Origin of the sequence: Spirosoma soli (genome assembly GCF_042684525.1) — a bacterium.
Lineage (GTDB): Bacteria > Bacteroidota > Bacteroidia > Cytophagales > Spirosomataceae > Spirosoma > Spirosoma soli.
The window spans coordinates 1-57,671 of record NZ_JBHULN010000010.1 but is presented as its reverse complement, the minus strand read 5'-3'; the positions used below and the strand labels follow the sequence as shown (position 1 = coordinate 57,671).

The 57,671-nt window shown below is 45.5% G+C and carries 54 protein-coding genes, 1 tRNA gene and 1 rRNA gene (1 of these 56 running past the window's edge); 38 read left to right on the top strand and 18 right to left on the bottom strand.

Annotation, left to right across the window (positions count from 1 at the left end):
- Both ACFSUS_RS16830 and ACFSUS_RS16825 read right to left on the bottom strand, forming a co-directional pair.
- A protein-coding gene (locus ACFSUS_RS16830; protein WP_381524556.1) for a FecR family protein crosses the window boundary here: on the bottom strand, nt 1–473 show its start. The gene continues 526 nt to the left of window position 1, outside the view; the window shows 473 of its 999 coding nt (coding positions 1–473); the start codon lies at nt 471–473; its stop codon lies beyond the left edge, outside the window.
- Between the two features lie 78 nt (nt 474–551).
- Complete coding sequence (locus ACFSUS_RS16825) at nt 552–1,136, bottom strand: RNA polymerase sigma-70 factor (RefSeq protein WP_381524555.1); 585 nt, start codon at nt 1,134–1,136, stop codon at nt 552–554.
- Between the two features lie 170 nt (nt 1,137–1,306).
- Here ACFSUS_RS16825 and ACFSUS_RS16820 point away from each other — a divergent pair, with 170 nt between their 5' ends.
- The 28 genes from ACFSUS_RS16820 (at nt 1,307) to ACFSUS_RS16685 (ending at nt 29,337) form a co-directional block, all read left to right on the top strand.
- Nucleotides 1,307–3,733 carry a penicillin acylase family protein gene (locus ACFSUS_RS16820; protein ID WP_381524553.1) on the top strand — a complete coding sequence of 809 codons (2,427 nt, stop codon included), beginning with the start codon at nt 1,307–1,309 and terminating at the stop codon, nt 3,731–3,733.
- A gap of 48 nt (nt 3,734–3,781) precedes the next feature.
- A complete protein-coding gene (locus ACFSUS_RS16815) occupies nt 3,782–4,144 on the top strand; it encodes a hypothetical protein (protein WP_381524552.1) in 363 nt (120 codons plus the stop codon).
- 56 nt (nt 4,145–4,200) lie between these two features.
- Nucleotides 4,201–4,797, top strand: a complete 597-nt coding sequence (locus ACFSUS_RS16810; protein ID WP_381524551.1) for an OmpH family outer membrane protein — start codon at nt 4,201–4,203, stop codon at nt 4,795–4,797.
- A gap of 272 nt (nt 4,798–5,069) precedes the next feature.
- Complete coding sequence (smpB, locus tag ACFSUS_RS16805; RefSeq protein WP_381524549.1) at nt 5,070–5,531, top strand: SsrA-binding protein SmpB; 462 nt, start codon at nt 5,070–5,072, stop codon at nt 5,529–5,531.
- A gap of 73 nt (nt 5,532–5,604) precedes the next feature.
- Complete coding sequence (locus ACFSUS_RS16800; protein ID WP_381524547.1) at nt 5,605–6,120, top strand: HNH endonuclease; 516 nt, start codon at nt 5,605–5,607, stop codon at nt 6,118–6,120.
- 237 nt (nt 6,121–6,357) lie between these two features.
- Nucleotides 6,358–8,142: a 30S ribosomal protein S1 gene (gene rpsA, locus ACFSUS_RS16795; RefSeq protein ID WP_381524545.1), complete on the top strand. Its 1,785-nt coding sequence runs from the start codon at nt 6,358–6,360 to the stop codon at nt 8,140–8,142.
- Nucleotides 8,143–8,287: 145 nt separating this feature from the next.
- Nucleotides 8,288–8,358, top strand: a tRNA-Cys gene (locus tag ACFSUS_RS16790).
- A 247-nt stretch (nt 8,359–8,605) separates the two neighbouring features.
- Complete coding sequence (locus ACFSUS_RS16785; RefSeq protein WP_381524543.1) at nt 8,606–9,955, top strand: c-type cytochrome; 1,350 nt, start codon at nt 8,606–8,608, stop codon at nt 9,953–9,955.
- Between the two features lie 38 nt (nt 9,956–9,993).
- Entirely contained in the window at nt 9,994–13,104 is a 3,111-nt protein-coding gene (locus tag ACFSUS_RS16780) for a TAT-variant-translocated molybdopterin oxidoreductase (protein ID WP_381524541.1), read from the top strand.
- Nucleotides 13,105–13,208: 104 nt separating this feature from the next.
- A complete protein-coding gene (gene nrfD / locus ACFSUS_RS16775; protein ID WP_381524540.1) occupies nt 13,209–14,639 on the top strand; it encodes an NrfD/PsrC family molybdoenzyme membrane anchor subunit in 1,431 nt (476 codons plus the stop codon).
- A 110-nt stretch (nt 14,640–14,749) separates the two neighbouring features.
- A complete protein-coding gene (locus ACFSUS_RS16770; RefSeq protein ID WP_381524538.1) occupies nt 14,750–15,283 on the top strand; it encodes a DUF3341 domain-containing protein in 534 nt (177 codons plus the stop codon).
- Nucleotides 15,284–15,297: 14 nt separating this feature from the next.
- Complete coding sequence (locus ACFSUS_RS16765; protein ID WP_381524536.1) at nt 15,298–15,903, top strand: c-type cytochrome; 606 nt, start codon at nt 15,298–15,300, stop codon at nt 15,901–15,903.
- Nucleotides 15,904–16,021: 118 nt separating this feature from the next.
- Nucleotides 16,022–17,332, top strand: coding sequence for a quinol:cytochrome C oxidoreductase (locus tag ACFSUS_RS16760; protein WP_381524534.1), 1,311 nt, complete (start codon nt 16,022–16,024; stop codon nt 17,330–17,332).
- A 19-nt stretch (nt 17,333–17,351) separates the two neighbouring features.
- Nucleotides 17,352–18,473 (top strand): cytochrome c oxidase subunit II, encoded by a 1,122-nt coding sequence (locus tag ACFSUS_RS16755; protein ID WP_381524532.1) that lies wholly within the window; start codon nt 17,352–17,354, stop codon nt 18,471–18,473.
- 27 nt (nt 18,474–18,500) lie between these two features.
- On the top strand, nt 18,501–20,384 hold the full coding sequence (locus ACFSUS_RS16750; RefSeq protein WP_381524530.1) for a cytochrome c oxidase subunit I: 1,884 nt from the start codon (nt 18,501–18,503) through the stop codon (nt 20,382–20,384).
- Nucleotides 20,359–21,378: a COX15/CtaA family protein gene (locus tag ACFSUS_RS16745; RefSeq protein ID WP_381524528.1), complete on the top strand. Its 1,020-nt coding sequence runs from the start codon at nt 20,359–20,361 to the stop codon at nt 21,376–21,378. Before ACFSUS_RS16750 ends, ACFSUS_RS16745 begins: the two co-directional genes overlap by 26 nt.
- A gap of 1 nt (nt 21,379) precedes the next feature.
- On the top strand, nt 21,380–22,258 hold the full coding sequence (cyoE, locus tag ACFSUS_RS16740) for a heme o synthase (protein WP_381524526.1): 879 nt from the start codon (nt 21,380–21,382) through the stop codon (nt 22,256–22,258).
- Nucleotides 22,259–22,264: 6 nt separating this feature from the next.
- The gene (locus ACFSUS_RS16735; protein WP_381524524.1) at nt 22,265–22,855 is read left to right on the top strand and encodes a cytochrome c oxidase subunit 3; all 591 of its coding nucleotides are present in this window, start codon (nt 22,265–22,267) and stop codon (nt 22,853–22,855) included.
- A 15-nt stretch (nt 22,856–22,870) separates the two neighbouring features.
- Entirely contained in the window at nt 22,871–23,668 is a 798-nt protein-coding gene (locus tag ACFSUS_RS16730; RefSeq protein ID WP_381524522.1) for a cytochrome c oxidase subunit 3, read from the top strand.
- A 13-nt stretch (nt 23,669–23,681) separates the two neighbouring features.
- Entirely contained in the window at nt 23,682–24,011 is a 330-nt protein-coding gene (locus ACFSUS_RS16725) for a cytochrome C oxidase subunit IV family protein (protein WP_381524520.1), read from the top strand.
- A 1-nt stretch (nt 24,012) separates the two neighbouring features.
- Nucleotides 24,013–24,723, top strand: coding sequence for an SCO family protein (locus ACFSUS_RS16720; protein WP_381524517.1), 711 nt, complete (start codon nt 24,013–24,015; stop codon nt 24,721–24,723).
- Nucleotides 24,724–24,733: 10 nt separating this feature from the next.
- Entirely contained in the window at nt 24,734–25,276 is a 543-nt protein-coding gene (locus tag ACFSUS_RS16715; RefSeq protein ID WP_381524516.1) for a DUF420 domain-containing protein, read from the top strand.
- Nucleotides 25,277–25,288: 12 nt separating this feature from the next.
- Entirely contained in the window at nt 25,289–25,564 is a 276-nt protein-coding gene (locus tag ACFSUS_RS16710; RefSeq protein ID WP_381524514.1) for a hypothetical protein, read from the top strand.
- Complete coding sequence (locus tag ACFSUS_RS16705) at nt 25,515–25,892, top strand: DUF983 domain-containing protein (RefSeq protein ID WP_381524513.1); 378 nt, start codon at nt 25,515–25,517, stop codon at nt 25,890–25,892. Before ACFSUS_RS16710 ends, ACFSUS_RS16705 begins: the two co-directional genes overlap by 50 nt.
- A 125-nt stretch (nt 25,893–26,017) precedes the next feature.
- A complete protein-coding gene (locus ACFSUS_RS16700; RefSeq protein WP_381524511.1) occupies nt 26,018–26,635 on the top strand; it encodes an RNA polymerase sigma factor in 618 nt (205 codons plus the stop codon).
- Nucleotides 26,601–27,509 (top strand): hypothetical protein, encoded by a 909-nt coding sequence (locus ACFSUS_RS16695; protein WP_381524510.1) that lies wholly within the window; start codon nt 26,601–26,603, stop codon nt 27,507–27,509. Before ACFSUS_RS16700 ends, ACFSUS_RS16695 begins: the two co-directional genes overlap by 35 nt.
- Nucleotides 27,506–28,513 carry an outer membrane beta-barrel protein gene (locus tag ACFSUS_RS16690; protein ID WP_381524508.1) on the top strand — a complete coding sequence of 336 codons (1,008 nt, stop codon included), beginning with the start codon at nt 27,506–27,508 and terminating at the stop codon, nt 28,511–28,513. Before ACFSUS_RS16695 ends, ACFSUS_RS16690 begins: the two co-directional genes overlap by 4 nt.
- Nucleotides 28,513–29,337 (top strand): Rossmann-fold NAD(P)-binding domain-containing protein, encoded by an 825-nt coding sequence (locus ACFSUS_RS16685; RefSeq protein ID WP_381524506.1) that lies wholly within the window; start codon nt 28,513–28,515, stop codon nt 29,335–29,337. The genes ACFSUS_RS16690 and ACFSUS_RS16685 overlap by 1 nt, the downstream gene beginning before the upstream one ends.
- On the opposite strand, the gene ACFSUS_RS16680 is transcribed toward ACFSUS_RS16685, so the two are convergent.
- Nucleotides 29,332–30,480 (bottom strand): glycosyltransferase family protein, encoded by a 1,149-nt coding sequence (locus ACFSUS_RS16680; protein ID WP_381524504.1) that lies wholly within the window; start codon nt 30,478–30,480, stop codon nt 29,332–29,334. The two genes, ACFSUS_RS16685 and ACFSUS_RS16680, sit on opposite strands and share 6 nt — an antisense overlap.
- 13 nt (nt 30,481–30,493) lie before the next feature.
- A complete protein-coding gene (locus ACFSUS_RS16675; RefSeq protein ID WP_381524502.1) occupies nt 30,494–31,330 on the bottom strand; it encodes a UDP-2,3-diacylglucosamine diphosphatase in 837 nt (278 codons plus the stop codon).
- A 112-nt stretch (nt 31,331–31,442) separates the two neighbouring features.
- On the opposite strand from ACFSUS_RS16675, the gene ACFSUS_RS16670 reads away from it, so the two are divergent.
- A complete protein-coding gene (locus ACFSUS_RS16670) occupies nt 31,443–32,075 on the top strand; it encodes an acetyltransferase (RefSeq protein WP_381524500.1) in 633 nt (210 codons plus the stop codon).
- Between the two features lie 73 nt (nt 32,076–32,148).
- On the opposite strand, the gene fcl is transcribed toward ACFSUS_RS16670, so the two are convergent.
- The gene (gene fcl / locus ACFSUS_RS16665) at nt 32,149–33,090 is read right to left on the bottom strand and encodes a GDP-L-fucose synthase (protein ID WP_381524498.1); all 942 of its coding nucleotides are present in this window, start codon (nt 33,088–33,090) and stop codon (nt 32,149–32,151) included.
- A 310-nt stretch (nt 33,091–33,400) separates the two neighbouring features.
- Between fcl and ACFSUS_RS16660 the strand changes: the two genes are divergently transcribed.
- Entirely contained in the window at nt 33,401–34,213 is an 813-nt protein-coding gene (locus ACFSUS_RS16660; RefSeq protein ID WP_381524496.1) for a toxin-antitoxin system YwqK family antitoxin, read from the top strand.
- Nucleotides 34,214–34,282: 69 nt separating this feature from the next.
- Here ACFSUS_RS16660 and ACFSUS_RS16655 read toward each other — a convergent pair whose 3' ends face one another.
- The 3 genes from ACFSUS_RS16655 to ACFSUS_RS16645 all read right to left on the bottom strand — a co-directional run bounded on the left by ACFSUS_RS16655 (nt 34,283) and on the right by ACFSUS_RS16645 (nt 37,566).
- On the bottom strand, nt 34,283–35,092 hold the full coding sequence (locus tag ACFSUS_RS16655) for a tetratricopeptide repeat protein (RefSeq protein WP_381524872.1): 810 nt from the start codon (nt 35,090–35,092) through the stop codon (nt 34,283–34,285).
- Nucleotides 35,093–35,164: 72 nt separating this feature from the next.
- On the bottom strand, nt 35,165–36,592 hold the full coding sequence (locus ACFSUS_RS16650) for a DEAD/DEAH box helicase (protein ID WP_381524494.1): 1,428 nt from the start codon (nt 36,590–36,592) through the stop codon (nt 35,165–35,167).
- A gap of 77 nt (nt 36,593–36,669) precedes the next feature.
- Nucleotides 36,670–37,566 (bottom strand): fructosamine kinase family protein, encoded by an 897-nt coding sequence (locus ACFSUS_RS16645; RefSeq protein ID WP_381524492.1) that lies wholly within the window; start codon nt 37,564–37,566, stop codon nt 36,670–36,672.
- A gap of 55 nt (nt 37,567–37,621) precedes the next feature.
- Between ACFSUS_RS16645 and ACFSUS_RS16640 the strand changes: the two genes are divergently transcribed.
- Complete coding sequence (locus ACFSUS_RS16640; RefSeq protein ID WP_381524490.1) at nt 37,622–38,818, top strand: anhydro-N-acetylmuramic acid kinase; 1,197 nt, start codon at nt 37,622–37,624, stop codon at nt 38,816–38,818.
- A 26-nt stretch (nt 38,819–38,844) separates the two neighbouring features.
- On the opposite strand, the gene mog is transcribed toward ACFSUS_RS16640, so the two are convergent.
- The 3 genes from mog to ACFSUS_RS16625 all read right to left on the bottom strand — a co-directional run bounded on the left by mog (nt 38,845) and on the right by ACFSUS_RS16625 (nt 42,247).
- Complete coding sequence (gene mog, locus ACFSUS_RS16635) at nt 38,845–39,372, bottom strand: molybdopterin adenylyltransferase (RefSeq protein WP_381524488.1); 528 nt, start codon at nt 39,370–39,372, stop codon at nt 38,845–38,847.
- A complete protein-coding gene (locus tag ACFSUS_RS16630; protein WP_381524487.1) occupies nt 39,369–41,186 on the bottom strand; it encodes a glycosyltransferase in 1,818 nt (605 codons plus the stop codon). Before ACFSUS_RS16630 ends, mog begins: the two co-directional genes overlap by 4 nt.
- A 92-nt stretch (nt 41,187–41,278) precedes the next feature.
- Nucleotides 41,279–42,247 carry a N(4)-(beta-N-acetylglucosaminyl)-L-asparaginase gene (locus ACFSUS_RS16625; RefSeq protein WP_381524485.1) on the bottom strand — a complete coding sequence of 323 codons (969 nt, stop codon included), beginning with the start codon at nt 42,245–42,247 and terminating at the stop codon, nt 41,279–41,281.
- A gap of 79 nt (nt 42,248–42,326) precedes the next feature.
- On the opposite strand from ACFSUS_RS16625, the gene purU reads away from it, so the two are divergent.
- Nucleotides 42,327–43,166 carry a formyltetrahydrofolate deformylase gene (gene purU / locus ACFSUS_RS16620; RefSeq protein ID WP_381524483.1) on the top strand — a complete coding sequence of 280 codons (840 nt, stop codon included), beginning with the start codon at nt 42,327–42,329 and terminating at the stop codon, nt 43,164–43,166.
- Here the strand turns inward: purU and ACFSUS_RS16615 are convergent.
- Nucleotides 43,161–43,901 carry a copper homeostasis protein CutC gene (locus ACFSUS_RS16615; RefSeq protein WP_381524480.1) on the bottom strand — a complete coding sequence of 247 codons (741 nt, stop codon included), beginning with the start codon at nt 43,899–43,901 and terminating at the stop codon, nt 43,161–43,163. The genes purU and ACFSUS_RS16615 overlap by 6 nt on opposite strands.
- Nucleotides 43,902–44,155: 254 nt before the next feature.
- Between ACFSUS_RS16615 and ACFSUS_RS16610 the strand changes: the two genes are divergently transcribed.
- On the top strand, nt 44,156–44,377 hold the full coding sequence (locus ACFSUS_RS16610) for a DUF2795 domain-containing protein (protein ID WP_009284883.1): 222 nt from the start codon (nt 44,156–44,158) through the stop codon (nt 44,375–44,377).
- A 76-nt stretch (nt 44,378–44,453) separates the two neighbouring features.
- On the opposite strand, the gene ACFSUS_RS16605 is transcribed toward ACFSUS_RS16610, so the two are convergent.
- Nucleotides 44,454–44,942, bottom strand: a complete 489-nt coding sequence (locus tag ACFSUS_RS16605) for a sterol desaturase family protein (protein WP_381524478.1) — start codon at nt 44,940–44,942, stop codon at nt 44,454–44,456.
- 233 nt (nt 44,943–45,175) lie between these two features.
- Between ACFSUS_RS16605 and ACFSUS_RS16600 the strand changes: the two genes are divergently transcribed.
- Nucleotides 45,176–45,844, top strand: coding sequence for an AlbA family DNA-binding domain-containing protein (locus ACFSUS_RS16600; RefSeq protein WP_381524477.1), 669 nt, complete (start codon nt 45,176–45,178; stop codon nt 45,842–45,844).
- A gap of 75 nt (nt 45,845–45,919) precedes the next feature.
- Here the strand turns inward: ACFSUS_RS16600 and bioA are convergent, their stop codons facing one another.
- On the bottom strand, nt 45,920–47,191 hold the full coding sequence (gene bioA / locus ACFSUS_RS16595; protein WP_381524476.1) for an adenosylmethionine--8-amino-7-oxononanoate transaminase: 1,272 nt from the start codon (nt 47,189–47,191) through the stop codon (nt 45,920–45,922).
- Between the two features lie 98 nt (nt 47,192–47,289).
- Nucleotides 47,290–47,808, bottom strand: a complete 519-nt coding sequence (locus ACFSUS_RS16590; protein WP_381524475.1) for a KdsC family phosphatase — start codon at nt 47,806–47,808, stop codon at nt 47,290–47,292.
- Nucleotides 47,809–47,855: 47 nt separating this feature from the next.
- Between ACFSUS_RS16590 and ACFSUS_RS16585 the strand changes: the two genes are divergently transcribed.
- The 3 genes from ACFSUS_RS16585 to ACFSUS_RS16575 all read left to right on the top strand — a co-directional run bounded on the left by ACFSUS_RS16585 (nt 47,856) and on the right by ACFSUS_RS16575 (nt 51,257).
- Nucleotides 47,856–49,262, top strand: a complete 1,407-nt coding sequence (locus ACFSUS_RS16585) for a methyltransferase RsmF C-terminal domain-like protein (RefSeq protein WP_381524473.1) — start codon at nt 47,856–47,858, stop codon at nt 49,260–49,262.
- Between the two features lie 14 nt (nt 49,263–49,276).
- Nucleotides 49,277–50,314: an alpha/beta hydrolase gene (locus ACFSUS_RS16580; RefSeq protein ID WP_381524471.1), complete on the top strand. Its 1,038-nt coding sequence runs from the start codon at nt 49,277–49,279 to the stop codon at nt 50,312–50,314.
- 121 nt (nt 50,315–50,435) lie between these two features.
- Nucleotides 50,436–51,257, top strand: a complete 822-nt coding sequence (locus tag ACFSUS_RS16575) for an enoyl-ACP reductase FabI (protein ID WP_381524469.1) — start codon at nt 50,436–50,438, stop codon at nt 51,255–51,257.
- An 80-nt stretch (nt 51,258–51,337) separates the two neighbouring features.
- Here ACFSUS_RS16575 and ACFSUS_RS16570 read toward each other — a convergent pair whose 3' ends face one another.
- The 3 genes from ACFSUS_RS16570 to ACFSUS_RS16560 all read right to left on the bottom strand — a co-directional run bounded on the left by ACFSUS_RS16570 (nt 51,338) and on the right by ACFSUS_RS16560 (nt 56,822).
- A complete protein-coding gene (locus ACFSUS_RS16570; protein ID WP_381524467.1) occupies nt 51,338–52,360 on the bottom strand; it encodes an alkaline phosphatase D family protein in 1,023 nt (340 codons plus the stop codon).
- 152 nt (nt 52,361–52,512) lie between these two features.
- Entirely contained in the window at nt 52,513–55,599 is a 3,087-nt protein-coding gene (locus ACFSUS_RS16565; RefSeq protein WP_381524465.1) for an AAA family ATPase, read from the bottom strand.
- Entirely contained in the window at nt 55,596–56,822 is a 1,227-nt protein-coding gene (locus ACFSUS_RS16560) for a metallophosphoesterase family protein (protein ID WP_381524463.1), read from the bottom strand. The genes ACFSUS_RS16565 and ACFSUS_RS16560 overlap by 4 nt, the downstream gene beginning before the upstream one ends.
- A gap of 727 nt (nt 56,823–57,549) precedes the next feature.
- On the opposite strand from ACFSUS_RS16560, the gene ACFSUS_RS16555 reads away from it, so the two are divergent.
- Nucleotides 57,550–57,671 (top strand): 16S ribosomal RNA (locus ACFSUS_RS16555); the annotation flags it as partial.

The following is a 57,671-nucleotide window of genomic DNA, read 5'->3' as shown; positions in this document are numbered from 1 at the left end:
GTATGCCCTGCCGTCCAGCGAGGAGAGTAACGTAGGCGACTGTTGCCATTTAGGGTTACCAATGAACCATCGGGCAGCGTTAGTTTGCTTATTTTTCCGAAAGCAGTTTGCTGAACAAGATCAGTGGGTAATAATTTCCTGTATCCCCAGAATGCCGCTGATGCCAAGATTACTAAACCGATGAAGACAGCTGCCCAACGCATAGACTGACCTAACCAATCAAGTCGGCGAACCGGCGTTATTATAACTGTCTGATGGGATGCCATACGTGAGCGTATGGCATTTAGCATAGAATCGGCCTCGGGGGCAGCGCTATTGGGCGGAGCGTGCCAGTCGGCGGTGTTAAACTGAGTATTCAGCCGTTGTGCCAGGTACGTCTGGCCGGCATCTGTATCAAACCAGTCCAGCACTTGCTTAGCTTCGTCGGGTGTGACCTGGTTGGCGAAATACCGCTGAAGTAATTGTTCTGTCATGCGTATAAGAAAGCCAGTTGGCTCCTATACACCACTAGTTAGCAGAAGTATTATTAGAATCGAAAAAATATTTCGTGGTTAATCACAAAAGGATGATAGGAGTAGCACGAGTGTTTCAATACCGGCATGATGGCGTAGGTAATCGCGAAGGAACCGGCAGGCCTGATAATAGTGCACTTTAACAGTATTGATAGAAATATGAAGCCTGGAAGCAACCTCTTCGTTGGAAAGTCCATTTTCGGAACGAAGCAGAAACACCAGACGGCGCTGCGCTGGCAGCTGATTCAATCCAGTACGAACAACAGAATCGTATTCGTTCAAGATAAGTTGATCTTCTGTTGTCGTGTCAACGATGGCCAAGCCTGACTGTCGCTCAATATGGCGTAGTATAGCGCGTTTATCATCACGGAGTTGATTCAACACTTGGTGGCGCATGGCTGTTGCCAGGTAGTTTTTCACAGACTGCGATGCATCTAGCCCTTCCCGGTTTGTCCACAGTTTTAGGTAAACCTCTTGTAGCGAATCTTCGGCCAACACAGGATCTTTCACATACTGGATAGCGATGGCATAGAGGTAACGATAATACCGCCGGAACAACGTTTCAAACGCTACCCCATCATTCTGTCTTAAGCGAATCGTTAATTCCCTATCCGTCAGCTCCATAATTCTTACAGACTGATTCTAACAGTGGCTACCTTTACGCACGTGGCCAGACTGTTTGTAATTGGCAAATGTAAAAAAAGAAATGTCTCGATTAGGAAAAGAATACTTTTTATTTGCAGGGTGCAAATAGTAAACTTGCGTAATAAAAAGTATTCGTTCTTTCTGCCTCTATGCACTACCTTAAGCCGGTCTTAGTTTCATTACTTACCATAACACTTATTTGGGCACTGAATCGTTCATGGGGAAGCATTCCGGCGTTTGGCCCCTTGTTAAGTCCGTTTGTTGGTTTTTGGCAAAATACAGAAGTGGGTAGCGACACCGAGCAAGAAATCACTTTACAGGGTACTAAAGCCCCTGTTACCGTCTTGTTCGACGACTTGGCCATCCCCCATGTGTTTGCTCAAAACGATTACGATGCCTACTTCGCTCAAGGCTATCTGACAGCCCGAGACCGACTATGGCAGATGGAGTTCCAAACCCATGCCGCGGCCGGACGTGTTGCAGAAATTGTTGGGGATCGCGCTCTCGAGCTGGATCGTTATAACCGTCGTTTGGGCATGGGATTTGGGGCAGAAAAAGCGGTAAAAGCGATGATGGCCGACTCTCGCTCCCGCGAATCTATTGAGGCTTACACGGCCGGTATAAACGCCTACATAAAGCAGCTAAAACCAGCCCAATACCCGCTCGAATACAAATTACTGGGCTATGCACCTGAGCCCTGGCAACCAATAAAATGCGCGTACTTCCTGAAGTATATGTCCGGCGTATTAGCGCTTGGTGCTGATGACTTGAACATGAGCAACGTACTGAAGAAATATGGTACGGTTGTTACTAATGATCTTTTTCCTGACTATCCCACAAAAGAGGACCCAATTATTCCTCAAGGTACAAAGTGGGATTTTACGCCTGTGGCTGTTCCTAAAGCTCCAGACCCTGTTCTAGCAAACATAGAGTCGTTAGCCATGCGTTGGCCCGAGCATGATCCAACAATTGGCAGCAACAACTGGGCAATAGGTCCGAAAAAATCCGCAACAGGATACCCTATTTTGGCGAACGATCCACATTTAGCGCTCAACTTACCCTCTATTTGGTACCAGATTCAGCTTGTTACGCCAACCATGAATATATACGGAGCTTCCATGCCAGGCTCACCGGGTGTAATCATTGGATTTAATAAACAAATCGCGTGGGGAGTGACGAATGTTGGGGCCGACGTACTCGACTTCTATCAGATCAAGTTTAAAGACGCTTCTAAACGTGAATACTGGCATGATAACCAATGGAAACCCGTTAAACGCCGAATTGAGGTTATTAAAGTGAAAGGAAAGCCGGATGTAGTCGATACAGTCCTTTACACCCATCATGGACCGATCATGTATACGCTAGGCCAGAAGCCGTTTGCCAAGAATGTGCCGGTGGGCTACGCGGCTCGCTGGATTGCCCACGAAGAGTCCAATGATTTTCTGACGTATTATTTGCTCGACCGCGCTAAAAATTACGACGATTATAGAGAAGCGTTATCACATTATGCTGCGCCAGCACAGAATTTTGTGTTTGCCGACGTAGCGAAAGACATTGCTATTACGCCCAACGGCCGCTTCCCACTTAAATGGAAAGATCAGGGAAAGTTCTTGCTGGACGGGACTAATCCGGCTCACGATTGGCACGGCTGGATTCTGATGGCGCAGAATCCGCATGTGAAAAACCCTGCCAGAGGGTTCGTTAGCTCGGCTAACCAGTCATCTACTGATCCTACGTATCCCTATTATATTAATTGGCAATTTGCTCCTTCAGAAAGAGGCATTCGCATCAACCAGCGTCTCACTGGTATGCAAAACGCTACTATAGATAGCTTACGGCAGTTGCAAAACGACAATCTAAATCTTCGGGCGGCAAATGCATTACCCGTTTTTCTACCGCACATACAAACGAAACAACTAACCGGCGATCAGGTAAAAGCATTAACTATTATTAAAAGCTGGAAGTACAATCATGACGTAACTGAGATTGGGCCGACCATATTTACGGAGTGGTCGCGGCAGTTAATGGATGCACTTTGGAAAGACGAGTTTGAGAGCTCTGATACGGTGACTATGCGCTATCCTAGCTTCGATCGAACCCTTTCGTTAGCGCAAAAAGAACCATCGTCTCATTGGTTCGATAATGTGAAAACACCGGCCACAGAAACGATTACTGATGTTGTAACAGCAAGTTTTCGTTCGACGATCGATTCACTTGTCCGGAAACATGGGCCTATTAGTGAATCATGGCAATGGGGGTCCCATAAAGCCACTAAAATTAGTCACTTGGCTCGTTTAGACGCTCTAAGCGCCCTCAACGTACAAGTCGGCGGAGGGAGTGGCATCGTTAACGCTACCAGCGAACGGAATGGCCCTTCCTGGCGGATGGTTGTTGCCTTGGGGCCGCACCCTAAGGCATTTGGTGTTTATCCGGGTGGACAGTCTGGTAATCCAGGGAGTCCGTATTATATGAACATGATCGAAACCTGGCGTACTGGACAGCTCAATGAGCTGCTCTACCTGCAATCTCCTAAGGATAAGCACCCAAGAATTAAACAAAAGATAGTTTTAAAGTAAAGCGGTTAATAAGTCGCATTTAAGAGCGGCTTCCTAGCCGCGTTGCCCATGATACAGATTTTGCTTATTGCCCTTATTAGCTTGTTAGCTCAGCTCATACTTCCATGGTGGAGTTTAGCGATTGTTTCATTCTTAATTACTTTTTGGTTAAGTCCCAGTGCTGGTCGAGCTTTCCTGTATGGCTTTGTTGGTGTCGCCTTAGTTTGGCTCGGCTATGCTTTACTCATTTACGTTCGAAGTGATGGCACTTTCGCCGGGCGCATCAGTCAGTTGCTTCTTCAAATGAACAACTCTACCCTCTTACTACTCTTGACGGCCGTTGTAGGTGGTTTAGTAGGAGGCTTAGCCGGAGCTGCAGGCTTTTTTGTTCGACAGGCAATTAGAAATCAAATCATAAATCCTACTTCCTAAATTGTAATTCCTTCTACCTTTGTAGGATAAACTTGTAACTAACCAATTTTTTTCCCGTGAAGAATGCCTCGTTGATTCTGAACGTCATCCTGACGATTGCCGTAGCTGTTTTGTATTATTTACATTTTAAAGATCGCCAGCCTGAAGTTACCCCTGCTGTAGCCACACCGGCAGAAGCCAAAGGAAAATCTATTGTTTATGTAAACGTTGATTCGTTATTGACGAAGTACGAATATTTTAAAGACACACAGAAAGTGCTTGAAAGTAAACGTTTTCAATTGGAGAATGATCTTGCATCGAAAGGCCGTAATCTGCAAAACAAGGTGGCTTTCTTTCAGCAACGCGCTGCTACCATGACGCAGGAGCAAGGACGGGCGACCGAAGCTTCCCTTCAAAAAGAGCAACAAGATATTCTGGCATACCGTGAGCGAGCTGCACAAAATTTAGCGCTCGAAGAGCAGAATAAGAACAAACAATTATACGACCAGATTTACGATTACCTCAAGAAGGTGAACGCTCAGAATAAATATGAGTTTGTGCTGGGTTACACCAAAGGAGGAGGTATTTTATTTGCTAATCCATCCGCCGATCAAACGAAGGCTATTCTGGATGGGTTAAATAAAGAATACGAAGCAAAGCAAACTAAAAAATAGAGGTAGTCGTTAGCACTCTCATATTTTGTTGATAAGCTGGTCAGTAAGCAAGCCTTTTGTTTACTGACCAGCTTTTTAGTTTGAAGGCTCGTCATGGACTTTTGCGTACTGGTATAAACCAGTCGCTGATTTTTAATGTTCTTGCTCTTACCTGGTTACCTTTGTAGCCCTTAATTCATTATGTATAGGTCACGAATGTTACGTTGAATTCGCCGTCAATAATCTTTATTGTTGAATTGCGAACCGCTTTCGTGAATTGTAACTAAAAATACATGGCCTCTGCCTCTATCGTTAAACAAGTTGATATTCGTAATCGCCGTGCTTCGTTCGAGTATTCGTTCTTGGAGAAGTACACGGCTGGAATTGTATTGACCGGTACTGAAATCAAATCGGTTCGGCAGGGAAAAGTAAACCTACAGGACGCCTACTGCTTAATTCTGGGTGATGAGCTATTCATTCGTCAGATGAATATTTCACTTTATACGGAAGGTACGCACTATAACCACGAGCCCTTACGTGACCGTAAGCTCCTGTTAACCAAGCGGGAAATTAAACGTATTAATGAAAAACTAAAAGATCAGGGTCTAACTATAGTACCTATACGGCTTTTCACGAATGAGCGAGGTTTTGCTAAAGTGGAGATCGCGCTGGCAAAAGGTAAAAAGCTGTATGATAAGCGCGACAGTATAAAAGAACGTGATGTAGAGCGGGATCTGCAACGGGAACGTTACTAATATTTCACACAATTCTTGCCGTTATGTGGATAACTCTGTAACTTGCTACCATACAGAGGCATTTAAACGCGATATGGGCAGGAAAGTATTAGTCTTAAATCAAGATTACAGTGCACTCAGCATCTGCTCCGTTCCTAAGGCATTTTTGCTGGTTTATTTAGACAAAGCCGAACTCATTGCCGAATCGGAGCAATTCACGCTCCGAACCGTTTCGGCCGAGTTCCCGATGCCATCAGTCATTCGATTACATCGGTACGTAAGTCTGCCATACAAAGGGGTAATGCTCACCCGGCAGAATATTTTCAAGCGCGACGGCCACCGCTGCCAATACTGCGGAACAAGTGAAGACCTAACTCTTGATCACGTTTTGCCGAAATCTCGGGGTGGAAAAACGAGTTGGGACAATCTGGCAACAGCCTGCAAACGGTGTAATTCTCGCAAAGGCGACTACACACCAGAAGAAGCAAACCTGAAGCTGCGGCAGAAACCATTTAAGCCAACATTCTTAGTTTTCTTACGTGAGTTTTCGGGGTCTTTAGAGCAAAGCTGGATGCCATTCTTAAGTAAAAAAGAAAAAGCATTTCAATAAATAATCTCGAAAAGGAGAAGGGAGTACAGAAGAAGGAGCCACTATGGTATTCTTTCTCCTGTACTCCCTTCTCCTTTTGTACTCAATGTCAAAGACTTTTGCCTAACAAGAAACTTTTTTCCAATAGCAATTGCTATCTTTGCAGTCCTTTTTTGAGGACAACTTTTTACAAACCAAAAGTCAGCCCGCCATTGACCCACGGGCTGATGTACCGAGTGGGTCAGGAAAACATTTTTTATGAGCAAAACGCAGCAACGCGAACTGCCGGCATTTGATTGGGACCGGGCAGACAACAAAGGATTCGGAAGTGGCTATTCGGATGCAGAACGCAACCGGATGTTGGAACTGTACGACAACACCCTGTCGGAAGTTAAGGAGAAAGAAGTAGTGATGGGAACCGTCGTTGGGATTACAGACCGTGAGGTGCTGCTCAACATTGGCTTCAAGTCGGACGGGTTGGTTCCAGCTTCCGAATTCCGGGATATGCCGGACCTGAAGATGGGTGATGAAATTGAAGTTTACGTAGAAAATCAGGAAGACCCGAACGGTCAGTTGGTGTTGTCTCGCAAAAAGGCGAAGGTGATCACCGCTTGGCAGAAAATTCAGCGCGCGTTGGACGAAGACCTCGTTATCGATGGCTTCGTGAAACGTCGGACGAAAGGTGGTCTGATCGTTGATATTTTCAGTATTGAAGCATTCTTGCCTGGTTCACAAATCGACGTGAAGCCGATTCGTGATTTCGACATTTTTGTCGGCAAGAAGATGGAAGTTAAGGTTGTTAAGATCAACTATGCTAACGATAACGTAGTTGTATCGCACAAAGTACTGATTGAGAAGGACCTCGAAGCACAACGCGCTCAAATCCTGAACAATCTCGAAAAAGGTCAGGTACTGGAAGGTGTAATCAAAAACATGACCAACTTCGGTGTATTCATCGATCTTGGCGGTGTAGATGGTCTGCTGCACATCACGGATATTTCGTGGGGCCGTATCAGCCATCCATCCGAAGTACTGCATCTCGACCAGAAGGTTAACGTGGTCGTACTTGACTTCGACGAAGACAAGAAGCGTATCTCGTTAGGCATGAAGCAGCTGCAGGCTCATCCATGGGATGCTCTTGCTGACGATATCCAGGTTGGCTCTAAAGTGAAAGGCAAGATTGTAAACGTGGCAGACTACGGTGCATTCCTTGAAATCATGCCTGGCGTTGAAGGCTTGATTCACGTTTCTGAAATGTCGTGGTCACAGCACCTGCGTAACCCACAAGAATTCCTGAAAGTTGGCGACGAAGTAGAAGCACAAGTGCTGACACTAGATCGTAACGACCGTAAGATGTCTCTTGGCATTAAGCAACTGGCTGAAGATCCATGGACTCGTCCAGAATTGGCTACCAAGTATGCTATTGGCACCCGTCACAAGGGTGTAGTGCGCAATTTGACCAACTTCGGTTTATTCCTTGAGCTGGAAGAAGGCATCGACGGTCTGGTACACGTATCAGATTTGTCTTGGACGAAAAAGGTAAAACACCCATCAGACTTCATCAAAGTTGGTGAAGAGCTTGAAGTGATTGTACTGGAACTTGACGTTGATAACCGTCGTCTGGCTCTGGGTCACAAGCAGCTCGAAGAGAACCCGTGGGATACCTTCGAGACCGTCTTTGCGGTTGGTACAATTCACCGTTGCACCATCCTGAGCAAAAACGACAAAATGGCTACGCTCGAACTGCCTTATGGTATCGAGGGATTCTCTTCGCTCAAGAACCTGGCAAAAGAAGACGGTAGCTTTGCGGAAGCAGGCGAAACATTAGACTTCAAGGTAACCGAGTTCTCGAAAGAAGAAAAGCGCATTATGTTGTCGCATACCAAAACATGGCAGGAGAAGAACGAGCCAGCTAAAGAAGCGAAGCAGCCTAAAGCTGCTGCACCGAAGCCAGCTCAATCGAACCAGCCTGAACGCGGTGCAACGCTTGGTGATCTGGATGCCCTAGCTGCTCTGAAAGAGCAAATGGAAGGTCGTAACTAAGCTAATTAGATTATAGTACCTTGTAAAAATGCCCCTTGGTGTAAAGACTGAGGGGCATTTTTTATAAGAGTGTTTTTCAAATAATAGATAAAATTGTATGTTTGCACTCCCGAATATATGACTCGTCATATATAAAGGGCAATAAGGTTCCGTGGCCGAGTGGCTAGGCAGAGGTCTGCAAAACCTCGTACAGCGGTTCGAATCCGCTCGGAACCTCTTCTGTAAATACACTAGCTCAAAAATTGCCATCTATATAAATCCGATTGGGTTTATATAGATGGCAATTTTTTTGCTGAACATAGGCTTAAACAAATCGTTATCAGGGAAAAACAGGGCTATACATGAGCCACTACTTAGAACCGATATAAATAAAATTGAGTGCTAAAAATAACTAAACCTCAATTTTTGCCTATCCAGCAATCGTGTCGTACTTTTGTGGGCCAATGAATAGTCACTGGTGATTATGTTGATCAACTCAATAAATATAGTACATAAAATGAGTCGCTTATCCAAGCTTTGCGGGGTCATGGTCCTGTCACTGACGCTGTTAGTGAACAGTGGTCAAGTGAAGGCGCAGGATTCGGTCGCGGCTGCCGGCGGTGGACCTGCCGCAGCTACACCAGCACCATCTGGTGGAGGTGACGCCGAAAAAGGGAAGGCCCTGTTCACAAATAACTGTGCACAGTGCCACGCAGTTACAGAAGAAGTGGTTGTTGGTCCAGGTTTGAAAGGTGTTCAGCAGAGAACGCCAGGTAAGGAGTGGCTTTATAAATGGATTCGCAATTCGTCGGCCGTAATTGCCACTGGTGATCCGTATGCCAATCAAGTGTTCAATAAGTACCAGCGGATTCAGATGTCCAGCTTTCCAAATTTAACGAATGCTGACATTGATGGAATCTTAGCTTACATTGATCAGGCTAGTGCACCTGCTCAAGCAACTGTTGGTGGTGATGGCGCTCAGCAAGCTCGCGGTGGCGGTGGTGCAGGTGGAGACCAGAACGGTTCTGGATCATCAATATCTGGCCCTTCCGAACTGTTCACGTTTGTATTGGTCGCTTTGCTGGTAGTTATGCTGCTGGTACTAGGCGTTCTATTAGTCATTGTAACGATCCTGTCACGTGCTGTAACACCTGTAGCAGTTACTGACAGTACGCAAACGCCCGCTCCGCTAAGCCAACGTTTGAAAGAGGGACTGTCGAGTGCTTTCAATAATTCAACGTTACGCTCAATTGTCATTTGGTTGTTTATTTTCATTGCAACCAAGGAGTCTCTTGACGGACTGTATAGCGTTGGTATTCAGCAGGGATATGCTCCTAAGCAACCAATTGCTTATTCACACAAGCTTCACGCAGGTCAGTACAAGATTGATTGTAACTACTGCCACGTGGGTGTAAACAAGGGAAAGTCGGCTACTATCCCATCCGCTAACATCTGCATGAATTGCCACGGCGTTATTAAGAAAGAGTCGCCGGAGATTCAGAAGATTTACGCAGCTATTGAGCAGAACCGCCCTATTGAGTGGGTACGTGTACACAACCTACCAGATTTTGCTTATTTCAATCATGCTCAACACGTAAATGTTGGTAATGTTCAGTGCCAAACTTGTCATGGTGAGATTGAGAAAATGGAGGTAGTAGAGCATCGTTCTTCTTTGACGATGGGTTGGTGTATTGACTGTCACCGTAAGACAGAAGTAAATACTAAAGACAACGCTTACTACGATAAACTCGTCGCTCTTCACCGTAAAGAAAGTAAGGAGCCGCTTAAAGTGGCAAATATCGGCGGCTTAGAGTGCTCTAAGTGTCACTATTAATCCACCGAACCAAGGTTATTATACCGCATACAACACGCATGGAAAATACAACCAAACGGTATTGGAAAGGGGTTGAGGAGCTGCGAAACGACGCGTCGTTTGTCAAAAACGCTACTAGTGAGTTTGCTAATCCTGAGCCAAATGAATCGTCGTCTGATCTGGATGGTCTGCTCGGCGGCTCGAACACCCAACGCCGTGATTTCTTAAAAGTAATGGGCTTTGGCATGGCAGCTGTGTCGTTGGCGGCCTGCGAAACGCCTGTCCGGAAAGCAATTCCGTATATTAATAAACCAGAGCGTACTTATCCATCAATCTCGGATTTCTACGCGTCTACTTACGTTGACGGTGGCGATTACGCTGCTGTATTAGTGGAAACTCGTGAAGGCCGACCTATTAAGATAGAAGGTAACCCGCTGTCAAGCATTTCAAAAGGAGGTACTTTCCCTCGCGTTCAGGCCTCTGTTTTGTCACTGTATGACATTGACAAGCTAAACGGCCCACGACGCGGTGAAACAGTGATTGATTGGGCAACTGCTGACCGGGAGATACAGAATCAATTAAGCTCTGTTTCATCTCGGGGCGGGGCTATTCGTCTTGTAACGTCTACAATTTTAAGTCCAGCTACAAAAGCAGTTGTTGCTGATTTTGTAGCTAAATACCCGACGACTCGCCACATCATGTACGATGCAAACTCTTCGTTTGGCATCGTGCAAGCCAATCAGGCTTCCTTTGGTAAAGCAGTAATCCCATCATACGATTTTAGCAAGGCTCAAACGATAGTTAGCTTAGGAGCTGATTTCCTTGGGACCTGGATTGCTCCACTGGAGTACGCTAGACCCTACGCAATGACCCGTAAGGTTGGTGCTATTGGTGGCGGTAAAAAGACGATGTCGCGGCATTACCAATTTGAGACTGGTTTTTCTACGACTGGTGCTAACGCTGATTATCGTGGAACCTACAAGCCTTCTCAAGAAGGGTTAGTTGCTTTGGCGCTTTACAACAAAGTTGCGCAGAAACTAGGCGGTACGCCCGCGGGCTCATCATCGATTAACGTTCAGTACTTAGATAAAGCAGCAACTGATTTGGCTCGTTCTCGCGGACGTGCGCTGGTAGTATCAGGCTCTAATGATCCTAATGTTCAGGTCATTGTTAACGCCTTGAACAACTTATTAGGTAGCTACGGGACAACGATTGATCTCGATACGCCAGTAAACTACCGCCAAGGCAATGACCAGCAGATGAATGCTTTCATCGACGAAGCAAAGGCTGGCCGCATAGGCGCTGTTATGTTCTTTGGTGCCAATCCAGTATACGACCACCCACGTGGTGCTGAATTGGCTGAAGCTCTTCCCAAGATACCATTGTCTGTTTCTTTTTCTGAGCGATCAGATGAAACAGCGTCGTTAGTGAAATACATTACGCCAGCTCCTCACTATCTGGAGTGCTGGGGCGATGCTGAGCCTAAGCAAGGGCATTATAGCCTGATGCAGCCAGCTATTACGCATATTTTCAAAACTCGCCAGTTTCAATCGAGTTTGCTTACATGGGCAGGTCAGCCGAACGATTATCAGACGTACCTGAAAAACTTCTGGCGCACTACATACTATCCGCAAGTAACCGGGTTCGATTCATTTGATGCTTTTTGGATTAAGTGTCTAAATGATGGCGTATTCGAGCCTAATAAAGGACAAGCAACTACAGCAGGTAGCGCATCCTTCGCCGGAAATATTGCTCAGGCAGCCCTAGGCATTACCCAACGATACAAGCCAACAACAGGTATGGAATTGGCTTTGTACGAAAAGGTGAGTATTGGCACAGGTTCAATGGCTAACAATCCTTGGTTGCAAGAGATGCCAGATCCTGTTTCTAAGGCTTGCTGGGATAACTATGCTGCTATTTCGCAGAAGACAGCTAATGAGATGGGACTTGCTCACAATGACTTAGTGACAGTCTCTGTGGGGGGCAAATCAATGGAGCTGCCAGTGCTGGTACAACCAGGCCAAGCTGATAACACGGTTTCTGTAGCACTTGGTTACGGCCGTGAGAAAGCCGGTAAATCAGCAAATGGTGTTGGTAAAAATGCGTTCCCTTTTGCTTCGCTCGTTAATGGATACGTAGCTTACTCAGCTGTAAATGCAAAGGTTGAGAAAGCTGGTGGTACACGTGAGATTGCTCAGACGCAAACACATGATACTATAATGGGGCGTCGGGCGGTAGTTCAGGAGACTAAGTTAGCCGACTACCAAAAGAATCCCATGGCTGGGCGCTACACGCCGAAAGTTGAGACGTCGGAAGGGCCAACGGAGTCTGCTAACATCACATTGTGGCATGGCTATGGCAAGCCAAATCATTCCTGGGGAATGGTCATTGACCTGAATTCTTGCATTGGTTGTAATGCGTGTGTCATCGGTTGTCAGTCTGAGAACAATATTCAGGTAGTGGGGCGCCAGGAAGTCATTAACCGGCGTGAGATGCACTGGATACGTATTGACCGCTATTATAGCAGTGATGCTGAACCAGAAGATTTCAAGGAACTGGAAGTTGCATCGTCTAATCCCGAAGTAACGTTTCAGCCAATGCTTTGCCAGCATTGCAGTAATGCACCTTGTGAGACCGTTTGCCCAGTATTGGCTACTACTCACAGCACAGAAGGGTTGAACCAGATGACTTACAACCGCTGTATTGGTACACGTTATTGCGCCAACAACTGCCCTTATAAAGTTAGACGGTTTAACTGGTTTAAGTACTTCGATAATGACAACTTTGATTACCATTTCAATAATGATCTTGGTAAGATGGTGCTCAACCCTGATGTAACGGTCCGTTCACGGGGTGTCATTGAAAAGTGTTCGTTCTGTGTGCAGCGGATTCAAGAAGGTAAGCTAACGGCCAAGAAAGAACGCCGTCGGCCAATGCCCGACGAAATTCAAACGGCTTGTGCGCAAGCTTGCCCAACTAACGCTATTGTTTTTGGCGACCTTAACAATCCTGAAAGCTCTGTTTCTAAATTGTTAGAGGTAGAAACGAAGGGGCGGGCATTCCACGTGTTGGAAGAGATTAATGTGAGACCACAAATTTCGTATCTGACTAAAATCCGCAACAAGGACGAGGAACCAAAACAAGAAACTCGTCAGGAATCGCAAGTGTAAATCACGAATTACAGCAAGACGATGTACGATAGCAGTAAACAATCTTACATCACAAATTGTAAAACGTACAACGTCAATCGTATAATAATTAATAGAGTAAGGATATGTCACATGTAACATCAGCCGTAAGAACTCCCCTCGTCACCGGTGGCAAAACCTATGCCGACGTGACAGAGGATATCAGCAGACAGGTTGAGGGCCGGCCCACCCGCGAGTGGACTATTGCTTTCACTATCTCGGTGGTTGTGCTACTTTACGGAACCGCCTGCGTGTTCTGGACCTGGTGGGAAGGACTGGGCGTATGGGGTTTAAATAAAACGGTTGGCTGGGCCTGGGACATTACCAACTTCGTTTGGTGGGTAGGTATTGGCCATGCCGGTACATTGATCTCTGCTATCTTACTGTTGTTTCGTCAAAAATGGCGGACCGCTGTAAACCGTGCTGCCGAGGCTATGACCATCTTCGCCGTAATATGTGCAGCAAGCTTTATTTTAATGCACATGGGTCGTCCATGGCTGGCATATTGGGCATTACCATTGCCTAACACATGGGGCTCATTATGGGTAAACTTTAAATCGCCACTTGTCTGGGACGTATTCGCAATCAGTACCTACTTCACTGTATCGTTAGTGTTTTGGTATATGGGTTTATTACCCGACCTGGCTACTATTCGTGACCGGGCTCGTAGCAAAGTATCACGTTACATATATGGTGCGTTTTCTTTAGGCTGGAATGGTTCTGCAAAGACTTGGGCTCGTTATGAATACATGAGCTTAATCTTAGCTGGGCTTTCTACACCGCTCGTACTATCAGTACATACGATTGTAAGTATGGACTTTGCCACATCAGTAATTCCGGGCTGGCACACGACTATCTTCCCTCCTTATTTCGTAGCGGGTGCTATCTTCTCCGGCTTTGCTATGGTACAGAACCTGATGCTGATTATCAGAGTAGTATTTAAGCTGGAAGATTACATTACAATTGAGCACATTGAGTCAATGAATAAAGTCATCACGCTCACAGGTTCAATTGTAGGGGTAGCTTACTTGACAGAGTTCTTCATTGCTTGGTATTCCGGTGTAGAGTTTGAGAGCTATGCGTTTATCAACCGGGCAACCGGTCCTTACTGGTGGGCTTACTGGGCTATGATGACTTGTAACGTTATCTCTCCACAGCTCTTCTGGTCACGTACAATCCGTCGTAGCATTGTATGGACGTTCACATTATCGGTTGTTGTTAACATCGGTATGTGGTTTGAGCGGTTCGTAATTATTGTTACATCATTACACCGTGACTACCTGCCATCGAGCTGGGCAATGTTCCACCCAACTCTATTTGATATAAGCGACTATATTTTCTCGTTTGGTTTGTTCTTCACGTTGTTCTTGTTGTTCTCCAAGTTTTTACCAGTAGTGAACATGGCTGAGGTGAAAGCGATCATCAAGTCATCATCTGAGAAACTTCCTGTATCTGTATCAGGCGTTGCAAAAGGAGAGCGTGTTGCAAATCCAACATTTAACAAAGACGTAGAATAAGCCGGGTTATCCGGAGCGGTTTGGCGTTTGTAGTTTAAGCGGTGTTACTCTAGTAACAGTAAGAAAAACTACAAGCGCCAAACTACCAACTTCAAATAATAATACCGATCATGTCAGACGTAAATGGTAGCGGTAAATTCTTAGTCGGCATCTATGATGATGACGACGTAGTACTGAAAGCCGTTAAAGATGTAAAAAAAGCGGGTGTTCGAATTCATGAAGTTTATACCCCGTTTCCAATTCACGGGTTGGATGTTGCACTTGGCCATCCACGTACTCGATTAGGGATTGCGGCCTTTTTGTTTGGCCTATCCGGTACAACAACGGCATTATTACTAACTGCTTATACAGAAAGCTTCGACTGGCCAATGATCGTAGGTGGTAAAGATTCTTACTCTCCGGTTATTTATGTTCCTGTCATTTTTGAGCTGACTGTACTGTTCTGTGCGTTAGGAATGGTTGGAACATTTCTGGTATCGAATGGGCTGGGACCAACTGTTAAGCCTTTGATGTACGACTTACGTACGACTGACAATAAGTTTGCAATGGCTATCGACATGAGTAAGAACAATCTTGCTGAAGGTGACATTGAACAAATATTAAAGAATTCAGGGGCTGCTGAAGTTAACGTAAAGCAGTTCTAACGCGCGAAATGAGAATGATAACTAAACATACAGGCGTAGTACTGCTAGCTATCGTTGGAGTATTTTTCGTAGGAACATCCTGCCAAGATGATCACAACGATACCGGCGTCGAATTTGCGCCACAGATGTACGATCCAGTTCCTTATGAGCCTTATAAGCAAATAAGAGCTAACACTGTTAATCCTTACGGTTTAAACATGCGTGATCCGGCCCGTGGTACTGTATCTCGGCCAAACTATCACACAACGTTTGGTACCGGCGATAGTACCGTGACAGACATCATGGTCTATAATATTCCTAAAGATAGCATCGGGCTAGCTGAGCGTGTATTAACTAACCCAATTCCTCAAACTGATAAGTCATTAGAAGAGGGTAAGGTTCTGTATGGTCGCTATTGTATTCATTGCCACGGCGAAGGTGGTAAAGGTGATGGCTTAGTTGGTAAAGAATACAAAGGTGTACCCAGCTATTCGGCCGACGCTTATAAGACCATGAATGACGGACATATATTCCATGTTATAACACATGGTAAAGGTCGGATGTGGCCTCACGGCTCACAGATGACTCCTGAAGAGCGCTGGAAAATAGTACAGTACGTTCATAAGTTGCAGCAGGGTTAATTTCTTCCCTTGAACCGTAAGCAAGCAGTTAGTGCATTATCTATTTAAGTCATACTAGCTGCTTGATTTATCAAAAAGGAAGAAGTAGATAAATTTTGTAATTGACAAATAAACAAGAATGGCATCGGCTCACGCAATTCCGTCCTTAGACGAACAATTTGAATTTACTGCGGAATCCAAACGCCGACTCATCATTGGCATTGGAGCCGGAGTCGCGCTGGTAGCAATCGGCGCGTTTCTGTTGGCGTCGGGTGTCGGCAGTCACGAAACACACGAGGTTGTCCAGGGTACCGGCGCCAGTGAAGGCCACGATGGCGGACATCACGCCTATAAATGGACCAATCGATTGTGGGCTAACGTATGGCTAAACGCAATCTACTTTACAGGAGCATCTGTAATTGGAATGTTCTTTATATCGTACAATTATCTAGCTCAGGCAGGATGGTCATCGGCCTTCAAGCGTATTCCTGAAGCACTACCTGCTTACCTACCTTACATGGGCATAGTTGTACTCGCCGTATTCTTTTTAGCTGGTCACGACCTATTTCATTGGACAAATCCAGGGTTATACGACAAAACTAGTACTGATTACGATCCAATCATTGCCGGTAAACAGGGATTCCTTAATACGCCATTTTATCTAATCAGGGTAGTACTATACTTTACACTCTGGTACATACTGTGGCGTATGTTACGAAATTTCTCACTACAGGAAGATCTTCATGGAGGAACTGAGTACTACGAAAAAAGTATAAAATTTGGTACAGCTTTCTTAGTAGTATTTGCAGTTACATCGTCAACATCAGCCTGGGATTTTGTGATGTCAATTGATACACACTGGTTCAGCACTATGTTTGGCTGGTACACACTAGCTAGTTGGCACGTAACGGGCTTGGCCATAATCACGCTAACCGTTGTTACGTTAAAAGAGCGAGGTTATTTGCAAATCGTTAATGAAAACCACCTGCATGACCTGGGCAAGTTCATGTTTGCCTTTAGTATCTTCTGGACTTACGTATGGTTTGCCCAGTTTATGCTGATTTATTATGCTAACCTTCCAGAAGAAACTATCTATTATAGAGAGCGTTTCAGTGGTTACGGTGGTATTTACAAAGCGCCATTTTTCATTAACATCTTCCTAAACTTTGTCTTTCCATTTCTTGTTCTCATGACAAGGGATGCCAAGAGAACATACATCTTTTTGAAGTTGGCAGCATGGGGTATCATCATTGGTCATTACTTCGACTTCTACGTTAATATCATGCCAGGAACAGTCGGTGAACATGCAGGTTTCGGCCCTATTGAATTTGGTATGATATTGATTTTCGCGTGCGGATTTATGTGGTCAATTTCCTCTCAGCTAACAAAGGCAAATCTGATTCCAAAGAATCATCCAATGCTTGAGGAAACGTTGCACCACGATATTTAATCAATAACCCGTTTACATCATGGTTTATATAGTGGCTTTGTTGTCGGTAATATTCTTAGGACTGGCTGCTTTAGTCGTATCTCGGATGGCCGCCGTTGTGAAAAATGCAAACGGGCCGGTCGAAGAGGGTCGTATAGGATTGAGCAACCGCATTAATGGCGCGTTGTTTATGGTTTTCTTTGTCGTAGGTATTATCGGCGTTGTGTGGTCATTCTACTATGCGTCCGAATTCTTTTTACCAGAAGCATCGTCGCCACATGGCCGTCGAACGGATTCTTTGTTCTGGCTTTCGATGGGCATTATAACGGCTGCATTCTTCATTACGAACGCGCTGTTATTCATCTTCGCTTGGCGTTATCAGTACAAAGCTGGCCGTAAAGCCGCATATTACCCCGAGAACCACAAACTTGAACTTATCTGGACGGTTATCCCAGCTGTGGTAATGGCTCTGCTTGTGTTTACAGGATGGCGAGCTTGGCGTGATATTATGTCAGAAGCTCCAGCTGATGCACAAGTATTTGAAATCGTTGGTAAGCAGTTCAACTGGATTGTTCGTTATCCCGGTGTTGATAACAACAAACTCGGAGCTTATAATTACAAACTCATCGATAACAATAATGAAACGGGTATCGATTACACCGATGAAGCTTCATTCGATGACTTTGTATCTACTACTGAGCTGCATATCCCAGTTAATAAGCCTGTATTGTTAAAGATACGCGCTCGAGACGTACTGCATAGCGTGTTTATTCCGCACATGCGAGTAAAAATGGACGCTGTGCCAGGCATGCCAACCCGTTTCTGGTTTATAGCCGATAAGACAACGGATGAAATGCGAAATATGACGGGGAATCAAGACTTCGGATATGAGATTGCTTGTACTGAAGTTTGTGGCCGTGGTCATTTTTCAATGCGCATACGTTTAGTAGTTGAAGATGAAGCATCGTGGCAGGCATGGTGTAAGGAGCAAAAGCCATTGCTATCATCAACACCTGACTTGGCTGCTCGCATCCCGGAAAATCTTAAAGCTAAAGCTGCTAAGTATTTGCCGGCCGAGGGTACTGCTGCACCAGCAGATAGTTCAACAGCTTCAACTCAACAAAATGGTGGTGTATCGGCAGTAAGTGCCACTATTCGTTAATTCTAACTTTACAACAAACCAAGTACTATGGCGACTGTAGTAGCTAATCAGGCAACCGTGGCTCATCACGCTGAGCATGAACACCACGAGCCGCAAAGTTTTTGGCGCAAATACATCTTTTCCGAGGACCACAAAACTATTGCTAAACAATATTTGATTTCAGGTATTATCTGGTCAGTTATTGGCATTAGTTTGTCCGTCATGTTCCGACTTCAGTTGGGCTTTCCTGATATGAAGATGGACTTCTTACGACCCATTTTAGGTAGTTGGATCGACGAGAGTGGTAAGTTAGATAAAGACTTCTATTTGGCGCTTGTTACCATGCACGGCACAATAATGGTATTTTTTGTGCTTACGGCTGGTTTAAGTGGAACGTTCTCTAATTTCTTGATCCCGTTGCAAGTAGGTGCTCGGGACATGGCTTCAGGCTTTTTGAACATGTTGTCATACTGGTTTTTCTTTGTAGCCAGTGTTGTGATGTTCGTCTCTTTATTCATTGAGACAGGTCCCGCAGCCGGAGGTTGGGTAGTATATCCGCCATTGAGCGCGTTACCACAGGCTCACCCTGGCTCAGAGATGGGTATGACCCTTTGGTTGAGTAGCATGGCCTTGTTTATTGTGTCGCAGTTGCTAGGTGGTATTAATTACATTACTACTGTAATCAACCTGCGCACGCGTGGAATGTCGTTCAGCAAGCTTCCACTAACGATATGGGCCTTTTTCTTAACGGCGGTGTTAGGCTTGATCTCTTTCCCTGTATTGTTATCAGCCGCTTTGTTGCTAATCTTTGACCGTAGCTTCGGTACAAGCTTTTACTTATCTGAAATTTATGTAAAAGGGGAAGCGCTGCCAAATGTTGGCGGTAGTCCAATATTGTTTCAGCACTTGTTCTGGTTTTTAGGTCACCCAGAGGTATATATTGTATTATTACCAGCCCTGGGTATGACTTCAGAAATTATTGCAACAAATGCTAGAAAGCCAATCTTTGGTTATCGTGCCATGATTGCTTCTATGATGGGTATTGCGTTCCTGGCATTTATTGTATGGGCACACCATATGTTCGTCACAGGTATGAACCCATTCCTAGGGTCGATCTTCATGTTCCTGACGCTGATTATTGCTGTTCCATCGGCCGTAAAAGCTTTCAACTACATCACGACTCTTTGGAGAGGTAACATCCGCTTTACCCCAGCTATGTTATTTTCGATTGGTCTTGTATCATTCTTCATATCTGGTGGTTTGACAGGTCTGATCTTGGGTAACTCTGCTTTAGATATTCAACTGCACGATACTTATTTCGTTGTAGCTCACTTTCACTTAGTGATGGGTGCTGCATCTGCATTCGGACTCTTAGCAGGTGTTTATCACTGGTTCCCAAAGATGTTTGGGCGGATGATGAATGAAAAGCTTGGATACATTCACTTCTGGCTGACGTTTATTGGTATTTACCTTGTGTTCTTCCCAATGCACTACATTGGTATTGCGGGGTTCCCACGTCGGTATTATGCCTTTACAAGCTATGACTTCACGAAGAACATCTTCGCAGATATGAATAGCTTCATTAGCCTTGCTGCTATTTTCACTTTTACGGCTCAGTGGATATTCATCTGGAACTTTGTTTACAGCATGTTCAGAGGAAAGAGAGCTCCCCAAAATCCTTGGAAGTCAAACACATTGGAGTGGACAACTCCAATTTCCCCTGGTCACGGAAACTGGCCTGGTGAGATACCAGCCGTATATCGCTGGCCTTATGATTACAGCAAGCCTGGCGCAAAGGATGACTTCATCCCTCAAAACGTGCCATACTCTCAAACCCCAGAATCAAATCTTCCGCATGAGAATGAGTTGATTGGTTTGGAAAAAGAGATCGAGGCACAAAACCTGAATGATCAATTCAAGCAACCTCATTAATAAGAATGAACAGCGTTTCCGGAGCTTGGCTCTTCTGACAGTAATTGTTATATACTTGCTAATATTAGCAGGAGGTATTGTCAGAGGTACAGGCTCCGGAATGGGCTGTCCAGACTGGCCTAAGTGTTTTGGTCGTTGGATACCGCCTACAGAAGCTTCTCAGCTACCATTGAATTATCAGGAAATTTATGGTGCAAAGTTGAAAGGCGAAGTAGAGTTCAACGCAGTGAAAACATGGATAGAGTATGTAAACCGGCTTCTGGGAGTACTATCTGGTTTTTTTGTGTTAGCTACAGTCGTAGCATCAATCTCTTATCTAAAGAAAGATAAGGCTGTGTTTCTAGGTAGCTTTGCTGCCTTCTTGCTTATAGGCCTGAACGGTTGGTTAGGTTCTCGTGTAGTTGCTACAGAGTTAGCACAATACATGATAACTCTTCATCTATTGCTGGCTGTCCTTGTGGTCTTCTCTTTAATTTTTGTTCTAATTCGCTCTTATTCCTTTCAACTTGAATCGGCATCGGGTCAACTTAAAACTGCTCGAATAAATGGGCTGTTGCTAACTGCACTGTTCATTTCATTAAGCCAAGTACTTTTGGGTACCCAAGTTCGCGATGCTCTTGATGAAGTTGTGAAACGATTAGGGCAAAGCCAACGTAACAGTTGGATTGACAATATAGATTGGCGATTCTACATACACCGATCTTATTCACTGGTTGTGCTGTTTGTTCAGGTTGTCATATCCTATCGATTGTATAAATTGGGGGTTAAGGGGTTGATAAATACCCTAGCCAAAATGATTGTAGCGGTTACAATTGCTGAAATTATAACAGGTGCAGTGATGGCTTATTTTGGAGTGCCAGCTATTGCCCAGCCTATTCATCTACTATTAGCCGTAGTGATGATCGGATTGCAATTTGCCGTTTGGGTTATACAGCAACCTAAACTTATGGGATCTAACCAGGCTCTTGAAGAGTCACGTTTACTGAACGTTTAGCATGGAAAAGACAATTAGCCTAAGTATCATTAATACCAAGGCGAAAGCATATATAGAGTTGTTAAAGCTGAAGCTTACACTTGCCGTTGTATTTTCTGGCGTGTTCGGCTATTGCTTAGCAGCTGATCAAATAATATGGTGGAAAATGCTGGTTTTAGTAATCGCTTCCATTGCAATTACAGGAGCGGCTAACATCATTAACCAAATTATTGAAAAGGATTCGGACAAGGTAATGAAGCGTACAGCTGTTCGTCCATTACCAACAGGGAGATTGTCTGTAAGAGAGGCTGCATTTTTCGCTTTATTATTATTTAGCATAGCTTGCTATTTATTTGTTGAAGTGTTCAACGTTCGAGCTGCAGCTTTAGCAGTTTTGTCATTGTTGCTGTACGGATTTGTTTATACACCTTTAAAACGCAAAGGCCCTATCGCCGTTTTTGTAGGCGCTTTACCAGGCGCATTTCCACCTATGATTGGTTGGGTAGCAGCAACGAATCATTATGGTTTAGAACCCGGTATTTTATTCGCCATACAGTTTTTCTGGCAATTCCCGCATTTCTGGGCGATTGGTTGGCTAGCCTTTGATGAGTATAAAAAAGCTGGGATCCAGATGATGCCAGGCGATGGTAAAAATGCAAAAACAGCGTATCGGATCATGATATATACGCTGTTTTTGATACCCGTTGGCTGGTTGCCATATCTACTTGGGATGACGGGTATTAATTCAGGCTTAGTTGCTATGGCAGGCGGAATCTTGTTTCTAGCACAAACGTTTCACTTAATGAGGACCTGCACTGATAAAGCAGCACTTCAAATGATGTTTGGATCATTGTTGTACTTGCCAATCGTGCAGATTGTTTACTTATTAGACAAAGTATAACGCGCCATGAGTGAGTTAGTGAACAATATTTCGATAGTTGAAGAGCCGGAAGAAACACTCTCAATGAACCCCCGCAAGTTTATCTTGTGGTTGTTTATTGTAAGCATTATTATGCTCTTTGCGGCCATGACAAGTGCCTATTTAGTTCGACGTGCTGAAGGTAACTGGCTAGATTACGATATCCCGTCAGTCTTTACGTACAGCTCTATTGTTTTGGTGATTAGCAGCCTTACAATGCATTGGGCCTACTTATCTGCAAAAAAAGACAATTTTGGCAGCCTTAAGACAGCGATAACTGTTACTTTTGCACTCGGAATGGCTTTTCTGTATATGCAGTTCCAGGGATGGGTTGAATTAGTCAATCAAAAAGTATTCTTTGTTGGCAACCCGTCGGGTTCATTCATGTACATTTTTACTGGTCTGCACGGCTTCCATTTAATTTCTGGTCTGATTGTACTGGTTTTTGCTTTGGTCGCTTCATTCAGGCTTAAAGTACATGCTAAGAGCTTAAATCAAATAGAGATAGCGTCCACATACTGGCATTTTTTAGACATTCTGTGGTTGTACTTGTTTTTATTTTTAGTTTACTTTCATTGATAATCATTTAGACGCATGGCGGCTACTGCGACGACAAACACCGTAGCAACAAATTCAGCACAAACGTTCGACAAAAAAACCTGGATGGGTGGAGTTGAGCCGATGAATGCCAGTTATGGCAAGCTGATGATGTGGTTCTTTTTAATCTCTGATACCTTTACGTTCTCAGCATTGCTGGTAACGTATGGATTAATCCGATATAGTTACCCTGCTTGGGACCCGGCTATATATGGCGAGGTATTTAAGTTTTCAAACTTATACTGGCCAACACCAGAGAAAGTGTATAATGCAGTACCGTTTCTTCATGGGGTAGATGCGCCATTGATATTTGTAGGTATCATGACGTTTATACTCATCTTTAGTAGCGTTACGATGGTGTTAGCTGTTGAGGCAGGTCATCGGATGGATCGTAAAGATGTTGAGAAGTACATGTTGTGGACCATCTTGGGTGGTTTAACCTTCTTAGGTAGCCAAGCCTGGGAATGGTCACACTTCATACATGGAACAGAGACAGGAACCGTTGTAAGCGAACTTGTCAATGGACAAACAATTCAGCGTACAATCTTCGGTGCAAACCTGGTCGAAAACCAGTACGGCCCCCCGGCTTTCGCTGATTTGTTTTTCTTTATTACGGGTTTCCACGGTACTCACGTATTTAGTGGAGTAGTACTGAACATTTTGATCTTCTATCGGGCTGCAACGGGCTTGTATGATCGGCGTGGGCATTATGAGATGGTTGAGAAGGTTGGCCTATATTGGCACTTTGTAGACCTTGTTTGGGTATTTGTATTTACCTTCTTCTATCTGGTCTGATAATAAATTAACCATGGCTAACAACACACATCATAACGACGGTCATGCCGGAACCGAGAATGTGCCTGCACAGACAGGCGTTATCTGGCGGACATTCATTATTCTTTCTGTAATAACAGCGTTTGAGTTTACACTAGCTTTCTTCATGAAAGCAGGTGGGTTGCGGACGTCCATCTTTGTAGGAATGACGCTGGTGAAAGCCTTTTACATTGTTGGTGAGTTTATGCACTTGAAGCACGAGGTGAAAAGCTTAATTTGGGCTATTACAATTCCAGTGCTGTTTATTGTTTGGTTATTGGTCGCTCTGTTGACAGAAGGCGGGTCGATTTTCCAACTCAGGTAATATGACAACAACTCGAAAAGCCGGGATCCTGCTCGCTACGCTGCTGGTCCCGGCTTTGCTGTATCTATTCCTCAGGTTTGGTACAGAAAATCATTATGTATTACCTCGCTATTTGCCAAAAATAGATTCCACCAAGGGGGAGCCTCTACTGGGCAAGGTTACCTTAACTGATGGTCGGGAAGTGGTTGATACGCTTTACAATCACATACCCCCTTTTAAGTTGATTGATCAGGACGGAAAAGCGGTTGACCAATCTATTGTCAAGGGTAAGATTTATGTAGCTGATTTCTTTTTTACACGTTGCGGAACAATATGTCCTAAGATCTCGTCGCAGCTTACCCGAGTACAAGACATATTTCGGAATAATCCCAGTGTAGTCTTACTTTCTCACTCAGTTGATCCAGAACATGACCGTCCGCAACAGCTTAAAGCGTACGCTAAAAAGTACGAAGCGATTCCTGGCAAATGGTATTTCTTAACCGGTAGTAAAGAAGATATCTATAATCTGGCAATGCACGGTTATTACCTACCGGCTGTTGATGCAGGGGTTAAGGAAGGCAAGCCTGACGAAACTTTTATTCACAGCGAAAAGTTGGTATTAGTAGATAAAGAAGGGATTGTCAGAGGGTTTTATGACGGAACTGACAAAGAAGATGTTGATCGATTAGTGCTTGAGATACGTGTGTTGTTAGACATATACAGCAAAGAATAAGCTATCATTTATGGACACGCTACAACCTGTTCAGGAACAGAAAGCCAACCGAGTCATAAACATTCTGTCATTAGCTATACCAATTGCTGTCGCGGTACTGCTGGGCGTTCGACAGAAAGTGGATTTGGGGAGCTGGACTACCTATTTACCACATATTAACGGTGTAATAAATTCCTTAACCTCTGTCTTACTATTGGTCGGTTTGTATTTCATTCGGCAGAAGAATGTAGAAGCGCATAAGCGCGCAATGCTTACAGCGTTCTCGCTAGGTTCTGTGTTCTTAGTTAGTTACGTGTTGTATCATTTAACGAATGAGTCAACTCCTTTTGGAGGGCAGGGTTGGATAAGACCTGTATACTATTTTCTGCTAGTATCGCACATTGTTTTGTCGGTAGTAGTAGTGTGGTTTGTTCTACGAGCGGTTTATTTTGCTATAAGCGGACAAATAGGCAAGCACAAACAAACAGTAAAATGGGCCTATCCGATATGGCTATACGTGAGCATAACCGGCGTAATCGTTTACCTGATGATAAGGCCTTATTATACCCATTAAATCATTAAACAGATGAAAAACTGGAAGTTTTGGCTGGTAATTGTTTTAGTAATGATGATCGTGCCCGACTCAATGGCTCAGTGTGCCATGTGCCGGGGAACGGTCGAAAGCACCGTTAGCAATGGCCGTAGTGTTGTTGCTTCAGAGTTGAACTTTGGTATTTTGTATTTATTAGTTGTTCCATATCTGATCGTTGCATCAATCGGTTACTTGTGGTACCGAAATAGTAAGCAGGAGCATGGAAGACGTCTCGAAATTGCAAGCCGCGTTAAACGGGCTATGTCCTAAATGTAGGAAGGGCAAAATTTTCAAAAAGCCTTTTTATTCATTAACAGGCTTTGATGAAATGTATGAGTATTGCCCCCATTGCGGATTGCGTTACGAGGTCGAACCTGGTTACTTCTATGGAGCAATGTTTGTGAGTTACGCTATTTCGGGCGGGGTTGCGCTGGTAATTGGTTTCTTACTGTTTTACCTGGCTGGCGATCCTAGTGGATGGGTGTATTTTGCGGTGATTGCACCGGTAATGGTATTAATTGCTCCAATTAATTTTAGAGTATCTCGAGTAATTTGGCTACAATATGTAGCCGGAATAAAGTACGTAAAAGGGCTCTGAGAGCCCTTTTTTTATGAGTTAGTGGCTCCAATAGGAGACCAGGCAGTAGGGTACGTCAAAAAATTTTTCGGTTCATGCAACCTCCTCAGCTTTATCCTGCATCTTAGCCTTGAACCTAGACCATCATGCTCCGAATAATACCGTTTTTTACAACCGAAGCGCAATTAGTGGCTGCATTGAAGCGGGGTGAAAGCCGTGCTCATAAGGTTGTGTATGAACGGTTTGCTGGTAAGATGTTAGCAGTATGCACTCGATATTGCGCAAACCGTGCCGATGCCGAAGAGGTGATGCTTGACGGTTTTATGCGTGTGTTTGAGAAAATAGATCAGTTCCGTCAAGACGGTAGCTTCGAAGGGTGGATTCGTCGAATTATGGTGACCGAGTCATTGATGTTTCTCCGTAAAAATAAACAATGGCGGCAGGAGATACCTATTGAGGAGGCAACAGTTGAGCCTGACTATGAATGGGCTGATACCGCCGTTAATGAAAACGATTTATTACACATTGTAAATCAATTACCCGACGGGTACCGTACTATTTTCAATTTATACGCTATTGAAGGGTACGCCCATGCTGAGATTGCGGAAATGCTTGGCATTTCAGAAGGAACATCAAAGTCGCAGTTAAGTCGTGCTAGAACAATATTACAAGCGAATTTGAAAAAGCTGGAGCTCGAAGTGCGCCTGCATACTAGCCATATTGATACCTATGAAAAAACATACGGAAAAGCGGCCAATCGATGATTTGTTCGCCAAAAGACTGTCGAATATGTCGTTGCCACCCAGTTCGGATGGTTTCGAACGGCTACAAGCCAGAATGGGCCAGCGAAAACCGGAAGCAAAGGTTATACTTTGGCGTAATCCTGTTGTGCAAAAATATACGGCAGCCGCCTGTGTGGTACTAGTATGCGGTTTAGGCTGGCAATACTGGCCATCAGGCAGCAAGGTGTCATCGGGACAGCAAAGTGTGGCCTACAGCAAAAAAATGGAGCCAAAGGTCCAAAGATCTACTGAGGGCGAGAACATAAGTGGTCAAACATTAAGTAATACAGAGGCTACGCCTTCCGTTCAGAATGAAGCAACGCCAGGCGCAGAAGATATAAAAGCTGACCAGGAGAAACTAGCGCAATCGCATATCGCGCAGCATCAACGTACTAAACAGCCTAATACCCTAGAGCAATCTAAGAAAGGTGCTATAATGACATCAGTTAATGAACCTGCCCAAAAGCGAATTCTTGAAGAAGTTAAAACTCAGGTTGAAGTAGTGGCTGCCAATACCGCTCCTGAGTCTGTAACACCTGCGGCTGAACAAATAGCCAATAATACTCAAAAGCCCGCCGAACGTATACTGGTTGTAACAATTCCTGAACCAGAAGCGTTGGTTGCCGCGCGGCAAGCAGCCAAGGCATCTATCACTGACCAGAAGCCTGTGCTGGTTGTAGCCGATAAGTTGGAGAAAGAGACGAAAGCTGCAACGTTATGGCAACAAGTGAAACGTATCAAGCAGGGTGATGTGCTTGCGCGTCGTGATAACAACGACGAAGAGCGTAGTCTGCTTGGACGAGCGTACAATGGTATAAAACATAACCTTGATAAGGACAAATCAGCTAAGCAATGAACGGTGTACTGCGCAGGGCTTTTGTAGCCGTGCTATTTATGGGAGCTTTAGTTACGCCAGCTGTAGCTTATAGCCCGGCTGATTCGTTAGTAATTCGGTTTGCTAATCGAACCCGGTTGGTTATTTACGCGCCAGATAAAGCTGGCATACAAGCTCTGTCGAATTACGACTTGAACAAAATTGTCCGCGAAATGGGAATGAAACTTGATTCAGTTCCTAATGGACAAACCGCTATTTCACAAGATGGTGACCGCTATTTGAGAGATACTGTATTGGTGATAACCAAGAAAAAAGATGGCGTAACTATAGTTGTTGATAGAAAAAACGAGTCTAAAGATGACTCTATAAAAAATCATCGTGATTATACTAAAACGTCTTCAAAGCGAAGCTTTAACTCCTGGGCAAGAAGTGTGGATTTTCAGATTGGTCTCAATACACTTCTGACGCAAACTAATGTAGCCGCTTACCCTACTGGCTTGTACGAGTTGAAACCGATAGGATCGCGTTATTTTGCGGTAGCCTTTGCACAGCGTCCTACAATAATCAGTGGTAAACGAACTAGATTAAGTTTGTACTACGCGGCCGAAGCCTCATGGAACAATTACATGTTCGAAAACAACGTTGTAGCCACGAAAGGCGCTACACAGATGGAGTTTATTACACCCTCAGAAGAACTTAAAAAAAGTAAACTAACAACCTTTGCTTTGCAAGTACCCGTGGTACCTCGTGTGAGCTTCTATAATGCGTCGGGGCGCAAGGTGTTCCATTTAGGAGTTGGCGGATTTGTAGGATACCGCCTTGACAGCTACACAAAAATCAAGCGTCAAAATAACGAGAAAGACCATGAGCACGCCAGCTTTTATCTAAACGACCTTCGCTATGGTCTTGTAAGCCATATCGGTGTCTTGAAAACAAATCTGTTTGTTAAATATGATTTGAATTCGGTGTTTCAGACAGGCAAAGGACCTGATGTACGAACCCTAAGTTTTGGCGTCTCTTTTTGATGAGTTCAAACATTATCTCTGTAATTGGCTGCGGCTGGTTAGGCTTTCCTTTAGCAATACGTCTTTTAAAGGAAGGTTATATCGTGAAAGGGAGCGCCACCTCAGCTGAAAAAACACTGACATTAAAGCAAAACGGTATTGATGCCTACGAGCTACGTTTAAATCCCAAACCAGAAGGTAATCTAACATCCTTGCTTGAAGTCGACGTGTTAGTTATTAATATTCCGCCGAAAGCCGGTAAGATGGGTAATGATTTCCATCCTGAACAAATCAGCTACTTGACAGAGCCCATACGTCAGTCGTCTATCAAACACGTGATTTACGTGAGTTCAACGTCAGTATATCCTGAATTGAACCGAATAGTGGTTGAAGACGACGTAACAAGTTCAAAGCAGTCAGCCGCGCCCGCTCTAACAGAGGCTGAGCAGCTAATCCAAGGTCTTGCTACAGTGCAAAAAGTGACGGTATTACGTTGTGGCGGCTTGATGGGGTATGACCGTATTCCAGGCAAATATGTTGCTGGCCGATCCCTCGACACTGGAAATGTACCCGTAAACTACCTTCACCAGGACGACGCCGTTGCTATACTGTTAACCTTGATCGAGCAACATAAACAAGGTACGTTCAATGCTGTAGCTCCGGAGCATCCTACCCGCGAAGCTGTGTATCGAAAAAGCTGTGTTGACTTTGGCTACGGACTACCTAGCTTTATCGCACCATCTGAACCAGTACCTTACAAAGTAATTAGTCCCCAAAAGCTGATTGAATCAACTCAATACACCTTCGTCTATCCTGATCCGTTGCAATTTTATTACGAGCTATGAGCGTAATAGATGTCGGACACGAGTCCAGAAAAAACCACCCGAAGAAGGTTTGCTGGTCGGTGTAGCAGCTCGGTTTAGCGCAGCTAAAAACATAAAATACCCTTGTCCGTACCAGGCTCGAAAGCGTTCATTTACCTGCGTATCATGTTTAGGTAAGTATGCCAGCAACTGATCCAAATCAAAGCTGTTTGATGCAACGCCAACACCAGCACGTTGGCCATCAATGGCGTTACAGGCCTGTTCAAAGTGATTAGGTTGCGGAATCATTAGGGCAGGCTTACCCAGGTAGGCCGCTTCGCAAACTGATTCGAAGCCAGCCGTGGTAACAATTGCCTTACAGCGGGCCATAAAATCCAGAAACCGCTTCCCATCAATAGCATGGTACGTTAGCGTATCATCAATTACCTGATTCGGTACGTTAACGCCAGCGTGAAAGCCATCCATACGAATCTGGGGATGTTGCCGATGCGCCTTTAAGAGTTCAACATTGAGGCCAGGCTGCGTCACGTAAGCCAGCAAAAAATCGCCATTTGTTGGCTTCATCTGAGTGACCTCCTGACGAAGCAATGGAGGAACTACGCGAACGCCTTGACCAGGTGCGTCGGCTTGCTTATCGAAAGAAAGCGCCAACAACTCACGGGCCCCTAAACAGGTCAAACGCGTGTTGATCTTGAACGCCTGTTCGTAAAACCACTGATTTTTGGGACGTTGAAAGTTGGGATGAAACGCCAGATACTGATGCGCAATACAAACCATTGGTACGCTTGGTCGTAACAACGCATAGGTTAATCCTCCCAACATTTCATAAAAATTGACAACTACATCCGGGCGCTGGGTATCAATGATAGTGCGTACCTGTTTTAAGCTACGCCAAAATGGTCGGGCGTAGCGAATAGCTTGAATCGTGGTTTTAACCGGTTGAAGCTCGTTTGTACCGGCATTATACACTAGCCCTGGACTGAAGATTGGCGTAATAGGCGCTGTAAATTTTTCGCTGAAGAACGAAGGCACCCCGCGTTCAGCCGTTACGCCAACTATAGCACCAATTACCTGATGGCCGGCCGAATGCAAAATTTGCGCTAGTGATAACGCCTGAGTTAAGTGGCCACGTCCTTCTCCCTGTACTAAAAATAAAATACGCATTGCGAAAAGGAGTTTAATCGAGCTGAGTTGACAGGTCGCTCTCAACAAGTTGCTTAGCTCGTTTAGCAGCCTTCTTTGCTTCTAATTCTTCCTCATCATCGGATAAGTCCGATGTATAATAGACTAGACTCCAGTTCCCTTCATGGTCTTCTACAAGCGCACTTAATGACTCGACCCAGTCACCGGAGTTCATGTAAATGATGCCGTCGAATTCGTGAATGGCTGGCTGGTGAATGTGGCCGCAGATAACACCGTCGCAATTGCGGGCACGAGCAAGTTCGGTTAGTTTCTGCTCATAATCAGATATGTAACTAACAGCCTGTTTAATTCTGGCTTTAACCTGCTGGGAGAGCGAGTAGTAAGGTAAGCCGCGCCAGGTACGATACTGATTATAGAATTTGTTAACCCAGAGCAGGAACGTGTAGCCTATATCGCCTAGATAAGCTAACCACTTCATTTGTGACGTTATCGAATCAAACACATCACCATGGGTAACATAAAACTTTTTGGCACCTGAGGTTAGCGTGTAATCTTTCCGAATCGAGAAATTCTTGCCAACCTTGAGCGGCATAACCTGATCCAGAAAATCGTCGTGATTGCCGCGTAGATAAACAACTTTGGTATCGTAGTGAACGATTTGCTTTAAAACCGTTTTAAAGAAAGCAGTATGTTTTTTCTTCCACGTACCGTACTGTTTCAACTGCCAGCCGTCAATGATGTCGCCGTTAAGAATTAGTTTCTGGCAAGAGTAATTTCGTAAAAACTCCGTGGCTTCCTTAGCTTTCGACCCGGCTGTGCCGAGGTGAATGTCGGAAAGCACAATTGTGCGGAATTGTGTACTTGATTTCATAAACGAAAGTACACCCCATAAATGAAGTAGAGTTTATCCTAGTGTTACTAAATTGACAACATTATAGCGCTAGACGAAGAGAAGTTCATATTGACTTAACAAAATAAGATAGATGGAGAATCCGGTGCTTATCTTCGGAGCAGGTGGCTTAGGCATGACGGCTTTAGATCTGTTTCAACGTAACGGTGTAGTTGTATACGGCTTGCTAGACGATAATAAAGACTTGCATGGGAAGGAGTTTGGCGACGTATCAGTATTGGGTGAAACCGATGACGATGGCTTTCTGAAACTAATTGGCCAGAAGTGTGAGGCTTTTGTCGCCATCGGTGATGGACGCGTTCGCAAACGGCTGGTGAAGATGCTGAACGAACGGCGGAAGGTGCAACCCGTAAACGCCATCCACGATACAGCAACAGTATCAGCTCTGGCGACTATTGGTCATGGTAATTTGATTGCTGCACGTGTCGTTATTAACCCGTATGCAGAAATCGGACAGCACTGCATAATTCAGACTGGAGCTATCATAGAAAGTCAGGCTAAACTGGGCGATTATGTGCAAGTTGGCACAGGTAGTGTCATCAACAGTGGTGTTACAGTAGAAGAGGGAGCTTTTATCGGCACCGGCTCAACACTGGTTGCAGGAATAACTGTTGGTAAGAACGCTCGGGTAGGGGCCGGGTCTGTTGTTGTAGAGAATGTTGAGGCTGGTGCAACCGTGTTCGGTAATCCAGCACGAAAGGTATAAAAACGAAAGCAGTCTTCAGCTACCAACCCAGGTCAGGAATTGCTGAAGACTGCTTCTTGCAGAATATTAAAATTTACTCAACGTATAAAACTTCGTTTGTCAAGAAGTCCTGATACGTGCGTTCTATGCCTTCTTTCAGCTCCGTAGTGTGTTTCCAGCCCATAGCGTGGAGCCGTGATACGTCCATTAGCTTACGAGGAGTACCGTCCGGTTTTTCAGTATTCCAGCGCAGTTCGCCTTCATAGCCAACCGTCTCTTTTACGAGTTCGGCCAGTTCACGAATCGTGACATCTTCGCCCGTGCCAATGTTCACAAACAACTCGTCGTTGTAATGTTCCATTAGATAAAAGCAAGCGGCAGCCAGGTCGTCGGCATGAAGGAATTCGCGCCGTGGCGAACCGGTTCCCCAAACTTCAACAAAAGGTTGATCATTAACTTTCGCTTCGTGAAATTTGCGGATCAAAGCCGGTAGGACATGTGAACCTTGTAGGTCATAATTATCGTTAGGACCATACAAATTCGTTGGCATAGCTGAGATGAAATTACAGCCGTATTGACTCCTGTATGCTTCGCACAGCTTAATTCCTGTGATTTTGGCAATAGCGTATGGCTCGTTTGTTTCTTCTAAATAACCGCTAAGCAGGTATTCTTCTTTAAGCGGCTGAGGGGCCAGCTTAGGATAGATACAGGATGAACCAAGGAACAATAACTTTTTGACGCCCGTCTGATAAGCACTATGAATAATATTGGCTTCAATCACCAGGTTATCGTACAAGAATTCGGCACGATAGATGTTGTTAGCCATAATACCCCCCACTTTAGCGGCTGCTAAAAATACGTATTCCGGCTTTTCTTGCTTAAAAAAATCAGCAACAGCGGCCTGATTGCGCAGATCTAGTTCGGAAGAAGTACGAGTGATAATGTTAGTATAACCTTCGGCTTGAAGTTTGCGAACGAGGGCTGAGCCGACCATTCCCCGGTGTCCAGCGACGTAAATGCAGGCCTGTTTTTCCACGAGAGTGTTTGTGTGCAAGCCACCGGACGCTCCGGCGGGCGGATTAACAAAATAATAGTACGTAATTTATCGTTGCAAAACTAACAAACTTCAGGCACCAATCGTTTGCCCCGTCATGTTTGCTTTTAACTTAAAAACTTCTGTCGGCCTAATATTACTTACTGGTTCAGTCGTGTCCACCGTTTGGGCTCAAACCAGTGCGCCATCTTCACTTACAACGGCTTCAAAGCCAGTGCTAGCCCCATCGGGCACACCGGCGTCGCCGTTTTCGTCGGTACCTTCATCATTGACCACGCTGGGTTTACCGACTATGTCTTCGCTGAAAGAGCAGAAAGACGCTTATGTGGCGGGTGTCATGCCTGACCTGGGCCTGAAGATAAAACAGCTGAAGAAACTAAAGGTCGATAAGAAAGCCAAAAATAAGCTGTCAAAAACAGAGTATGAAGGCTTATCGATGGTTAAAGCCTATACTAAGCTAGGGAGTGGCGATCGAACGATTGTTGAAGAGTTTTACGTATTGCGGGACAATGATGCGGCTAAACCCTTACCGTATGTACGAGACGTATTTAAGTTTTACCAAAAATCTAGCCGTGTAACCAGTTCAATCGTTCGTGACGAAGGCACCGGCTTGCTCTTACACGGTCCCTACAAACGTTATCAGAACGGCGATCTAGTCGAAGAGGGCTATTACTATGCCGGCATGAAAGATGGTCGCTGGGAACGGTACGACGGCAACTTCATGCTCGTTGATAAAACTCGCTGGCATCGGGGTGTTCCTGCCGAATCTCGTATAACGTATCACGATTCAGCCCATCATAAAGTAAAAGAGATTATCCCGATTGAATACGGAAAGGTGAAAGGAACGTACATGGCTTTTCACGAAAATGGGATACTCGCTGAAGAAGGTAAGTACGAAAACGGTGTGAAAATAGGCCGATGGACAGAATTCTACCCAATTAATCCCAGCGGACGGCGAATGCGTAAGAAGTTAATTCAATATGCCAGTAATCAATGGGATACCGAGTTCGAGCCTTACACCATTACGGAATGGGACGAAAAAGGTAAAGTTACTTTTGAACGTGCTAAAGAAAAGGTAATAGAAGACGAGGAGACTGGTAATTAGTGGGAGATTTACCCGCATAAAATAAGGGGTAGTAAGTCAGCTTACTACCCCTTATTTTATGCGGGCTATTTATTTGAACACCCCTTTAGGGTCAGGATGCTTGGCTAGCAGGTCGTTTAGGTAACCAAGATCAAGTACAGACAAATCAAGACTACGAGCTTGATGAAAATAATCCCAAGCCTTTGAGTAATCAGCCTTCAAGAAACTGATTAACGATAACTTCTGATAAGGTACAGCATTACTTGGACTAATAGACACTGCCCGTTGCAGATGAGATTCTGCATCTTTTAAAACATCACCGTTTGGCTTTTCTTGATAATGCTTAATCTCCAGTGTGGCTAAATCAGTCATTAATACGGCGTTACTATCTGCTTCATCGAGGCCCTTTTTCAGCATCCGAATGGCATCGGGTAACTGATTCTTTTGATAACAAACAACCCCTAAGCCCCAATAGGCATCAGCATTGTGATTATTTAGCAGCCATGATAAATTGAAGCGGTGAGCGGCTGTATCCAACTGTCCATCGGCAACATAGTCCCAACCCCGAGCAGCAAAAAAATCGCTGGCTTCAGATCGACTGGTAAAATTTCGATCGCAGTCGTTTAAGAAGTGAACTTCTTCGTCAATTTGAGCAGCTGTTTTGGGACGCTCACCGAATAGAGGAAGCGTATTAGCAGCTCCTCCTGTTGCATCCGTGGCAGTCGCATCAGAAACGGATTCCAGGGTCTGTGAATCCTTTTCTGCATTGTTGCGAATAGTTCTTGATGAACGGGCCGAATCACCCGAACGAGCTGACGAGATGAGCTGCTTAGGTTGAGCCACCGCCAAAAACGGAAGTACAACTAAAGTCCACTGCATCAGATTCATCCGAACGCTCATAACAATCAACATACACAGATAGATGTTCCTGTAAAACGAAGGGGGAATCTAAGTTAGTACATTCTGTTTCAATTACCGACGTCCTCCGCGTGGCCCCGACCGTTTAGGCGCTCCTGCTTTGGCATTTCCAGCTCCTCCAGGCCCCCGGCTTAATCGGCTTGATGTGCCTGCTACGCTTTGTGACGTCGTTTTTTTAGCCCCCGTCAATTTTGACTTTGTTTTCAGTCGGTTTTTACCAGTAGCCGTATGCTGCACTTTTTTATCATGAAAAGCCCCCAAAAACGTTGGATCTTCCTTTCGGCGTTGCTCGTCAATCTCGCGTAGCATCGCTTGTTGCTCGTCAAAAGGAGTTTCTACAGTTTCTACCACCGACGGAATCGGTAGTCTGGGAATACTCATGCGAATGATTCGCTCTATCTTCTGCACATGATATTCCTCGGCCATCGTTATGAACGTGATGGCTTCGCCCGTATGGTTGGCGCGGCCAGTTCGTCCAATTCGATGGACATAATCTTCGTAAATCAGGGGCAGGTCGAAATTGATAACGTGGCTTACTTCAGCCACATCAATGCCTCGTGCGGCCACATCAGTCGCGACCAATACCTGGATGTTCCCTTCTTTAAAGGCCTCCATAGCATTGATACGTGTATTCTGCCCCTTATTAGCGTGAATCACCCGAATCTTGTCGGACTCAACCACTTTCCGTGCCAGAAACTTGTAGATATTTTCGGCGGTGGTTTTGGTACGAGCAAAGATAATTACCCGTTGAAAAGCGTCTTTACTGATCAGGTAATCCAGTAGGTTAATTTTCGTACGGAAGTTGGGTACTTCGTACATTACCTGATTAACCATCTCAGCTGTAGAGGCCTGGGGAGTCACCTCTACTTTTATGGGAGCCTCTAAAAATTCCGCTGATAGCCGTTCCACCCGGCCGCCGAACGTCGCTGAGAACAGCAGATTCTGCCGTTTCGTTGGAATTACTTCGAGAATAGACCGAATCTGGGGCATAAACCCCATGTCCATCATTTTATCGGCTTCGTCTAGCACCATCGTGCGGATGTCCTTTGTAACGATCTCGCCCATTCGATAAAGATCCATAAAACGGCCGGGTGTAGCCACAATTACATCGACACCTTTACGTAATGTTTCTATCTGCGTTTTTGGCCCCAACCCGCCATACAGTGCCAGATGACGTAAATCGGTGTATTTGCCCAGTTCGCTAACAGCCTGATTAATCTGCATAACGAGTTCTCGCGTTGGGGCCAAGATCAAGGCACGTGGGTTATTTCCTTGGGCATATTTGACTTTCATCAGCAACGGCAGCAAGTAAGCCGCCGTTTTGCCCGTGCCGGTTTGGGCAATACCTAGCACATCGTGGTTTCCCAGGCTGAGCGGAATGGTTTTTTGCTGGATAGGAGTAGGCTCTGTATAACCCAGGTCGGCCACGGCATTGAGCAATTGCCGGTTGAGCTCAAATTGCTCAAAAGAAGTAATTTCCATAAGATATAAATAGCCAACCAGTACAGCCGCTTAGAAGCCAATTGGCGAATTAAGGATAGTCCGTTAAGCTGAGAGTCTTAGAACTGCTTCAGTATGCGTTCTACGCCACTAACGTAGCCAGAGCCAAACAGATTCACGTGAACTAGCAAGGGGTATAGATTATAAATGCCTACCCGCTCGTCAAAACCCTCATAAAGTGGGAAAGCCTCGTCATAAGCGTCATAAAAACGTTGGTCGAAGCCACCAAATAATTTCGTGAAAGCGAGTTCTGCTTCCCGAAAACCATAATAGATAGCTGGATCAATTAAGGCAGGCAGGCCTTCTTCGGTTACCATGACGTTCCCCGACCACAAATCACCATGTATCAGGGCTGGCCGTTCGTTCGGGATCAGATCTGGTAAACGGTCACGGAGTCGGAACAGCGCATCGTAAGCCTCTTTTGAGAGTAATTCTTTGTACAGAGCCATGCCCGCCTGTGGTAATAAACGCTGCTCAAAGAAAAACTCATAACCGCTAACCGTTGGGGTATTGCTTTGCGGCAAGGAGCCAATGTAATTGGCAAAGCTTAACCCAAACTTTGGTTGTGTGTGGGAGTGCAGAACGGCTAGCGATTGGCCGAGTGTTTCCCAATATTTCTTGTCAGGATTACCCGAATCGATATACTCTAAAATTAAATAGGACTTGTCTAACTGATGGCCATAACCAATAACCTGTGGAATATGTAGTGCATCCGTCTGGCGAAGTAAGTCAAGGCCTCTGGCCTCAGCTTCGAACATGCTTTGGTGTTCAGAAGAGTGCAGGCTGACCTGATTCCATTTAACGAAAAAGACACCCTCAGATGAAAACACCTGGGCAGACGTGTTGATATCTCCACCCGACAAAAACTGCATTTCGATTACTTCGACCGTTTGACCCAATGCCGAAAATAAAATACTTTCAAAGAAAGAGAATTGCTCATCACCCCAGAAATCCATGCGTTAACCAACGTTCGTTGCAAATTGAATACTTTTGCCGGGTAGCTGATTAGTCATGAATCAACAAATCCAACAACTTTATACCATAGCGGGTAAACCGGAACGCCGAATTATAGGACTCATGTCAGGCACCTCACTCGACGGCCTCGATGTAGCCTTGTGTCGAATCTCAGGAAGTGGTTCTGATACCAGTGTTGTCCTTGATCGTTTTGCTACCGTACCGTATGACGACGACTTGAAGGCCGAGATCCGGACCATCTTCGCTAAATCAGAAATCGAATTTGAGCGGCTTTGTTTATTAAACCCTTACATTGGACGGCTTCATGGCCAAATGCTTCTTGATTGCTTACGCAATTGGGGTGTTCAACCTCATACTATAGATGCCGTTGCAAGTCACGGTCAAACGGTCTATCACGCCCCAAAAAGCCAGCACCGGCATGATAAGTTCCCGAATGCTACACTTCAGATTGGCGATGGCGATCACGTAGCCGCTGTTTCGGGCATAGTAACGTTTAGTGATTTTCGCCAGAAACATATTGCCCTGGGTGGAGAAGGAGCACCCTTGGCAGTTTATGGCGACTATTTCATGTTTTCAACAGCAGGGGAGAATCGCATTCTGCTAAACATGGGAGGGATCGCTAACTTTACGTACCTGCCCGACGACCAGGACGCCGGTTCTGTTTTCACTACTGACACCGGTCCTGGCAATACGCTTTTAGATGCCTATGCACGGCGCTTTCTAGATAAAGCATACGACCAAGACGGCCAATTCGCTGCCAGCGGGCGCATCAATAACAGATTACTGCAAGCGCTGAAAAGCAATTCGTTTTTCGATGCACCTTTCCCCAAAACGACGGGTCCTGAAGTGTTTAATGTTCATTACGTAGAAGAAGCACAGGTACGTAGCCAAACGACGGAACTAGTAGAGGCTGATCTTATGGCAACGCTTGTTCAGTTCAGTGCTGATACCATTGCCGACGCTATTCAACGCGTGATACGCGAACACAAGACGTATAAAGTTTACATGAGTGGCGGTGGTATGCATAATCCTGTACTGACACGAGCCATTGAGGAACGACTACCTCACTGCACCTTTGGACGTACTGACGAACTGGGCATTAATGGTGATGCTAAAGAGGCTGTACTCTTTGCTGTACTAGCGAATGAAAGTCTGGCTGGGGGGACTACCTCGTTTGGCGGACGGCAGGGCGTTCCGACGGTGTCTATGGGTAAGATCAGTTTTCCTAAATAAAGAAATTTAGTCCCAACGTGATAAAATCAGGTTGTTTTAGGCCGAAACACCTTCATGATTGCTTCGTTTGTTGTTAAGAACGGACCACCAATAAGGTCAATGCAGTAGGGAATAGCCGGAAATACAACCGACAAACATTGACCAATAGCCGTTGGCTTGCCAGGTAAGTTTAATATAAGCGTTTGATTTCGGATGCCAGCTGTTTGGCGGGATAAGATGGCCGTTGGTACGTATTTTAAGCTTTCCTGCCGCATGAGTTCGCCGAATCCAGGCATCATTTTCTGACAGACAGCTTCAGTGGCCTCGGGCGTTACATCGCGCAGCGCCGGGCCGGTGCCGCCCGTTGTTACCACCAGGCAGCAGCTTTCAGCATCGGCTAACTCAATCATGGTAGCCTCTAATTGATCCTGCTCATCGGGAATAACCCGATACACGGGTTTCCATTCGCAGGTTAGCCAGTCCGTCAACAACTTTACAACGGCTTTACCCGGAATATCTTCATAAACGCCCGCGCTGGCCCGGTCCGAGACGTTAATAATACCAATTCGAATCAAGGTTTTTTACGTTTAAGGGCCAGATCGTGTGCCGTATCGTAATAAGAACGAAGGTTACTCCAGTCAAACACTTCGGCGATACTCTCGACGCGGTTTCGCTGGGCAATACGATCACGTTGAGCCATCCGTACGAAGCGGAATAATACGTTGGCTAGCTGATCGGCAGCTTCGTTGAAGGTCTGCGTACGACGATTGATGACATAAATACCTCGGTTTTCATAATCACGCATGATCTGCATAATGAAGTCACCGAAACCCGATTGATCGCTTGTGACGGTAGGAATACCGCGAACAACGCACTCTAAAGGGGTGTAACCCCAAGGCTCGTAATAACTCGGGAAGACCCCTAAATGGCAACCCCGTACAAACTGGCTGTAATCTAAGCCAAATAACGGGTTTGTTGATGCGATGAAGTCAGGATGGTAAACGATCTTAACCCGGTCGTATTCATTGTTAACCAAGTTGGCTTGGCGAATGAATCGTGTCATATCGTCTTCCTGCACCAAGTTGTGAGTTACGAAGGGCGGCAGCTGCTTATTTTTCCAGCTTTGAACGGTTCGCCGGAGTCGAAGCCGCCAATACTCATCCACAAAGCTATTTAGATCAGGTAACGTAATGCCCTGGCCTGATGCGGCCGCCATAAAGAGCCGTTCGCCTACTTGTTTTTCAATGCTTTCGCAGGTCTCCTGAATTTCATCAAGCAACGCCCGCGAGTGTAGTACGTCAGGGTTGATTGATGTATAAGGCTGCTTCGTAACCATGAACATCACGACGGTCATGTCCATGCCCGCTTCCCGCATTCTGTAATTTAATCGGGCAAGAGCCTCTAGCGTTATATCATAGCCTTTATTGGTGAATTCGAAGCGCCCCGAGGTAAAGAAGTAAAGGGTTTTCTCCAGATCAAATGAGTAGTTATGGAAGAAATGGCCCATCACAAACTCATGAATTTTTTCTTTGTACTTGACATGTAAATTTTGAAACTCGTGGACAGCCGCAAACCGCGTTATATTCAAGCCGTTTGGCAAAATCAGGTCAGGGTTCCTGCCCAAAAACACTTCACATTCGCGGGCCGTTACGTCACTGACTGTTGTAAAAACATGGGCTTGCTGTGCCGAAAGCCGCTCTATTGTCGCCTGCGTTTCAATGCCGTAGTGCTGCGCTTCGCGTCGCCAGTCAAAAAAGGGTAACTTCCCATAAAATCCTGGCTCATTCTGGGCCAGATACCGCCCCAGCATGGTCGCATGGGTTGTAAATACGGTTGCTACTTTAACGTTCTCCCGATGTAAGTCCATTAAACCCGTGCTGGCCATCCACTCGTGAAAATGAGCAACAAGGTCAACCCGCCTGGAATGGTCTTCGGCCAGTAACGTAATAAAAATACGGACCATTTCGCCGAAGGCAATCGTCTGATTAACGAGGTCTTCAACGTTCAAGGTGGAGAGTTGGTAGTTTACCCAAAGCTGACCTTTTATGTAGTTTAACTGGTCAACGCTGATGCTGGTGATGTCAAATAACACAACTCGCGGCCTACCCGTGACGAGCCAATATCCGTATTCTACGGTAAAGCCTAACTGGCGCATTCTACGGACAGTCTGGCCAATTTCAGTCTCATCGGAGTCGGTAATCGGCTCGAACTCAGCGGCTGCCCGCTGAGAAAAATAGGGGCCGAGTGCCACGTAGTTATCGTCCCATTTCTCGACCATGGCCGGTACTTTCGACCGGATGACCGTATAAATTCCGCCCACCTGATTGCAAACTTCCCAGGCGACTTCGAGCAGTAATTTTCGCTTCGACGTTGAAAATACCGATTCCAAATTAGTTAGTGGTTTTGGCTTATCGTTCATTAATCTGGATTACCAGGCGCGCCATAATAATCACATATATAAACGATGAAAGGCAAAGTTGTTTATTTCAAATATGAACGAGCATCCGTTACCTGGGTTTGTTTATTCTGAGTCAACGTATAATTAAAACCCGGTTGAATGCTGTAAGCGCCGTACTCTCCCTGTTTGTTAACAGCTAAAAAGCCCACTTGTATGTCTTTATAATCTTGTTTTTTCACAATTCGCAAAGCGGCTTCTTCGCAGGCCTGCTGGGGTGTCCGGCCTTGCCGCATGAGCTCTACCACCAGAAATGAGCCGCAGGTTCGCATTACCAACTCGCCCAAACCAGTGGCGCAGGCTCCCCCAATCTCGTTGTCGACGAACAACCCTGCCCCTATGATGGGTGAGTCGCCCACGCGGCCATGCATTTTATAAGCCAGACCGCTCGTTGTACAAGCACCAGATATGTTGCCTTTGCTATCAATGGCGAGCATCCCAATCGTATCGTGTCGTTCAATATTGACTTTGGGTTTATATTGGGCCGTTTTAAGCCACTCTTTCCATTTTGCTTCTGACTCTTTCGTTAGCAAATTTTCTTTCTTGAAACCTTGAGACAACGCAAAGGTTAAGGCCCCCTCGCCACTCAGCATAACGTGAGGAGTCTTTTCCATAACAGCTCTCGCTACGGAGATGGGGTGCATAATATTTTCCAGAAACGTTACCGATCCGGCATTACCACGCTCATCCATAATGCAAGCATCTAACGTAACGTGTCCGTCACGGTCGGGTAAGCCACCATAGCCTACAGTGATGTCGTTAGGATCGGCTTCGGGAACGCGAACCCCTGCTTCTACAGCATCCAGGGCGCGGCCTCCTTTATCAAGTACTGCCTGGGCCGCCTGGTTTGCTTTAGGCTGTTTCCAGGTCGAAATAATCATAGGGCTAGTAGCCGGTTGATTGCCCGTAGAAACAACTCGGGACGTACCAAATGTTAATGAGGGCAGAAAGCCCACAATTGAACTAAACGATAAAAAACGGCGTCGGTTGACCATAGAGCTAGGCTTGCGGCTCAAATTAAAGGAATAAACGCTTGGCATTTACTACTTTTAACCGATTTATTAAAAACCGCGTATGGCAGACCTTAGTAAGCATATTCTGCTAATGGATGGTCCCGATAACAAAGGGCTGATTTATCATGTAACAGGTGTCTTGTTTCGACACGACCTGAATATCATCCATAACGATGAGTACGTCAGTCCATCAGGGCGGTTCTTTATGCGAACCGAATTTGAGGGAACCTATGATAATGAGGCACTACTCAAAGAATTGTATATGACCTTGCCAACCGGGATCTCTCTGCGGCTCAATCCGAAACGAAAGAAAAATATAGTTGTATTCGTAACCAAAGAACACCATTGCCTTGCCGAACTCCTGATTCGCTATGCCTTCGATGAGTTAGATGCCGACATTCTGGCGGTAGTAAGTAACTACAATACGCTTCAACCCTTGGTTAGTAAGTTTGGCATACCGTTTCACTACGTATCGCACGAGGGCAAAACTCGTGAAGAACAGGAGGAGGTCATTCTGAAAACACTAGCTATCTACGAGCCTGAATACTTGGTGCTGGCTAAATATATGCGAGTACTGACACCTAGCTTTGTTGACCACTTCCCGAACCGAATCATTAACATCCATCATTCCTTTCTGCCCGCTTTCATTGGTGCCAATCCTTATCGACAAGCGTATGACCGGGGAGTTAAAATCATTGGAGCCACAGCTCACTTTGTTAATAATGATCTAGACGAAGGCCCTATCATTGCCCAAAATGTGAAAGAGGTAGATCATCGCCACTCAGCTGCTGATATGGCGACGGAGGGTAAGGACGTGGAAAAAATCGTGTTATCGCAGGCGCTAAAGTTAGTGTTCAACGACCGTGTGTTTATATCGGGTAACCGGGCGATTGTTTTATAAAGCCGCTGAGTTAATTAACTGAACAACCGACCGAATCTTCGCATCGTTGGCCTCAATGTATTCATATTCGCCAGGTAAGGCCGAAGCCATTGATACCGCTGGTTGACGGTAAATCATTTTACTGTCGTGCTTGGTGCTCCCACTCAGATGCAAGGCATTAACGCCAGCCTGGGCCAAGGCTTTAGCGTTTTGACTATTTACGCCAGCTCCAGCCATGATCTCTATCCGATTAGCAGCCTGCTTTACTAACTGACGCAAAACGAGTTGGCCAGCTTCAGCCGTAGAGCGCTGCCCCGATGTTAGAATACGCACAGCACCCGTACGAATAACGGCTTCCAGCGCTTCAGCAGGATCGCTGGTCATGTCAAACGCACGGTGGAACGTAACGGGTAGTGGTTTGGCGAGTTCGACTAATAACCGGGTTTGAACTTCATCGACGCTACCGTCAGGTTGTAGGATGCCGAGTACAACACCGTCGGCTCCTAACTCTTTAGCCATCAGAATATCAGCCTCCATGACCGCCAGCTCTGACTCAGAGTATAAAAAATCGCCACCTCTGGGGCGGATCATCACAAACAAGGGAATAGTCAGGTGCCGACGGGCTATTTGGATTAAACCAGCGCTCGGTGTGATACCGCCTTCTGCCATGCCTCCACACAATTCAATGCGTTTGGCCCCCGCGCGTTGCGCGGTTAGGCATGAGTCCAGCGAGTAAGCACATACTTCAACAACCATAATAGAGGAGCCAAATAATGAGTAAAAAATAAGTGGTTAAATAAACTGAACTATACCAACGTTTCGTAGCAAAAAAGTGGGATAACGTAAAGATTTTATCTATACTTGAACAAACGTCGTCCGTATGGGTTAATGGCCTAAATCACCATAAAACAACGTTTACGAACATTTTTGCCGAAAAGAGCTTGCATATTAACTGTTTTTTTACTTTTGCAGCCTCATTGAAAAGATAGTCATTAAAAATACGACACACTATGTACTGGACACTCGAATTAGCATCCTACTTAGAAGATGCACCTTGGCCCGCTACCAAAGATGAATTGATTGATTACTCTATCCGCTCTGGCGCTCCACTTGAAGTAGTAGAGAACTTACAGGAGTTGGAAGATGATGGTCAACCTTACGAAAGCATTGAAGAAATTTGGCCGGATTACCCAACCAAAGATGACTTTTTCTTTAACGAAGACGAGTACTGAGCTAATGAGCTTGTCTTCATTAAAAAAGGCGTAATCCAATCAATGGATTACGCCTTTTTTAATGGTTTATGTCTTACTAGGCCGTGGTTGACTTTGGTTTGGCGTTAGTCGTCGAATCTTTAACAGATTTATCATATTTCTTGGGCGCGTACAAGAAGCCAAAGGCTTCGGCACCTTCTTTTGTGTGAACCTTGTGATGGATGTAATGTGCGCGCATGATTCGCTGCATATACCGGCCGCTGGTGTCGATCTTTAACTTAACCCGACGGTGAACGATTATGTCATGAAAAAGAAAATAGAAGATACCATATAGTGTTACGCCCGCGCCAATCCAGGCCAGAAAGCGGTACTCAGGAATCTCTACGCCCGTAACAATCAGGCTAATTGCCGTTAAGCTGAACACTACAGCGAATAAGTCGTTGATCTCAAAAAAACCTTTATGGTGATTGTGATGATCGCGGTGCCAGCTCCACAAGAAACCATGCATAACGTACTTGTGGGTGAACCACGCCACGCCTTCCATGAACAAAAAGGTACCCAAAACCAAAGCAACGTTTAAGAGCATTTTTGTGTTTATTAAGTAACAGGAAGTACAAATAAAAATTAGTAGAACAAGCGATAACGAGTCTGCTTTTCTACCGAAATATCTACTCACTAACGGTTTGTTCTGCCGAAAAGTTGGCTAGCATGAGCCAAGTTTTAAACGCAAAATAGAGATAGGAAACGAATAGTTGCAAGTCTGTGGAAAAGACGTATCTTTATTCCGGTCTGGATAGACCCAATTCAGTGCTCAACCAGATGAACCCATCTGTTATGGACTATCAGGCGCTCAAAAACCTGGTTAGACGGGGAGAGGGCAGCAATTTAGAGTTCAAGCTGAAAACAAATCATCCCGAGAAAATTATCCGGGGCGTGGTCGCTTTCGCTAATACAAACGGAGGTATCATGCTGATCGGCGTCGGCGACGACAAAAAGATTCCGGGCTTGAAGTATGCTGATGAGGACGAATACCTACTCGTCCGGGCCATCAACAAATACTGTTTTCCGCGCATCTCCTACACCATCGAACGAGTGCAGCTTTACGATGAACGTGAAGTCCTCGTTATTCGGGTGCCGCCCAGCCCAACCCGGCCCCATTACATCATCCCCGATCCTGACGAACCAGATAACAAGAAGGCTTACGTGCGCGTAGCCGACAAATCTGTTCAGGCTAGTCGTGAGGTCCGCGAAATTTTAAAAGGCGAGCAGGCTGCCCGTGATATCCGCTTTAGTTATGGCGAAAAGGAGCGGAAGCTGATGCAACACCTCGGTGAGCATAATAGCATTACCGTTGATCTGTTCGCATCTATTGCCGGAATTTCGCGTAAAATTGCTTCACGAACGCTTGTGCTGCTTGTCCTGGCGAATGTGCTGGAAATTCACCCGAGCGACGTGGTGGACCAATACACGACTCGTGCGGTGAGTTAATTATACACAAGCCAAAGCGGCCTATCGTTATACCTTCAAGGCATAGCGTTAGGCCGCTTTTGGCTTATAAGTATCCTATAATTCCTGAAGCAGCGCCAGCACTTGGCTATAGGTGTATTGCAACTGGTCGTCGGTTGTGCAATAAGGCGGCATGATGTACAATACGTTGCCCAGCGGCCGCATCAAAATCCCTCGCTGTAATAAAAAGTTATACGCCACGTCGCGAATGTTATTGAAGTACGAGGTTTGTTCGCCAGCAATCAGATCAAAGGCTAACAGCGTACCCAGCTGACGCACATTCTCTACCTTAGCATGGCTGCTTAACTGTTTTGCGAAGCCAATTTGCTGTTTTTTTATACGTTGAATGTGGCTTTGGGTTTCGTCTGATAATAACAAATCCAGGCTGGCCAATCCGGCAGTGCAGGCTAAAGGATTAGCGGTAAACGAGTGTCCGTGAAATAAGGTCTTTAACTTATCGTCCGATAAAAAAGCATCGTAGATGGTCTGAGTGCAGGTGGTGACGCCCAAAGCCATTGTGCCGCCGGTTAAACCTTTAGATAAGCACATCAAGTCAGGCTGTATATCCAGGTAATATGAGGCAAAAAGTTGGCCGGTTCGGCCGAACCCCGTCATAACTTCGTCAGCGATCAGAAGGGCACCTTTCTGTCGGGCTATGGCAAATAATTCGTTCAATATAGCTGGTTCATACATCACCATCCCACCCGATCCTTGCACAAGTGGCTCTACAATGAACGCAGCAATGTTTTCTGTAAATAGCTCTTTAGCCAGTTGTAAAACGTTTTCTTCCTGTCCCGCAATAGGGGCTGGTAGATACTCAACATCAAATAAAAACGGCACGAAAGGAGCTGTGAAAGCGCTACGCCCGCCAACGGCCATGGCACCGAACGTATCGCCGTGATAGGCACCTTCTAAGGCAACGACTTTTCGGCGTGGTTGACCTATGTTGTGCCAATACTGAAAAGCCATTTTCAACGCTACTTCAACCGCTGTCGAGCCATTGTCGGAGTAAAAAACTTTTGCCTGACTCTGGGGTAAAATAGTCAGCAATCGTTCGGCCAGCTCAACAGCTGGCTGGTGTGTAAAGCCCGCAAAAATGACGTGCTCCAGCGTTTGAAGTTGCTTTGAGATGCGTTCGGCAATGTAAGGATGAGCGTGGCCATGCAGATTTACCCACCACGACGAGATCATATCTAAGTACTCATGACCATCAGCACCGTATAATATTGATCCCTCGCCCCGGAGTATATGAATTGGAAGGGGAGCCGTTTGCATTTGTGTAAACGGATGCCATATAACAGCTTGGTCACGTGCTGCTAAATCACTCATAAAAATAAAGCTTGGTTGAGTTAGTCTTCTGGTAATAAGAATTGTGTACTTCGGTGTAAATCCTCTAGGCTACTTTATTTAGGTTAAATAAGAGCCATCTAGGTGCTTACTGACCATTTTCCCTGGGCTTTTAATACTTGTTCGATTACATCCCGAACAGCTCCGCGGCCACCTGACCTGGGTGATACGTACTGACAAATAGCTTGAACCTCATCGACAGCATCGGCCGGGCAAGCGCCAAGTACGTTTGGGCGATTTAAGATGGTACAGTCGGGCAAATCGTCGCCCATGTAAAGAATTTCTGACTCGTTTAGACTGTCGCGGGTGACGTAACCCAGATAAGCATTTAGCTTCTGGTCGGGCGGACCACCCATAAATAAGTCAGTTACCTTTAAAATGCCGAACCATTTACGAACGCCCTCCGCGTTTGCCGACGAGACAATCCCGACGCGAAAACCCGCTTGCAGAGCCTTTTCAATGGCATAGCTATCCTTTATATCAAAGGTCCGAAACTGTTCGCCCGATTCTAACAGGTTAACACTTCCGTCGGTGAGGACACCATCTACGTCGAAAACAAACGTTTTAATACTTTTGAACCGTTCTTGTACATTGGTCATGCTGCAAGTTTAGCGAAAACCGACCGACTGTTCCGTATTTTTGTTAAATGAATAAACCCAACCTGCAATCGGCTGAACTACCTTCAGCCTTTACAGCTCAGATGCAAGCGCAACTGGGAACCGATTTTTCGGCATTTGAGACTGAGCTTACGCAGGAGGCCCCCGTCAGTATTCGTGTAAATCCCAGCAAGCCTGCGCTTGACACAACTGGTCTTGAGCGGGTGCCCTGGTGCGCCGAAGGTTTTTACCTGCCGGAGCGGCCCAGCTTTACGTTAGACCCGTTGTTCCAGGCTGGCGCTTATTACGTACAGGAGGCATCATCTATGCTGCTGAACGAGGCTTTGAAACAGACGGCTAACCTAAGTAGACCCTTACGTCAACATCCGTTGCGAGTACTGGATTTGTGTGCAGCACCTGGTGGCAAAAGTACACTGTTAGCCTCGGCTCTGCACCCTGATAGTTTGCTGATATGTAATGAAGTAATCCGGAGCCGGGTGTCGGTTTTGCGCGAGAACGTCGAGAAATGGGGATATCCTAACGTAGTTGTCAGCAATCACGACCCAGAAGACATGGACAAGCTAGCCGGTTTCTTTGACGTAGTAGTGGTCGACGCTCCTTGTTCTGGGGAAGGGCTGTTTCGGAAAGATCCCGACGCCATTCAGGAGTGGTCTGAAGTAAACGTAGCTCTTTGCTCCGCCCGACAAAAGCGGATTCTAGCTGCCGCTGCCCCTTTGTTGGACGAAGGCGGATTGCTTATCTACAGCACCTGTACATATAATGATGTCGAAAACCTGGAAAATGTACGTTATCTGACTGAAAACGGCTTTCGTAATCGTCCGCTTAACCTACCGGCTGAATGGAACATCGTTGAAAAGCAAACGGGTAATGCCGTTGGTTACCAATGTTATCCGCACCGCGTTCGGGGAGAGGGCTTTTTTATTAGCGTGTTTCAGAAAACGGCATTCACCGCTACGGTCAAGCTAGACGCCCGTACTTTCCGAAGTATTCGGGCGTTACGGCCTCGCGAAACTGCTTCAGCCGCTAAATGGCTTCAGAATCCGTCAGATTTTTCGTTTTGGGAGAAACCTAACGGCGATGTCATGGCACTGCCTAAGGCACTCGAAAAATCATTTCTGTTCCTGGATGTTGCTCTGCGTAACAAAGGGTTCGGGTTAGAAATCGGACAGTTTAAAGGAACCGATTTCATCCCGTCTCACGCGCTTGCCCTTAGTACTATCATTAATAGAAATCTACCCGTCGTTGCTCTGAGTAGAGAAAATGCCATTCGGTATTTTAAAAAAGAAAATCTTGTGCTGGATGAAGCGGTTAAAGGGTGGTTGCTCGCACAGTATAATGGCTTAAATTTAGGGTGGGTAAAGGGTGTTGGCAATCGGGTAAATAATTACCTGCCTAAAGACTGGCGTATTCGTATGGACATTAAAGAATATGCATAACCACCATTACGGTCATGAAACGTTTTTTCACCATTACCGGCTTGTTGTTAGCTGTCGTTGTCGGCGGCTATATACTCGGTCCGATTGCACACTACGACGCTATTAAAGACGAACCCATCACCATTGACCCTGATTTAGTAAAGCTTGAAAACAGTATTGCTGAGTCGGAACAAAAAGAGGACGTCCGTCCTGATAACGAAGCCCGCATTGTTTGGGCAGACAGTCTGTACAAGGTAAAAACGCCTTATAGTATCGTTTATATTCCTGGCTTTTCGGCGAGCTGGGCCGAGGGCGACCCTGTTCATAAGCAATTAGCGAAGCATTTCGGTTGTAATCTTTACCTTGCCCGCACTTATGGGCATGGAGTTAATTCGCCAGATGGCTTCAAAGACATGACACCGGCTAAGTATGTAGCATCAGCCGAACGGGCGTTGGCCGTAGGAAAAGCGCTGGGTGATAAGGTAATCGTCATGGGTACGTCGGCCGGTGGTATGTTATCATTGTATCTGGCCGCGCATCATCCCGAAATCTACGGTCTGATCTTATACTCGCCCTGCATTGCGGTGGCTAATCCAGCCTTAAAACTTGTGACTAAGCCCTGGGGGAGGCATATTTTAAACCAGGTATTTGGCGGAGAATACATAGTGAACACGCATTATAGCGGAGAGCGGGCTCGCTACTGGTTGCCTAAATACCATACGAACGGGCTAATTACGCTTCAAACGATGCTGGATGAATTTATGACGCCAGAGCAGTTCGCGAAAGTGAAGCAGCCTTTGTTTATGGGCTATTATTATAAAGATGAAGACAATCAGGACAAAGTTGTTTCCGTAGCGGCTATGCTAGAGATGTACGATCAGTTGGGTACGCCAGCTGATAAGAAACAAAAGGCAGCCTTTCCGAAAGCAGGTCAGCATGTAATTGCTTCTCATTTTACGTCAGATGATTTAACGGGTGTGTATCAGGCCTCTGAAAAATTCATGCAGGATGTGTTAAAACTTTCTCCTGCGTCGGTCACTCCATCGAACATGGCCTACCAGCCAAAAAAATAACCTAACTTTGAATTCTTTTTCGCCACAGTTCACCGTGAATTGTGAACATAGTGAATGAATCCTTACATGTGAGCAGTGCTGGTGCCTTACGCCGAAGACTGTGAACCGAAAACTTAGTAGAATGGCTTACGGATTACTAACTGGAAAACGCGGCATCATTTCAGGTGCCCTCAATGAAAGCTCAATCGCCTGGAAAATTGCTTTAAAAGCAAAGGAAGAAGGCGCCACCTTTACTCTTACTAACGCGCCTATCGCGATGCGCATGGGCGAAATAAAGAAATTGGCCGAACAGACAGAGGCCGAAATCATTCCGGCTGATGCTACGTCCGTAGAGGATCTGGATAATCTGTTCATCAAATCACAGGAGGTGCTGGGCGGTAAAGTTGATTTCGTGTTGCATAGCATCGGCATGAGCCCAAATATCCGTAAAGGACGTCCTTATACTGATTTGAATTACGAGTGGCTGAAACAAACGATCGACATTTCGTCTGTCTCGTTTCATAAGATGCTCCAGTCAGCTTACAAACTCGACGCTATCAGCGAATGGGGATCGGTAGTTGCACTGACCTATATGGCGGCTCAGCGGACGTTCCCATTCTACACGGATATGGCCGATGCTAAAGCGCTGCTGGAATCTATCGCCCGGAGTTTCGGCTACCGCTACGGTCGCCATCGCAAGGTACGTATCAACACCGTATCTCAATCGCCGACACCTACAACGGCCGGCAGTGGTATTGGAGGTTTCGATCGTTTCTTTGAATTTGCGGATAAGACAGCACCCCTCGGCAACGCTACTGCCGATCAATGCGCTGATTACTGCATCACATTGTTCTCCGATCTAACCCGCATGGTTACTATGCAGAACCTTTTTCATGATGGCGGTTTCTCGATGACCGGTATTTCAGAGGAGGTAATGGAGCTGATTAATAAGGAACAAGTTTAGTACACAACCATCAACAACGGACGGGACCTTGTAAAAGCTACAAGGTCCCGTCTGTTATTGTAAGCAAAGGCAACGACTAATTAAAAGTCGATTGCCTGCGTCAAGTACGTTGCCTGATTATCTCCGTTTATTTTAACAGTTGCACGAAGTGGCTTAGCGTTCCAATCAACTGTAATCAACCCGTAGTTTAGCTTGGCCACCATTTCACCTACTCGATGACGATTTGGCTCTTCGTGCGGAGCCGAAACGTGCGTTAAGCCGCTACTCGTGATATCGTAAAGATCGTAAGCCAAACCTGGTATCTTTACTTTTGACACTTCTGCAATGTGTCGGTCGCCACTGATGAGCATAGCCCCCTTAGGCTTCGTTTTGCTGAGTAAGTCAAGGAACCGCTGGCGCGATGTTGGAAAGTTAGCCCATTTTTCATACACGTGCTCTTCGGGTAAGAATTGAATGCCACAGCCAATGATATGCACATCTGCATCGGAGTTGGTCAGTTGTTTTTCAAGCCACTGCCACTGAGCCTCGCCGAGCATGTCACCTGATGGGTCAGGAACATTAGCTTTCCCATCTTTTTTCAACGGGTCCCGGAAGTAGCGGCCATCTAACAGGATTACCTTAACTCGTTTTCCCTTTGGGCCGTAAACATTTGCTGAGTAGGCCCCATCCTGCGTACGTAACGGGCTGTCGCTAGGAATATCCAGAAAATTGAGCATAAGCTGCTGGCTTTCTTTCCGTCGAGGGTACTCTTTACCTCCATCATTGACACCGTAGTCATGGTCATCCCAAACGCCAATCACAGAAGTAGATTGTCGCAACTGCTGATAAACCGGATTCGCCTTTTGCCGGTCATATTTAGCTGTCAACGTGTCCATGCTTTCACTATCCCCATAGATGTTGTCTCCTAACCAAATCCAGACATCAGGTTTCTGGGCTACAATATCGTCCCATAAAGGTTGTTCTCGCTTTTGATCGCTACAAGAGCCGAAGGCAATTGTGGTAATTGGCTTTTGTGATCGGGAGGCAGTTGTGTTGGGTTTAGAAGATTGGCATCCGGCCAATATAAAGCCAGTAATTAAGCTAAGTGCAATGAAGGATTTCATTAAAACAGTTTGTGGTTTGAGCAAGCAAAAGTAGAGCCGACACTGTGTTTTCGAGTGTAGTTCAAGATTTGTTAATAATAAGGCGTAGAAAGAGGGCGTAGCAAACGCACTGGTGCATTTTCTACGCCCTCCGCATACACTAGGCACCTTACTTATTGCCAGCTTGCCACAATTCGGCTTCCGTTTTCGGTGGCTTCAGCCCGGATAAACGTATCAACTTCCTGTTGAAGCTCTTCAACGTGTGATATAATCCCCACGACGCGGTTTTCGGAACGTAAGGCTTTTAAAGTTTTAAAGACGGTTTGTAAAGAGTCTTTATCCAAGGTACCAAAACCTTCATCCAGAAAAAACAAGTTTTGCTTGGCCTTGGTGAGATGCTGAATATTATCGGATAGCGCTAGTGCCAGCGATAGTGATGCCTGAAAGGTTTGCCCGCCCGATAAGGTCTTAACACTACGAACTTCACCCCCGTTGAGGTAGTCCCGCACCTGAAAATTGTTTTTCTCGTCTAACTCCAGCTTAAGTTGATTATTCGTCAGCTTAAAGAATCGCTCGTTGGCTGATTCGCAGAGATTTTTGAGATAGACCGATGAAACGTAGTTTACAAAGCCCTGCGCCCGGAACATTTCATCCATTTTCTTTAAATCCTGTCGCCGGAGATCCAGTTCATCGTACCGTTTCTGATGATCCTGCTTTTGCTGCCACTGTATCTCGAGCGTGGTTAAGATGGTTGATGCTCGGCCATGCTCTTTGTTTAACTCATCCTTTTCTGTTTGTAACGACTGCAATTGTGCCTGTACGGTTTCTAACGCAACCGGGTCAAAAGGGTGCTCGAGAAGCTCAGCTTCTAACGTTTCTACTTGTAGCTGAAGCCCACTGCGTTTCTCGCCATATTCTTTAATTCGTTGCCTGGCCTGATCGGCATTGAGTTCAGATTTTATGATTTTCTCTACCTGTCCCCGATCTAAACTTTTATCAGTTAGATTTTGGGTAATTCGCAGTTCAAGGGCGTCTACCTCAAGGGCGATTTCAGTAAGCTGTTTGTTAATCTGCTGAACCTGTTCTTCTGCTGTTGCTAGTGCTTTCTCTGCCGCGCTCTTTTGTTTTTCGGCATCCTCGAAGTTAACCTTAGTCTGATTGTAGGTGTGGCTCAACGATTCACGCATATCGGCAATCTGGCTTAGCCCCCATCGTTTAACTTCATCTAGCTTAAAATGCTCCAGGGATTCAACCGCTGTTTGCAACTGGCCCTCCTGACCCGATATCGCTTTTTCTGCGTCAGCTACTTTGCCTAACTGCTCTTTGCATGCCGTTTCGGCTTCGTCAATCAGCTTATTCAACTCCTTGATTGCTTGTTGGGCATCCTGTAGCTGTTTCTGAACAACACTTTCTTTCCGAATAGATTCGGTTACGTGACTTTCCTGGTCTTTCGAAAATTCAGACCACATGAAGTTGTCTTCGTGTTCCGTTAGTTGTTTAATAACTTCGCCCCGTTCCTGAGTTAATCGTTTACCATTGTCGAGTTCACTACGCAGTTTCGTTGCCAGTTCTTTAATTGTTAACTGGAGCGTAGTAGTATCTTCAATACGTTGAACTACTTTCTTCAAAGCAGCCTCGCTTCGCAGTACGTCTGTATTGTTATAATTGATTTTATGGCGGTTTGGATGATGCTCGGAACCACACAGTGGGCAAGGCTGGCCATCGTTCAGAGCATCGGCATACTTGCGAATCTCATCCTGAACCAACGTCTGCCGGTGTTTTGCTTCACGATCTTCACGGATGCTTTTTAACTGAATTAGAGCTTCTTCAATCTGATCAGGTAACGTTTTAAGTGTCAAAGTTGCCCATTCAGGAGGAAAACCAACCAAGGCATCGTTCTTACGTTGCTTAAGCTGTTCAACTGTTACATCATAATTCTCGATAGCGTTTTGCAAATCGTCAGCTCGTTCTTTGAGCGGTCTGTATAAGGCAAACCAGTTTTTTACCTCGTAAAGCCGTTCTAAGTTAGACGTTAATCCTAGTGCTGTGTCCAGGATAGATTGGTGTTTCTTACGGTCTGCTTTGTATTTCTCAATTTGATTAGTCTGCCGTTCAAGCTGCTTTGTCAGCACATCTCGATTTTGAGTTTGCTGACTAATACCTTGCTGTAGTGTTCTGATTAGTTGAACAGTGTCTAATTCGTCAATCTTCTGCTGAAGCTCTTCTCGACGCTCATAAGCCTGCTTAGCTGCATCATACAAGCCTCGTAAGCCTGTTAATTGCTTCGTTACTGTAGCTAGTTGCAATTGGGCGGCTCGCTGATCTTCGGTTAGCTTTGTCTGCTTATAAAGCAGTTTATCAAGGTTTCCGAAGTCTGCCTGGAAGATTAATCGACACGACTCGTAAAGAGCTATGTCCTGTTCAAGCTGGCGATACGTATGCTCATCTAGTAGTAGACTAGCAAATTCCTGCTGAGTTAGGGCTAAGGTTTTGCTTCGTGTCTGACTATCAAGTAATCGCTTTTCGTCAGGCTCTAACTGTTTAATCTGACATTCTTGAACGGCTAGCCGCTCCAGGATCGTAGTAATAGAAATTTTAGCTTCCTCAATGGCTTCTGGCGTCACGTCCTCCAACGGACTAAGTAGGCCACGTAATTCAGAGAGCTGTTCGTCGTTTGCCTTACTCAGTTTATTAACTCGACTGGCTAAATCGTATTGATCTAACTTAAACAATCGGTTCATCATCTCCGTGCGGTCACGCGGACTCAGCTCGAGAAATTCCCGAAACTGATTCTGGGGAATAATGATGGTTCGTTTAAAATTGTCGTAGTCTAATCCTAAAATCTGTTTCGACAGAACAGCAATATCCTCCTTCTCATTACCAATCGGATGCCAGTCGTTCTCCTGTCTAATGAACATTCGCCGTTCACCGGGAGTAATTTCATGATGTTTTTTAGGATGCCGTTTCGCTTCGTAGATAAACTTGTATACGTGCTGGTCGGGACCTGCCTGAAACTCAAAATCGATTTTTAAATGCTTCGATTTTAGGTTCATCATATTGTATTGGCGATTGTCTCGACTGTTAAGCCGTTCGGTTTCGCCATACAAAGCAAAACTGATCGCTTCCAGTAAGGATGTCTTACCGCTGCCGACCTTACCGAAGATGCCAAAGACACTCGACCCAATCAGTTGCTGAAAGTTAACTTCCTGTAAGTCCTGGTACGAGTAAAGCCCTTGAATAGACAGCTTAATAGGTATCATTCAGGTTCAGTTGCTAAAATCTCTTTGAACAATTGTTGTAGCCGTTCATTAGGCTTTTGGCCTTTGTTCTTGTTTTTAAAGTAATCGGTAAATAGGGTTTCTATGCTTTGTGTAAGATCAATAGCTGGAGCCGCTTCCTGATCGTCTACCGTAATATCTCGCACATCCGGAATGATTGTTACTAGTGACTCATGTGCTTGTTGCAGCTGACGACGCTCCTCGCTAGTTAAGTAAGTCGGTGTTTGCAACGTAATTTCGGCATAACAGTCCGGGTTTTGCTTAAGCCAGTCGACAGCATCATCCACCCGTTTAAACTTAGGCCGCAGTAACCGTTTGCCCGTTGACAAGGACTTAGGTGTAAAAACTACCGGTTTTCCGGGCTTAGCTTCAATCAGAACAACGAACTTTTGTTGATCAGCTTCCGCAAAACTGTACGCTAATGGGCTACTACTATATATGACTGGACTAGGGCCGCCAGCGATTTCCTGATAGCGGTGTAAGTGCCCTAAGGCTGTGTACTGTACTTGAGGAGGGATCATGTCTGTATATACGACTGACGCTCCACCTACTTGTAGAATGCTTCGCTCATCATCTGACTCCTCTGGTTGTTCACCACCGCGCTTCATCACAAACAAATGGGCCATTAACAAATTAACCCCTCGCTTGTCCATATACGTATCAGCCAACGTCGCCCAATGCTGTTGCAACTCCTGTCTTAGCTCATCCCCAAAACTAGTTAGTCCAAAATAAGAGCGCATTCTCGTTTCGTTTGCGTACGGCGTCAATATAATGCGTACTGGAGCGGTATGTCGGGGTAATTTTATTTCAACAAACCCCGGTGCCGAACGTAAAAGCTTTGCTTCACAACTTAATTCGTAGGACTGAACCTCGGTTTTAGGAAATCCAGCGAAGATGATACCGCATTCGCGTGCAAAGTGATCTTGTGCTTCGATACGGTCTGGATTATCATGATTGCCAGCAATCGCAACTACAGGCCGTCTTCCGCCAACGCTCAGTTTCTTGAGCATACTATATAGTAGATCTTCCGCTTTCGGATCAGGGTTAAACGTATCAAACAAGTCGCCAGCTATAAGTACAAGATCCACTTGTTCACGATCTGCAATTTGTACAATCTCATCCAGCACATTTTGCTGCTCTTGAAGTCGTTGGAAATCCTGCAAACGTTTCCCTAAATGCCAATCTGCTGTATGTAGTATCTTCATGACTTGCGACGACGAACTATTAGGCCGTTTTCAAAAAGAAGGGTGCAATATAACTTATAGGTCCTGCAAAAAATGGTTTAATGCTTCAATTTCGATGCTTATCTAACAAGCAGAGCAAGTCCGAAACAAAAAGCATTACAACCTTCTAAAAAAAGTTTAAACAATTTCGGATTAGTAAGTGGCTGATGATTGGCCACTTACCTGGCTGAGCTTCCTGCAGACTACACTATTTCCTGACCAGCCCTTGACATACCCCTCGCAGACCCCTACCTTTGCAGTCCCAAATCCAGGGAAGATGCTGGGGAAGCAGTACTAAACCTATTCTCCACCAGCAGCCGCAACCAAAAACTGAACAACAAAGAAAAGTTTTTTTTCGGTAAGTACTTGACAAAGTCAAACCAGTCTCGTAGCTTTGCACTCCCAAACGATAAGGGGCTCGCTTACAAACAAACATAACACCGTGTTTATGAGCGAGTTAGAGTAACAAACTGAAAATCAAGCCTTAAAATAATTTTTAGTTTTTACTTGACAAACGGGAAAAAGCAGCGTACCTTTGCCCTCCCAAACACAACGAGAGACACTCCCTGAGTTCTTCTCACCGCGCTTCGGCCAACGGGCCAGGCGATTTGTTCTTTGACAAACGGTCAGCACAACAAGCAACTCAACCATACGCCTTAGGCGTCGGTTGAACAAGACAGTTTCACCTGCGGGTGAGACACAATTATTTACGATGGAGAGTTTGATCCTGGCTCAGGATGAACGCTAGCGGCAGGCCTAATACATGCAAGTCGAACGGCTCGCAAGAGCAGTGGCAAACGGGTGCGTAACGCGTAAGCAACCTGCCCACAA

Excerpts from the sequence above, each read along its gene's own strand:
- ACFSUS_RS16825 (WP_381524555.1), bottom strand. The coding sequence starts at position 1,136 with ATGGAGCTGACGGATAGGGAATTAACGATTCGCTTAAGACAGAATGAT.
- ACFSUS_RS16820 (WP_381524553.1), top strand. The coding sequence starts at position 1,307 with ATGCACTACCTTAAGCCGGTCTTAGTTTCATTACTTACCATAACACTT.
- ACFSUS_RS16815 (WP_381524552.1), top strand. The coding sequence starts at position 3,782 with ATGATACAGATTTTGCTTATTGCCCTTATTAGCTTGTTAGCTCAGCTC.
- smpB (WP_381524549.1), top strand. The coding sequence starts at position 5,070 with ATGGCCTCTGCCTCTATCGTTAAACAAGTTGATATTCGTAATCGCCGT.
- ACFSUS_RS16800 (WP_381524547.1), top strand. The coding sequence starts at position 5,605 with ATGGGCAGGAAAGTATTAGTCTTAAATCAAGATTACAGTGCACTCAGC.
- rpsA (WP_381524545.1), top strand. The coding sequence starts at position 6,358 with ATGAGCAAAACGCAGCAACGCGAACTGCCGGCATTTGATTGGGACCGG.
- ACFSUS_RS16785 (WP_381524543.1), top strand. The coding sequence starts at position 8,606 with ATGTTGATCAACTCAATAAATATAGTACATAAAATGAGTCGCTTATCC.
- ACFSUS_RS16780 (WP_381524541.1), top strand. The coding sequence starts at position 9,994 with ATGGAAAATACAACCAAACGGTATTGGAAAGGGGTTGAGGAGCTGCGA.
- nrfD (WP_381524540.1), top strand. The coding sequence starts at position 13,209 with ATGTCACATGTAACATCAGCCGTAAGAACTCCCCTCGTCACCGGTGGC.
- ACFSUS_RS16770 (WP_381524538.1), top strand. The coding sequence starts at position 14,750 with ATGTCAGACGTAAATGGTAGCGGTAAATTCTTAGTCGGCATCTATGAT.
- ACFSUS_RS16765 (WP_381524536.1), top strand. The coding sequence starts at position 15,298 with ATGATAACTAAACATACAGGCGTAGTACTGCTAGCTATCGTTGGAGTA.
- ACFSUS_RS16760 (WP_381524534.1), top strand. The coding sequence starts at position 16,022 with ATGGCATCGGCTCACGCAATTCCGTCCTTAGACGAACAATTTGAATTT.
- ACFSUS_RS16755 (WP_381524532.1), top strand. The coding sequence starts at position 17,352 with ATGGTTTATATAGTGGCTTTGTTGTCGGTAATATTCTTAGGACTGGCT.
- ACFSUS_RS16750 (WP_381524530.1), top strand. The coding sequence starts at position 18,501 with ATGGCGACTGTAGTAGCTAATCAGGCAACCGTGGCTCATCACGCTGAG.
- ACFSUS_RS16745 (WP_381524528.1), top strand. The coding sequence starts at position 20,359 with ATGATCAATTCAAGCAACCTCATTAATAAGAATGAACAGCGTTTCCGG.
- cyoE (WP_381524526.1), top strand. The coding sequence starts at position 21,380 with ATGGAAAAGACAATTAGCCTAAGTATCATTAATACCAAGGCGAAAGCA.
- ACFSUS_RS16735 (WP_381524524.1), top strand. The coding sequence starts at position 22,265 with ATGAGTGAGTTAGTGAACAATATTTCGATAGTTGAAGAGCCGGAAGAA.
- ACFSUS_RS16730 (WP_381524522.1), top strand. The coding sequence starts at position 22,871 with ATGGCGGCTACTGCGACGACAAACACCGTAGCAACAAATTCAGCACAA.
- ACFSUS_RS16725 (WP_381524520.1), top strand. The coding sequence starts at position 23,682 with ATGGCTAACAACACACATCATAACGACGGTCATGCCGGAACCGAGAAT.
- ACFSUS_RS16720 (WP_381524517.1), top strand. The coding sequence starts at position 24,013 with ATGACAACAACTCGAAAAGCCGGGATCCTGCTCGCTACGCTGCTGGTC.
- ACFSUS_RS16715 (WP_381524516.1), top strand. The coding sequence starts at position 24,734 with ATGGACACGCTACAACCTGTTCAGGAACAGAAAGCCAACCGAGTCATA.
- ACFSUS_RS16710 (WP_381524514.1), top strand. The coding sequence starts at position 25,289 with ATGAAAAACTGGAAGTTTTGGCTGGTAATTGTTTTAGTAATGATGATC.
- ACFSUS_RS16705 (WP_381524513.1), top strand. The coding sequence starts at position 25,515 with ATGGAAGACGTCTCGAAATTGCAAGCCGCGTTAAACGGGCTATGTCCT.
- ACFSUS_RS16700 (WP_381524511.1), top strand. The coding sequence starts at position 26,018 with ATGCTCCGAATAATACCGTTTTTTACAACCGAAGCGCAATTAGTGGCT.
- ACFSUS_RS16695 (WP_381524510.1), top strand. The coding sequence starts at position 26,601 with ATGAAAAAACATACGGAAAAGCGGCCAATCGATGATTTGTTCGCCAAA.
- ACFSUS_RS16690 (WP_381524508.1), top strand. The coding sequence starts at position 27,506 with ATGAACGGTGTACTGCGCAGGGCTTTTGTAGCCGTGCTATTTATGGGA.
- ACFSUS_RS16685 (WP_381524506.1), top strand. The coding sequence starts at position 28,513 with ATGAGTTCAAACATTATCTCTGTAATTGGCTGCGGCTGGTTAGGCTTT.
- ACFSUS_RS16680 (WP_381524504.1), bottom strand. The coding sequence starts at position 30,480 with ATGCGTATTTTATTTTTAGTACAGGGAGAAGGACGTGGCCACTTAACT.
- ACFSUS_RS16675 (WP_381524502.1), bottom strand. The coding sequence starts at position 31,330 with ATGAAATCAAGTACACAATTCCGCACAATTGTGCTTTCCGACATTCAC.
- ACFSUS_RS16670 (WP_381524500.1), top strand. The coding sequence starts at position 31,443 with ATGGAGAATCCGGTGCTTATCTTCGGAGCAGGTGGCTTAGGCATGACG.
- ACFSUS_RS16660 (WP_381524496.1), top strand. The coding sequence starts at position 33,401 with ATGTCTTCGCTGAAAGAGCAGAAAGACGCTTATGTGGCGGGTGTCATG.
- ACFSUS_RS16655 (WP_381524872.1), bottom strand. The coding sequence starts at position 35,092 with ATGAGCGTTCGGATGAATCTGATGCAGTGGACTTTAGTTGTACTTCCG.
- ACFSUS_RS16650 (WP_381524494.1), bottom strand. The coding sequence starts at position 36,592 with ATGGAAATTACTTCTTTTGAGCAATTTGAGCTCAACCGGCAATTGCTC.
- ACFSUS_RS16645 (WP_381524492.1), bottom strand. The coding sequence starts at position 37,566 with ATGGATTTCTGGGGTGATGAGCAATTCTCTTTCTTTGAAAGTATTTTA.
- ACFSUS_RS16640 (WP_381524490.1), top strand. The coding sequence starts at position 37,622 with ATGAATCAACAAATCCAACAACTTTATACCATAGCGGGTAAACCGGAA.
- ACFSUS_RS16625 (WP_381524485.1), bottom strand. The coding sequence starts at position 42,247 with ATGGTCAACCGACGCCGTTTTTTATCGTTTAGTTCAATTGTGGGCTTT.
- purU (WP_381524483.1), top strand. The coding sequence starts at position 42,327 with ATGGCAGACCTTAGTAAGCATATTCTGCTAATGGATGGTCCCGATAAC.
- ACFSUS_RS16615 (WP_381524480.1), bottom strand. The coding sequence starts at position 43,901 with ATGGTTGTTGAAGTATGTGCTTACTCGCTGGACTCATGCCTAACCGCG.
- ACFSUS_RS16610 (WP_009284883.1), top strand. The coding sequence starts at position 44,156 with ATGTACTGGACACTCGAATTAGCATCCTACTTAGAAGATGCACCTTGG.
- ACFSUS_RS16605 (WP_381524478.1), bottom strand. The coding sequence starts at position 44,942 with ATGCTCTTAAACGTTGCTTTGGTTTTGGGTACCTTTTTGTTCATGGAA.
- ACFSUS_RS16600 (WP_381524477.1), top strand. The coding sequence starts at position 45,176 with ATGAACCCATCTGTTATGGACTATCAGGCGCTCAAAAACCTGGTTAGA.
- bioA (WP_381524476.1), bottom strand. The coding sequence starts at position 47,191 with ATGAGTGATTTAGCAGCACGTGACCAAGCTGTTATATGGCATCCGTTT.
- ACFSUS_RS16590 (WP_381524475.1), bottom strand. The coding sequence starts at position 47,808 with ATGACCAATGTACAAGAACGGTTCAAAAGTATTAAAACGTTTGTTTTC.
- ACFSUS_RS16585 (WP_381524473.1), top strand. The coding sequence starts at position 47,856 with ATGAATAAACCCAACCTGCAATCGGCTGAACTACCTTCAGCCTTTACA.
- ACFSUS_RS16580 (WP_381524471.1), top strand. The coding sequence starts at position 49,277 with ATGAAACGTTTTTTCACCATTACCGGCTTGTTGTTAGCTGTCGTTGTC.
- ACFSUS_RS16575 (WP_381524469.1), top strand. The coding sequence starts at position 50,436 with ATGGCTTACGGATTACTAACTGGAAAACGCGGCATCATTTCAGGTGCC.
- ACFSUS_RS16570 (WP_381524467.1), bottom strand. The coding sequence starts at position 52,360 with ATGAAATCCTTCATTGCACTTAGCTTAATTACTGGCTTTATATTGGCC.
- ACFSUS_RS16565 (WP_381524465.1), bottom strand. The coding sequence starts at position 55,599 with ATGATACCTATTAAGCTGTCTATTCAAGGGCTTTACTCGTACCAGGAC.
- ACFSUS_RS16560 (WP_381524463.1), bottom strand. The coding sequence starts at position 56,822 with ATGAAGATACTACATACAGCAGATTGGCATTTAGGGAAACGTTTGCAG.